The 57,671-nt window shown below is 61.1% G+C and carries 44 protein-coding genes, 2 tRNA genes and 1 pseudogene (1 of these 47 running past the window's edge); 9 read left to right on the top strand and 38 right to left on the bottom strand.

The window, feature by feature from the left end; genetic code table 11:
- The 10 genes from DWV43_RS05080 to DWV43_RS05035 all read right to left on the bottom strand — a co-directional run.
- A protein-coding gene (locus DWV43_RS05080; protein WP_117817226.1) for an ATP-binding cassette domain-containing protein crosses the window boundary here: on the bottom strand, nucleotides 1–83 show its start. Its footprint begins 1,294 nt before the window's first position; only the first 83 of its 1,377 coding nucleotides appear in the window; its start codon is at nucleotides 81–83; the stop codon falls past the left edge of the window.
- Between the two features lie 3 nt (nucleotides 84–86).
- Nucleotides 87–1,142 carry an ABC transporter substrate-binding protein gene (locus DWV43_RS05075; protein ID WP_117817225.1) on the bottom strand — a complete coding sequence of 352 codons (1,056 nt, stop codon included), beginning with the start codon at nucleotides 1,140–1,142 and terminating at the stop codon, nucleotides 87–89.
- A gap of 2 nt (nucleotides 1,143–1,144) precedes the next feature.
- The gene (locus tag DWV43_RS05070) at nucleotides 1,145–2,899 is read right to left on the bottom strand and encodes a [FeFe] hydrogenase, group A (protein WP_117817229.1); all 1,755 of its coding nucleotides are present in this window, start codon (nucleotides 2,897–2,899) and stop codon (nucleotides 1,145–1,147) included.
- A 50-nt stretch (nucleotides 2,900–2,949) separates the two neighbouring features.
- Nucleotides 2,950–4,782: an NAD(P)-binding protein gene (locus DWV43_RS05065; RefSeq protein WP_117817224.1), complete on the bottom strand. Its 1,833-nt coding sequence runs from the start codon at nucleotides 4,780–4,782 to the stop codon at nucleotides 2,950–2,952.
- A 256-nt stretch (nucleotides 4,783–5,038) separates the two neighbouring features.
- Nucleotides 5,039–6,421, bottom strand: a complete 1,383-nt coding sequence (locus DWV43_RS05060) for a 6-phospho-alpha-glucosidase (RefSeq protein ID WP_117634836.1) — start codon at nucleotides 6,419–6,421, stop codon at nucleotides 5,039–5,041.
- Between the two features lie 3 nt (nucleotides 6,422–6,424).
- A complete protein-coding gene (locus DWV43_RS05055; protein ID WP_117817223.1) occupies nucleotides 6,425–8,041 on the bottom strand; it encodes a PTS transporter subunit EIIC in 1,617 nt (538 codons plus the stop codon).
- 99 nt (nucleotides 8,042–8,140) lie between these two features.
- Nucleotides 8,141–8,995, bottom strand: a complete 855-nt coding sequence (locus DWV43_RS05050) for a PRD domain-containing protein (RefSeq protein WP_233539202.1) — start codon at nucleotides 8,993–8,995, stop codon at nucleotides 8,141–8,143.
- Between the two features lie 18 nt (nucleotides 8,996–9,013).
- Nucleotides 9,014–9,526: a PTS glucose transporter subunit IIA gene (locus tag DWV43_RS05045; protein ID WP_158549283.1), complete on the bottom strand. Its 513-nt coding sequence runs from the start codon at nucleotides 9,524–9,526 to the stop codon at nucleotides 9,014–9,016.
- A 343-nt stretch (nucleotides 9,527–9,869) separates the two neighbouring features.
- Nucleotides 9,870–10,631, bottom strand: coding sequence for a 4Fe-4S dicluster domain-containing protein (locus DWV43_RS05040; protein WP_117817222.1), 762 nt, complete (start codon nucleotides 10,629–10,631; stop codon nucleotides 9,870–9,872).
- Nucleotides 10,632–11,250: 619 nt separating this feature from the next.
- The gene (locus DWV43_RS05035) at nucleotides 11,251–13,500 is read right to left on the bottom strand and encodes a DEAD/DEAH box helicase (protein WP_199569361.1); all 2,250 of its coding nucleotides are present in this window, start codon (nucleotides 13,498–13,500) and stop codon (nucleotides 11,251–11,253) included.
- A 507-nt stretch (nucleotides 13,501–14,007) separates the two neighbouring features.
- Here DWV43_RS05035 and DWV43_RS05030 point away from each other — a divergent pair.
- The 6 genes from DWV43_RS05030 (at nucleotide 14,008) to DWV43_RS05005 (ending at nucleotide 21,400) form a co-directional block, all read left to right on the top strand.
- Entirely contained in the window at nucleotides 14,008–14,970 is a 963-nt protein-coding gene (locus DWV43_RS05030; RefSeq protein WP_117817221.1) for an FHA domain-containing protein, read from the top strand.
- Nucleotides 14,971–15,141: 171 nt separating this feature from the next.
- Nucleotides 15,142–17,226: a DUF6273 domain-containing protein gene (locus DWV43_RS05025; protein WP_117817220.1), complete on the top strand. Its 2,085-nt coding sequence runs from the start codon at nucleotides 15,142–15,144 to the stop codon at nucleotides 17,224–17,226.
- A 491-nt stretch (nucleotides 17,227–17,717) separates the two neighbouring features.
- Nucleotides 17,718–20,057 (top strand): cation-translocating P-type ATPase, encoded by a 2,340-nt coding sequence (locus DWV43_RS05020; protein WP_117817219.1) that lies wholly within the window; start codon nucleotides 17,718–17,720, stop codon nucleotides 20,055–20,057.
- Nucleotides 20,058–20,204: 147 nt separating this feature from the next.
- The gene (locus DWV43_RS05015; RefSeq protein ID WP_055310331.1) at nucleotides 20,205–20,426 is read left to right on the top strand and encodes a heavy-metal-associated domain-containing protein; all 222 of its coding nucleotides are present in this window, start codon (nucleotides 20,205–20,207) and stop codon (nucleotides 20,424–20,426) included.
- 47 nt (nucleotides 20,427–20,473) lie between these two features.
- Nucleotides 20,474–20,746 carry a metal-sensing transcriptional repressor gene (locus DWV43_RS05010; protein ID WP_006235337.1) on the top strand — a complete coding sequence of 91 codons (273 nt, stop codon included), beginning with the start codon at nucleotides 20,474–20,476 and terminating at the stop codon, nucleotides 20,744–20,746.
- Between the two features lie 180 nt (nucleotides 20,747–20,926).
- The gene (locus DWV43_RS05005) at nucleotides 20,927–21,400 is read left to right on the top strand and encodes a hypothetical protein (RefSeq protein WP_117817218.1); all 474 of its coding nucleotides are present in this window, start codon (nucleotides 20,927–20,929) and stop codon (nucleotides 21,398–21,400) included.
- 133 nt (nucleotides 21,401–21,533) lie between these two features.
- Here the strand turns inward: DWV43_RS05005 and DWV43_RS05000 are convergent, their stop codons facing one another.
- The 5 genes from DWV43_RS05000 to gltB form a co-directional block, all read right to left on the bottom strand.
- Nucleotides 21,534–22,904 (bottom strand): amidohydrolase family protein, encoded by a 1,371-nt coding sequence (locus DWV43_RS05000; RefSeq protein ID WP_233539201.1) that lies wholly within the window; start codon nucleotides 22,902–22,904, stop codon nucleotides 21,534–21,536.
- 295 nt (nucleotides 22,905–23,199) lie between these two features.
- A complete protein-coding gene (locus tag DWV43_RS04995) occupies nucleotides 23,200–24,288 on the bottom strand; it encodes a hypothetical protein (protein ID WP_147346265.1) in 1,089 nt (362 codons plus the stop codon).
- A 265-nt stretch (nucleotides 24,289–24,553) separates the two neighbouring features.
- Complete coding sequence (locus tag DWV43_RS04990; RefSeq protein ID WP_117817215.1) at nucleotides 24,554–25,261, bottom strand: hypothetical protein; 708 nt, start codon at nucleotides 25,259–25,261, stop codon at nucleotides 24,554–24,556.
- A gap of 424 nt (nucleotides 25,262–25,685) precedes the next feature.
- Nucleotides 25,686–27,167, bottom strand: coding sequence for a glutamate synthase subunit beta (locus tag DWV43_RS04985; protein WP_117817214.1), 1,482 nt, complete (start codon nucleotides 27,165–27,167; stop codon nucleotides 25,686–25,688).
- 5 nt (nucleotides 27,168–27,172) lie between these two features.
- Nucleotides 27,173–31,870 carry a glutamate synthase large subunit gene (gene gltB, locus DWV43_RS04980; RefSeq protein ID WP_117817213.1) on the bottom strand — a complete coding sequence of 1,566 codons (4,698 nt, stop codon included), beginning with the start codon at nucleotides 31,868–31,870 and terminating at the stop codon, nucleotides 27,173–27,175.
- 485 nt (nucleotides 31,871–32,355) lie between these two features.
- Between gltB and gpmA the strand changes: the two genes are divergently transcribed.
- Both gpmA and DWV43_RS04970 read left to right on the top strand, forming a co-directional pair.
- The gene (gpmA, locus tag DWV43_RS04975) at nucleotides 32,356–33,102 is read left to right on the top strand and encodes a 2,3-diphosphoglycerate-dependent phosphoglycerate mutase (protein WP_199569362.1); all 747 of its coding nucleotides are present in this window, start codon (nucleotides 32,356–32,358) and stop codon (nucleotides 33,100–33,102) included.
- Nucleotides 33,103–33,177: 75 nt separating this feature from the next.
- Nucleotides 33,178–34,434: an Nramp family divalent metal transporter gene (locus DWV43_RS04970; protein ID WP_117817211.1), complete on the top strand. Its 1,257-nt coding sequence runs from the start codon at nucleotides 33,178–33,180 to the stop codon at nucleotides 34,432–34,434.
- 306 nt (nucleotides 34,435–34,740) lie between these two features.
- Here DWV43_RS04970 and DWV43_RS04965 read toward each other — a convergent pair whose 3' ends face one another.
- From DWV43_RS04965 to DWV43_RS04940, 6 genes are all read right to left on the bottom strand, one after another.
- Complete coding sequence (locus tag DWV43_RS04965) at nucleotides 34,741–34,884, bottom strand: rubredoxin-like domain-containing protein (RefSeq protein ID WP_055251878.1); 144 nt, start codon at nucleotides 34,882–34,884, stop codon at nucleotides 34,741–34,743.
- 89 nt (nucleotides 34,885–34,973) lie between these two features.
- A complete protein-coding gene (locus tag DWV43_RS04960; protein ID WP_055251877.1) occupies nucleotides 34,974–35,477 on the bottom strand; it encodes a flavin reductase family protein in 504 nt (167 codons plus the stop codon).
- A 209-nt stretch (nucleotides 35,478–35,686) separates the two neighbouring features.
- Nucleotides 35,687–36,157 carry an SsrA-binding protein SmpB gene (gene smpB / locus DWV43_RS04955; RefSeq protein ID WP_117817210.1) on the bottom strand — a complete coding sequence of 157 codons (471 nt, stop codon included), beginning with the start codon at nucleotides 36,155–36,157 and terminating at the stop codon, nucleotides 35,687–35,689.
- Nucleotides 36,147–37,064, bottom strand: coding sequence for a hypothetical protein (locus DWV43_RS04950; protein ID WP_117564212.1), 918 nt, complete (start codon nucleotides 37,062–37,064; stop codon nucleotides 36,147–36,149). Before DWV43_RS04950 ends, smpB begins: the two co-directional genes overlap by 11 nt.
- 97 nt (nucleotides 37,065–37,161) lie before the next feature.
- Nucleotides 37,162–37,238, bottom strand: a tRNA-Glu gene (locus DWV43_RS04945).
- Nucleotides 37,239–37,255: 17 nt separating this feature from the next.
- Nucleotides 37,256–37,329 (bottom strand) — tRNA-Gln (locus DWV43_RS04940).
- A gap of 276 nt (nucleotides 37,330–37,605) precedes the next feature.
- On the opposite strand from DWV43_RS04940, the gene DWV43_RS04935 reads away from it, so the two are divergent.
- A complete protein-coding gene (locus DWV43_RS04935) occupies nucleotides 37,606–38,016 on the top strand; it encodes a hypothetical protein (RefSeq protein WP_117817209.1) in 411 nt (136 codons plus the stop codon).
- A 72-nt stretch (nucleotides 38,017–38,088) separates the two neighbouring features.
- Here DWV43_RS04935 and DWV43_RS04930 read toward each other — a convergent pair whose 3' ends face one another.
- The 17 genes and pseudogenes from DWV43_RS04930 to DWV43_RS10340 all read right to left on the bottom strand — a co-directional run.
- Entirely contained in the window at nucleotides 38,089–38,448 is a 360-nt protein-coding gene (locus tag DWV43_RS04930; RefSeq protein WP_117773333.1) for an arsenate reductase family protein, read from the bottom strand.
- 92 nt (nucleotides 38,449–38,540) lie between these two features.
- Nucleotides 38,541–39,593, bottom strand: coding sequence for a MupG family TIM beta-alpha barrel fold protein (locus DWV43_RS04925; protein WP_117817208.1), 1,053 nt, complete (start codon nucleotides 39,591–39,593; stop codon nucleotides 38,541–38,543).
- A 117-nt stretch (nucleotides 39,594–39,710) separates the two neighbouring features.
- Nucleotides 39,711–41,141 (bottom strand): PTS transporter subunit EIIC, encoded by a 1,431-nt coding sequence (locus tag DWV43_RS04920; RefSeq protein WP_117817207.1) that lies wholly within the window; start codon nucleotides 41,139–41,141, stop codon nucleotides 39,711–39,713.
- Nucleotides 41,142–41,198: 57 nt separating this feature from the next.
- Nucleotides 41,199–42,122, bottom strand: a complete 924-nt coding sequence (murQ, locus tag DWV43_RS04915) for an N-acetylmuramic acid 6-phosphate etherase (RefSeq protein WP_117817206.1) — start codon at nucleotides 42,120–42,122, stop codon at nucleotides 41,199–41,201.
- Nucleotides 42,123–42,132: 10 nt separating this feature from the next.
- Complete coding sequence (locus tag DWV43_RS04910) at nucleotides 42,133–42,984, bottom strand: MurR/RpiR family transcriptional regulator (RefSeq protein ID WP_117817205.1); 852 nt, start codon at nucleotides 42,982–42,984, stop codon at nucleotides 42,133–42,135.
- A 204-nt stretch (nucleotides 42,985–43,188) separates the two neighbouring features.
- On the bottom strand, nucleotides 43,189–43,770 hold the full coding sequence (locus tag DWV43_RS04905) for a VanZ family protein (protein ID WP_117817204.1): 582 nt from the start codon (nucleotides 43,768–43,770) through the stop codon (nucleotides 43,189–43,191).
- 104 nt (nucleotides 43,771–43,874) lie between these two features.
- Nucleotides 43,875–44,480 (bottom strand): recombinase family protein, encoded by a 606-nt coding sequence (locus tag DWV43_RS04900; RefSeq protein ID WP_117817203.1) that lies wholly within the window; start codon nucleotides 44,478–44,480, stop codon nucleotides 43,875–43,877.
- Between the two features lie 177 nt (nucleotides 44,481–44,657).
- Nucleotides 44,658–46,793 carry a ribonuclease R family protein gene (locus tag DWV43_RS04895; protein WP_117817202.1) on the bottom strand — a complete coding sequence of 712 codons (2,136 nt, stop codon included), beginning with the start codon at nucleotides 46,791–46,793 and terminating at the stop codon, nucleotides 44,658–44,660.
- Nucleotides 46,794–46,928: 135 nt separating this feature from the next.
- Nucleotides 46,929–47,849 (bottom strand): permease-like cell division protein FtsX, encoded by a 921-nt coding sequence (ftsX, locus tag DWV43_RS04890; protein ID WP_089572231.1) that lies wholly within the window; start codon nucleotides 47,847–47,849, stop codon nucleotides 46,929–46,931.
- Entirely contained in the window at nucleotides 47,836–49,056 is a 1,221-nt protein-coding gene (ftsE, locus tag DWV43_RS04885) for a cell division ATP-binding protein FtsE (RefSeq protein ID WP_117817201.1), read from the bottom strand. Before ftsE ends, ftsX begins: the two co-directional genes overlap by 14 nt.
- A gap of 451 nt (nucleotides 49,057–49,507) precedes the next feature.
- The gene (locus DWV43_RS04880) at nucleotides 49,508–50,449 is read right to left on the bottom strand and encodes a transketolase family protein (protein ID WP_089572234.1); all 942 of its coding nucleotides are present in this window, start codon (nucleotides 50,447–50,449) and stop codon (nucleotides 49,508–49,510) included.
- Nucleotide 50,450: 1 nt separating this feature from the next.
- Nucleotides 50,451–51,281 carry a transketolase gene (locus DWV43_RS04875; protein WP_099432020.1) on the bottom strand — a complete coding sequence of 277 codons (831 nt, stop codon included), beginning with the start codon at nucleotides 51,279–51,281 and terminating at the stop codon, nucleotides 50,451–50,453.
- Nucleotides 51,282–51,489: 208 nt separating this feature from the next.
- Nucleotides 51,490–52,380, bottom strand: coding sequence for a YitT family protein (locus DWV43_RS04870; protein ID WP_117817200.1), 891 nt, complete (start codon nucleotides 52,378–52,380; stop codon nucleotides 51,490–51,492).
- 167 nt (nucleotides 52,381–52,547) lie between these two features.
- Nucleotides 52,548–53,696: a peptide chain release factor 2 gene (prfB, locus tag DWV43_RS04865; protein WP_117817199.1), complete on the bottom strand. Its 1,149-nt coding sequence runs from the start codon at nucleotides 53,694–53,696 to the stop codon at nucleotides 52,548–52,550.
- Nucleotides 53,696–56,503, bottom strand: coding sequence for a preprotein translocase subunit SecA (secA, locus tag DWV43_RS04860; RefSeq protein WP_117817198.1), 2,808 nt, complete (start codon nucleotides 56,501–56,503; stop codon nucleotides 53,696–53,698). The genes prfB and secA overlap by 1 nt, the downstream gene beginning before the upstream one ends.
- 307 nt (nucleotides 56,504–56,810) lie before the next feature.
- On the bottom strand, nucleotides 56,811–57,236 hold the full coding sequence (gene rpmE, locus DWV43_RS04855) for a 50S ribosomal protein L31 (RefSeq protein WP_006235303.1): 426 nt from the start codon (nucleotides 57,234–57,236) through the stop codon (nucleotides 56,811–56,813).
- A gap of 186 nt (nucleotides 57,237–57,422) precedes the next feature.
- Nucleotides 57,423–57,671 (bottom strand): annotated as a pseudogene (locus DWV43_RS10340) (hypothetical protein); the annotation flags it as partial.

Below are 57,671 nucleotides of genomic sequence, written 5' to 3'. Positions count from 1 at the left end.
ACGGCAAGCCAAAAGGCGGCGACGGCACCCACTGCCGCCACCGCCTTCGCACGCTCAGTCATGTGTCGAGCAAACGCACGCACGGGCTACTCCATGTAGTAGAAATCGTCAGCCGGAAGTTTACCACCCACGGCACTCGCGTCCGCGTCGGACAGCACCTGAAGATACCCGCTAAGTGCCGCCTTCATATCCTTGCCCGTCTGGCAGACAAGCATGCACCCGGGAATCGCCTTCTCGGCGATCTTGGCGTTGTCCACGATGCCGGCATCGACCACGGCCTGTGCCCAGTCTGCCGGCGCCGCATTGACAGCCTTAACGCTCGCCGCATGGCAGCTCAAGAACTCCGCAACGGCCTCGGGATGCTCCTCGGCAAAGGCACGGCGCACCACGGTCACGCCCGTCAGCAAACGGGAGCCCGTGTCACCCGCGAGCTCGTCCCACACATCGGTCAGGCTCACCGGTGCCGACAGCTTGCCCTCGCTCTTGGCGATGGCAGCGGTCTTGAATGGCTCCGGCAGCACGCCCACGGCGGACGGGTCGGCAAGCAGGGCCGACAGCACCTCGGTGGGTTCGCTCTTAAACTCAAGCGCCACCTGGCCGGTCAGGCCCGCGCGCTCCAGCAGGTAGTTCATGACGTACTCCGGCGTGGTGCCCTTGCCCGTCATGTAGACGGTATGGCCCGCCAGATCGCCAAACGAGGCCACACTCGCGTCGCCCGTCACAACGTTCAGCACGCCCAGCGTGTTGATGTCGATGACCTGCACCGCGCCCTCGGTCTTGTTGTAGAGCACGCTCGCCACGTTGGCCGGCACCAGGGCAATGTCGACATCACCCTGAATGACCTTGGGCACAATCTCGTCGGCGGCAGTGTTGATCGCAAAGTCGAACTCGTTGTCCGTCTCGCCGTTTGCGGCCTGGTCCATAAACTGCACCAGGCCAATCGAGGTCGGTCCCTTGAGCGAGGCGACGTGCACCTCGACCGACTCTGCAGCAGCACCGGCGCCGTCCGCGGCAGCCGAGCCCGCGGCGGACCCGGCACCGGCAGCCCCGCCGCCACAGCCCGCGAGCACAAGCGACAGGGCGCCCACGGCGAGCGCCGAGGCAAACCCCCGGCGCGACATCTCAAAATCAAACGCGCGCATCGTTAGCACATCCCTTCGTTAGGCATCGTCCAGGCGTGGTGGTCAGTGTGCAGCAACTCCTCGGCCAGCGGCGAGAGCGGCGCGCCCAAGAACTCGCGATAGCATGCCTGAACATCGGGATTCTCGTGCGAGAAGCGAATGTCCGCTGCCGCATCGAGGCCCCAAAGAACCTGACCACGCTCTGCCGCCAGCTCGCAGCCGTCATGGATGGGCTGGCCACCGCCACCGACGCAGCCGCCCGGACACGCCATGACCTCGACGAAGTCATAGCTCGCACGGCCGTCGCGAATCGCATCGAGCAGGCGGGCGGCGTTGCCCAGCCCGTGCGCCACGGCGACGCGCACCTTGGTGCCATCGATATCGGCCATGGCTTCCTTCCAACCGTCGAGCCCACGCATCTCGGTAAAGAAGTCGGCATCGGGATTCTTGCCCGTCACCAGGTAATATGCCGAGCGCACGGCGGCCTCCATCACGCCGCCCGTGGCGCCAAAGATCACACCCGCGCCCGTGCCAAAGCCCAGCGGCGTATCGAGCGGCTCCTCAACCAGCGTATCCACGCTCACGTGGTTCGCGCGGATCATGCGCACCATCTCGCGCACCGTCAGCGCAACGTCAACGTCGGGCGTGCCGTCCTCGCCCACCATGCTCGGCAGCGCGCACTCGGCCTTCTTGGCCGTGCACGGCATCACGGACACCACAAACAGGCGCTCGGGCTCCACGCCCAGCACCTTGGCGTAGTAGGTCTTGGCGATGGCGCCGAACATCTGCTGCGGCGACTTGGACGTGGACAGGCTATCGACAAACTCCGGATAGCGTGCCTTTACAAAGCGTACCCAGCCCGGGCAGCAGCTCGTGAACATGGGCCAGCCGCGGCTGTCGCCCTCGCCCTTGGCGGCCTTACCCAGGCGCTCGAGCAGCTCGGAGCCCTCCTCCATAATGGTGAGATCAGCCGAGAAGTCGGTGTCGAACACGTACTCAAAGCCCACGCGGCGCAGCGCGCAGGCCAGACGCTCGACGGTAGCCTCCTCGCGTGAAATGCCGAGCTCCTCGCCCCAAGCGCTACGCACGGCTGGCGCGATCTGCACCAGCACGATCTTGTCGGGATCAGCGAGAGCGTCGAACACGGCCTCGGTGTCATCGCGCTCGCGCAGCGCGCCCGTGGGGCAATGCGTGATGCACTGGCCGCATGCGACGCAGTCGGTCTTGCCGATCGGCGCGCGCCCGCGGGTGCCCACGGCGGTGTGCGTGGCGCGGTTGGTCAGGTCCCAAATCCCCAAGCCCTGGACGCTCTCGCACACCTTGATGCAGCGCATGCATTTAATGCACTTGTCGTTGTCGCGGATGATGGGAAAGTCGAAGTCCCAGCCCTCACCCGCCAGATGCTTCTGGTAGGGCAGATAGAAAATGCCCAGGTCGTTGGCGATGGCCTGCAGGTTGCAGTTACCGCTGCGCACGCAGCTCGCGCACTGCGCATCGTGCTGCGACAGCAGCAGCTGCACGTTGGTGCGACGGGCCTCGCGCGCCTTGGGGCTGTTGGTGTGGACCACCATGCCGTCGAGCACGTAGTTGTTGCAGGCGGCAACCAGCTGGTCGCAGCCCTCAACCTCGACCACGCACACGCGGCAGCCGCCGATCTCGTTTAGATCGCGCAGATAGCACAGGGTGGGAATCTGGATGCCGACGGACTTGGCTGCGTCCAGGATCGTGGTGTGCTCGGGCACCACGACCTCGCAGTTATCGATAGTGAGCTTGACCATGTTGTGCGCTCCGTTTTCGGTGTTGTCGCTGACAGTGGTTTTGTTGGGCTCTACCATTCCAAGTTCCTCCCTCCGCGGAACGCACCAAAGCCAAAGTGGTCGCAGCGCAGGCAGCGGCTCGCCTCCTGGCATGCCTCCTGTTCGGTAAGACCCTGCTCGACCAGATTCCAATCGTGAATACGCTCGCCCGCCTCGCGCTCGCCCAGCTCGCAGCGGCCGCACTCGTGCTTACCCTTAAACTGGACGGTCGGCAGTTCGACCTCGAGTTTGATCTTGTGATCAAAGCCCAGGTAGCGGTCGATGTTTGCCGAGGCCACGCGGCCGGCGTTGATAGCGCGGATAACGGTGGCGGGGCCGGTCTGGCAGTCGCCGCCGCTAAAGAGACCATCGAAGTTGGGCACGGCGCCGTCCGAATCGGTGACGACGCAGCCCCACTTGCAGGCAATGCCCATCTCCTCAAACGGCTTGGAATCGATGTCCTGGCCAATGGCCACAAACACGCGCTCGCAGGGGATGATGCGTTCGGGCGTGGCGGCGGCACGCGGGGCCGGGCGACCGCGGCGGGGCTCGCCGATAATCTGTGGCTGCACGCGCAGGCCGCACACGCGACCGTCCTCGCCGGTCTCGATGGCGAGCGGGGCCGTCAGCTCCAGCACCTCGCAGCCCTCGGCCTGGGCGCCGGCGATCTCGGCGTCCTGGGCCGTCATGTCGCAGATGCGACGGCGGTAGACGATGCTCACCTTTTCGGCACCGCAGCGCACGGCAGAGCGGGCAACGTCCATGGCGACGTTGCCGCCACCGATGACGCATACGCGCTGGCCACTCAGATCGGGCAGCTCATCATCGCCAATGGCGCGCAGCATCTTGACGGCCGACTCCACGCCGAGCGCCTCTTCGCCCGGAAGGCCGAGCTTCTTATCGCTGTGGGCGCCAATGGCCAGGTAGACGGCATCGAACTCGTCGCGCAGGCGGGCAAGCTCCTCGCCGTTGACGGAGTGGTCGAGTTCCACGTTGATGCCGGCGCTCAAGATCCAGTCGATCTCGGCCTGCAGGCGCTCGCGCGGCAGACGGTAGCTGGGAATGCCGTAGCGCAGCATGCCGCCCAGGTGGTGGCGCTGCTCAAAGATGGTCACCTTATGGCCCATCACGGCCAGGTAGTAGGCACAGGAAAGGCCGGCCGGGCCGCCGCCGATCACGGCGACGCGCTTGCCGGTGTTGTCCACTACATGGGGCTTGTGGTCGTTGAGGTCGCTGTGCTCAACGGCAAAACGCTTGAGAGCGAGGATGTTCATGGGGTCGTCGACCATGCCGCGACGGCAGTGCATCTCACAGGGGTGCTCGCATACCAGGCCGCAGACGAGCGGCAGCGGGTTGTTTTTGCGGATGACTTTGACGGCGTCGGCATAACGGCCGGCCTCGACCAGCGAGATGTACCCGGGAATGTCGACGTGCGCCGGGCAGCCCGATACGCACGGAACGCGTGCCTCGCGGTCAAAGCCGCAGGAGTGCTCGCGAATGTGGTGCTCAAAGTCGTCGCGAAAGCCGCGAATGGCGGTAAGCGCCATGGCGCCGGCCTCGTAGCCGATGGCGCAGTCGCTCGAAAGGTAGATGGTGCGGGCGGTGCGCTCAATCAAGTTGAGCGTGGACTCGTCGGCGCGGCCCTCGAGCACATCGGCGAGCAGATCGCTCAGCGCGCTCAGGCCCACGCGGCAGGGTGTGCACTTGCCGCAGCTCTGAGTGGAACACAGGTTGACGAGCGCTGCCGTAAACTCAACGGGACACGGGGCGAGCGAGCTCACCGCCAAGCGGCGTCCGAGTGCATCGTGCAGGTCGTCCATGACGGCCTGGGCGTGGCTGCGTTCCATTACATGCAGTCGAGCCATAAGATCCCCTCTCACATGGCAGCCCGGAGGCGAGGCCGGGCGAAGTTGCTACATGCAACACACTGACCTAAAAAGTTGTTAGGTCTCCACGCGGTTCGGCAGGCGGTATAAAACGCGGCCCTCAGCGGTGCTAAACACCTTTACCGCAGATAAATGCCATATTTGATAAAACGCGTTACCAAATGACAATGCCCCGCCCACGCAATCACGTGGACGGGGCATTGCTCCAGGTATGCGGTCAGCGACCCTGTTGCTTTTACTTAAGCTCGGGCCAGAAGTCCTTGTTGGCCTCGATCATGTCGTCGAGAACTTCCTTGGCGACCTTCATCGACGGCACGGTCTTGTTCAGCGTAAAGGCCTTGAGTGCCTTCTCGTACGAACCCTCGATCGTAGCCTCGACCACGAGCTTCTCGGAGTTCAGCTGCTGCATCATGAGACCCTGCTGGAACAGCGGGATGTTGTCGCGGCTGATGACCTCGGGGCCATTCTTGCCAATGTAGGCAGGCAGCTCGACCATAGCGTCGTAGGGCATGTTGGGGATAGCGCCCTTGTTCTCGCAAATGACCAGGAAGCGCTGCTTGGTGTCGTTCTTCAGAGCGATAGCCAGATCGGCAATCCAGTCGCCGTGGCTGCCCGCGTAGAACGTGCTCTCGTCGATCTCGCCCGTCTTCTCGTAGTGGTCGATGCCGTCGAAGAGGTTCTTCTCGCGCGTCTCCTCAACCTCGTTAGCTCGGGTGCGCTCGGGGTTGGAATGCTCGACGAACTCCTTCTGCTGCAGGTAGTAGTTCAGATACGTGTTAGGCAGGTACTCCGGGAAGCACTCCATGATCTCGTACTCGCCCTTCCAGACGTAGTACCAGCTGCCCTTGGTGTGGCGGTTCTGCTCGGGGTGCTCGTCAGTGGCCTCCTCGGGCTTCTTGGACATCAGCGAGCCCATGCCCTTGAGGTACGAATCGGGCAGCAGAATCTCGTGCTCCTTGATGTACTCGCGCAGCTGCGGGAGCACCTCCTCGCCCTTGTGGCGAATCGAGGTGAACCAGCCAAAGTGGTTGAGGCCAAAGTAATCGTACTCGACATCCTTCTTGTCGATATCGAGTGCGGCGCAAACCACGTCGATGATCGCGATCGGCATGTCGCAGATGTTGATGATGCGAGCGTTGGGACGCAGCACACGGCAGCCCTCGGAGACGATGGCAGCAGGGTTGGAGTAGTTGAGAATCCAGTAGTCCTTCTTGGCGTACTTCTCGACGTCATCGATCAGCTCGACCATGGGGAAGATGGTGCGCATGCCGTAGGCAAGGCCGCCGCAACCGCAGGTCTCCTGGCCCACGCAGCCATGGCGCAGCGGAATCTTCTCGTCCTGCTCGCGCATGGCGTAGCCGCCCACGCGCATCTGGGCAAACACGAAGCTCGCGTCGGTAAAAGCCGTCTCCTTGTCGGTGGTCACCGTGAGCTTGATGTCCAGGCCGAGGTCCTCGTGCAGAATCCAGTCCACGAGCACGCCGATCTTGCGCTGGCGCTCCTCGTTGATGTCGTACAGACGAATCTCGTCAACGTCGAGTTCGTCCTTGCGCAGAGCGATGGACTTGACGATGCCAGGGGTAAAGGTGGATCCGCCACCACACAGAGTAATGATCATTGTTTACTGCTCCTTCTCAATTGCGTTTTCGACCTTGTCGCGCATCTCGGCGACCTTCATGCCAAAGATGATCTGGATATTGTTGCCGTTGCGGTTGATGCCGCTGTTGGGCACGTGGTTGATGAGGTTCTCATCGATGAGGTCCGGGTTCTTAACGTTCACGCGAAGACGCGTAAAGCAGTTCTCGAGCTCCTCGATGTTGTCCTTGCCGCCAAGACCTGCGACCAGGTCGGCAATACCTGCATCGACGCCCTCTGCGGGAGCTGCGGCAACAGCGCCCTGCTTCACCGCGACAGACGCGGCGGCCTCGCCCTCGGCAACGGACTCGGCGAGCTCGGACTCCTCCTCGCGACCAGGCGTGTGGAGGTTGAGCTTCTTAATAAGGAAGGTGAAGAGGAAGAAGTACAGAGCGGCGTTGACGACTCCAAGCACCAGCATAACCGGCCAGTTGGTCTTGTCGACACCGAGGACCAGGTTGGAAACCACGATGTTGATGATGCCGCCTGCAGTCGAAGCGGGCACGGAGAGGACCTTGAGCAGGACCAGGAAGATACCGGAAAGAACCGAGTGAACGACAAAGAGCACGGGAGCGGCGAAGACAAAGAGGAAGTCCATGGGCTCGGTGACGCAGGAGAGCACGGCGGTGATGATCAGCGGGATGATAACGGCCTTGGTCTTATCCTTGTTCCCCTTGTAAGCGGTGAAGATAAAGGCGAGACCGATACCGATGTAGGGCCACAGGTTGTTGAAGGTGTAGCTGTTGAAATACGTGCTATCGGAGAAGGGCTGGCCCGTCATTGCCATCTCGGCGACACGGATGGGATAGGCGCCGGCGATAACCTGATCGCCCAGCGTCAGGGTGCCGCCCACATCGGAGAACTGGAACGGGGTGTAGATGAGGTGGTGCAGACCGGTGGGAACGAGCAGCTTGTTGAGCATGCCGTAGATGAACAGACCGATGTTGCCCGACTCCTTAATGATGCCGGCAACGGAGGAGATGGCACCCTGAACCGGAGGCCAAACGATGCAGAAGCCAGCGCCCATGATCCAGGAGATGATGATCATGATCAGGAACGGGAAGCGAACGCCCGAGAACATCGAAAGGGCAATGGGGAACTGCTTGTTCGAGTACTTGTTGAACACGGCACCGGTGATGCAACCAAGAATGATGCCGCCAAACACGCCGGTATCGAGCACCTGAATGCCCATAACGGTGCTCTGGCCGGTTCCGGTAAGACCGAGCATGCCGCTCGCTTCGGCAAGAGAGCCGGTGGCGTTGAGCACGATGTTGTTAGCCTGCAGGAACAGGAAGAACGACATCAAGGCAATCAGCGAAGCATGGCCCTTGTTCTTCTTTGCCATGGCGCCGGCGATGCCCACGCAGAACAGAATCGAGAGGTTGTTGATGATAAACATCAGCGACTGATAGACAACGGCGCCCACAAGCTGGAACGGACCGGAGCCCAGCACAGGGATCACGGCGCAGATGGTCTTGTTGGTCAGAATAATGCCCACGATGAGCAGAATGCCGGCAACCGAGAGATACATCATCGGCTGAACGATTGACTTCGCGAACACCTCCAACGGCGCTTTGAAATTGAACTTCTTTTTTGCGGTCATAGCGGTACTCCCCTTCCTTTTCCGCAAATTAAGACAGATGTGCCCTGGACAAGACCGTGAGCCTTGCCTTATATCAATCGATGTGTGGGCACGTTATGCCTAGAGACCAGGTTCTCCAAGCAGGTTAACAATGTGGTACGCGAGATAACTCTTCTCGGCATCGGTAACGACAACGTTATAGGTAGACGACAAGTGGGCGGCTATGGCGTCCGCGCACGAGAATGCGCACGGATACTTAGTTTCATCGATTCGGAACAGCGCGTCGCCATTGATTTGCCCGGCCGCGGGGTCAAGCGCCCGCTGTGCGAAAAACTGCAGGTGGCGGACGAAACGCTCATAGGGCAGCGAGGTGTCATCGAGGGTCGTAGCATAGCGCTCGGAAACAATCGTGAGCACGTCGCGAACAAGCTGGACCGAGATGATGAGACGGTCGGAGCGTTGCGGCATGGTGGCGTTGACGATATGCAGCGTAATAAAACCCTGCTCTTCTTCGCTCATCTGGATGCCCATATACTCCTTGACAATCTGCAGCGCACGGCCCGCAAGCGCATACTCCTTGCGATAGAACTGCTGGATCTCGAGCAGCAACGGATTCTCGCAGGGGACGCCCTTGCGCTCGCGCTCCAAAGCAAGGCTGATATGGTCTGCGAGAGCAATGAGAATCTTGTCGTTGATATCAACATTGAGCTCTCGACGAAGCATCTGAACGATGTCCTCGGCAATCACGAGGTTGACGGTGGGAATGGACTCCAAAAGATGTGCCAAGCGGTCGATCGTACGCGAATCCTGAGAAGTGCCCTCCTGCAGTGCATAGGTCTTTTCGACCGATGCTTCATCGACAGCGTCGCCGGCATGACGGCCAAAGCAGAGGCCTCGACCGATGACAATGAGCTCGGAGCCATCGTCCGAAGTGACCATTGCGACGTTATTGTTGAAAACTCGCTTGATAACCACGGTACCCACCACAAGAATTTACTCGGAAAGCCAGACGACAGGCTCTTTAACAGCAACAGGGCCGGAAGCGTGCTCACGAAGAGTCGAGTTCTCCGAACGCTCGCACACGATAACGAAGACCGTGGGATCGAAGCCGGCGGCGCGGACCGCGTCGAAATCGACCTCAACGAGGGGCTGGCCCGCGTCGACATGGTCACCCTGGGCAACAAGCGCATGGAAGCCCTTGCCCTCAAGTTTAACAGTGTCGATTCCGATATGCAGCATCACCTGAGCAGAGCTGTCGTCGGACATGATGCCCAGTGCATGCTCGGTCGGGAACAGCGCCGCGACGGTACCGGAAACAGGAGCGCACACCGTTCCCTCTTGGGGAACCACGGCAACGCCATCGCCCACGGCACGGCTGCTAAAAGCGGGGTCATTGGTATTTTCTAGATGAACAAGCTCGCCGGAAACAGGAGCGAGGATTTCGAACTCGGAAGTTGCAGTCTTCTGCTCATCCGAACCGCCCATCAGGCGAGAAAAGAAACCCATGGTGGCATGTCCCTTCATAAATATAGCCCAACCAAAATCAAGCGAATGCGTCCATAGAGACACATCCGTTCAAAGACTTTGGTTAGGCCCACGTCCGAGGGACTCGGTAACCTTCCGCATTTCTTTTTACGGGAGCTATTGTAGACAAGCCCAAAGCCAGAATAGTCATTATGACCGGTGAGCGGTATTTTTTCTTCGATAAACGGTATTTAGGCAGCACTTGGGGACGTTCCTTTTCTGCCGGCACTCGGGGACACTCCTCACTCTGGTGCATTGGGGACAGGTTTGTTTGCACCAGGTTGGTGCAGATTAACCTGGCCCCATTGCACCAATTTCGTATGCGCTAGACAAAGAGCTCGCATTCCTTCCGCACGACGCAAACCTTGCTCAGCATCTGGGAAACAGCGGATAGCTTGTTGGGATCAAGCTTACGAGCGCCTCGCGGGCATACGGCAATGCAGCGCATGCAGGAGATGCACGCCTCGCCAGCTGCTCGTTTGGGGTCACCCTTGTCGATAGCACAAACGGGGCACGCCGCGGCGCATGCACCGCAGGAGACGCAATCCTCTGTTGCCTCGGGTGCCATGCGGTGACCTCTGGCTTGTTTATAAGGACGATTGCCGGGAATAGAGGGCTCGGATGCATCCTCAGCCAACAGCTTTTGCTGAATTTGCTGCGCAAACTCTGCGAGCTGCGCCGCATCCTGCGCATCCGGACGACCGGCAGCAAACTGTCGCGCAATGGAATGTTCTGCAATGGCTGCAACTGCCGCGATTACCTGGAATCCCGCATGCTTCGCAACGTCCTCCAGCTCTACGAGCGTGTCCTCAAACGCGCGGTTTCCGTAGACGCACACCAGAACGGCCCGCGCTCCGTTGCCGTGAACCATGTTCAGTCGGTCGACCGCCACGGCAGGGACTCTGCCGGCATACGCTGGCACGGAGATAACAGCCACGTCGTCCTCAGTCATCGAGACAGCGCTGAAATCTAGCCCGCTATCGGTCAGATCGACGGTAACGGTCTTTTTGTCCAGCGCCCCGGCCACAAGGCCAGACACCTTCCGCGTTCCGCCCGTCGGACTAAACACAATTTCGAATACGCTCATCGAGGCACCCTCCCCCCTACGCCTGGCAACGCGTCAAGCCGTTTTCACATTCAGACAGAGTATACGGCGCGTGGGATCCCCGTTTTGGTGCACCAAACACCCCAATGCGCCCACCCTGCGCTGTCTGCCTCTTCGTTTTGTATAAATTACGGTACAGATTGTATATATTTACGGGATATCGCCGCGTTCTCCTGAGGTACCCCATCCTGGCCCGTGCAAAAAACGGAGTATTCTGCAACGTGACCGCGCCAGCACCGCCGCGGGTGGGCAAAACTGTAGGGCGCCGTATCGTTCTAAGTCCCGACATGGCGAGAATGACGCGCCCCTGCTCCGGAAAACGGCGAAATCTGACTCGGAACGCTCGCTAGGGATATCCGAAGGCCACCGTTGGCGACGTCGAATCATATGCAGACAACTCGAACTGCAGAATACTCCAAAAAATGCACGGCGCACCCCATAGGACCCATTGCTGCATGGCGGAAAATAGGTCCTCAGCATCCCCCAGATGCATTCCCGAGAAAATCACGTTTGAATTAGCGATGGACACGGCAAACAAAAGGGCCCGAGCGTTGTTTGCTCGGGCCCTTAGCTTGTCTCACGCTAGCGCGCGATGCGCATCTTACTTGCGCTTGCCGCCGCCGTCACCGGGGCGACGGGAGCTGCCGCCGCGCTTGCCACCACGGCTGTTGCCATAGCTGCCACGGTTATCGCGACCGCCGGCACGGCCGCCACGGGAGCCGGTCTGGTTGCCGCCACGCCCGCCACGATAGCCGCCACGACGCTCCTCGCGGGTATCGTCGTAGTTGCGCCAGTCATCGCGACGATCGCGGCTGGCACGCGGGTCACGACGATCGCGCGACTCGTTAGAACGACCAGCGCCGCCGCGGCCGCCATTGCCGCGAGCACCCTCGCGACGCTCGCCGCCGCGGCTACCGCGCTCTTCAAAGCGCTTGCCGCCACGGGACTCGCCGCCGCGGGTGCTACGCTCACCACGGCCCTCGCCGCCGCGGCGCTCGTCACGGCCACCGCGCTCGTCATCACGACCGGAACGACGGTGGTCGCCCGCACCGCGCTTGCCACCGCGCGAACCGCGGTCCTCGTCCTCGCGCTCGACACGACGACGGCCACCGCGATCCCCATCCTCGCGACGGCGGCGATGCGCCTCGCCCTGGAACTGCTTGGCACGACGCTCGGCACGGTTACCGCGCGGGGCCTGCTCGACGGCAGCGGCACCGCCGCGCTCCTCGGCAGCTACCTCGCGGGCCACGCTCTCAACAGCCTCGTCTACGCGAGCCTGAACGCCCTCGCGCACGCGGGTCTTGCCGCCGCGCTTGGGACGGCTCGGACGCTCGCCGTCGCCGCGGCGCTCGTCGCGACCGCGGTTGGAACGACCGGCAACATCGCCGTAATCGTCGCCGTTGCGCTTGCCGTCGCGACGCGCCTGCTCAAGCTTCTTCTTGCTCTTGGACTTGCCGCGCTTGGTCTTCTTCTTCGCCTTAAAGGCCGCAGGGTCGCGCTCGGGATCAACCGCGGGCGGGTTGGGACCCACGTGCAGGTCGCCGGCCTCGTAGATGTCGGCGGTCTTGTCCATGAGCTTCTCGATCTCGTAGAACTCGTCCACGTCCTGCTCGGTCACAAACGTGATGGCCCAGCCCAGCTCGCCGGCGCGGCCCGTACGGCCAATGCGGTGGATATAGTCAGTCGGCTCGGCCGGCACGTCAAAATTCACAACGTAGCGCACGTCGCTAATGTCGATGCCGCGGGCGAGCACGTCGGTTGCCACCAGCACGTCGACGGTGCCGTCGCGGAAGGCCGAAAGGGCACGCTCGCGCTGGGCCTGGCTGCGGTTGCCGTGAATCGCGGCGGCCTTGATGCCCTTACGCTCCAGACGACGGCAGCAGCTGTCGGCGCGGTGCTTGGTGCGCATAAAGACGATAGTGCGCTCCGGACCCTCCTTCTTGAGGAACTCGGGCAGCAGGTTGTTCTTGGCCTCTATGGACACCGGGAACACAAACTGGTCGACGGTGTCGGCGGTCGACGTGGCGGGCGCGATCTCCACGCGAGCCGGGTCGCTCACCAGGTCGGTGATCTCGCCCACGGCCTCCTCGTCGAGCGTCGCCGAGAACAGCAGCGTCTGGCGCTCGGCCGGCGTCTCGCGCACAATGCGGCGGACGGCGGGCAAAAAGCCCATGTCGAGCATGCGGTCGGCCTCGTCGAGTACCAGCACTTTGACCTCGCCCAGGTGGCAGGCACCCTGCTCGATCAGATCGACCAGACGGCCCGGCGTTGCGACCAGGATGTCGCAACCGTACTTGAGGGCAGCGGTCTGGGGCTTGTAGCTCACGCCGCCCACGACGGTCACGGCAACATGGCCGGTGACGTCGGCGATTTTGCTCGCGACCTCGTCGATCTGCTGGGCAAGCTCGCGCGTAGGGGTGATGACGAGCATCACGGGGCCGCGGCCGTTGCCCTCGGGCTTTTTAGCACCGCGACGACGGTTGCGGCCGCTGCGCTCGCGCACAGGCTTGGGCGGAGCGATGTGCTCCAGGTTGTTCATGGTCGGCAGCAAAAAGGCGGCCGTCTTGCCGGTGCCGGTCTGAGCGGCGGCAAGCAGGTCGCGGCCTTCGAGCACCACAGGAATCGAACCGGCCTGCACGGGCGTCGGCGCCGTGTAGCCCAGGTTCTCGATAGCACGAAGCATCTCGTCGGAAAGGCCCAGCTCGTCAAAGGCGGGCAGGCTCTCGGTAGCGGACTCGACGGCCTGGGCAGCATTGGCCTCATCGGCAGCATCGAAGGCAGCCTGGGTCATGGCCTCGCGGGTCTCGTCCAGAATCTCGGCGTCGGTGACGTCGGATACAGAATTACGCATATGTTGTTGTTCCTTATCTGCACGCGCAATGGGCACGGCATGCGGCTGCGCGGGCGTGCTTGGTAGTGCGCTAATACATACAAAAACGGGTGCGCACAGAGAGGACGTTGCTCAGCACGCTGGCGATCGCTTTGGCAGCCCTATCACGCGCCGTCCAGACGCAGCAGCACTAAGCGATGGAGCAGATTCGCCGCGGGTTAGTATACCCGTGCTTCGCATGCCCCCACGTAAACCACAGATGACGAGGCGGACGCGGCGGGCCCGGCTGATTGTCTCAATCTGTAACGGCTGCGAAGCAAAACCGGCCCTAAATGTTACAGAACAAGACAGAGGGGGATTTCCGTCCAGTCCAAACCAAATCTCTCAGTCTTCCTGCAATTTCGAACATGTGGCCTATAATGTTGCTTTGGTTACGCTATATATTGCGCAGCCATTTAATACGTCGCCCACCGGGGGCCATTAATTCCTATCGCCATATTGGCTAGGAAGCAATCAAAGGAGGTATCCGTGGCAGCAGAGACGCCTTGCTCGGTCCTCTATAACGATATTCGCTCGTTCGGCGGTCTTAAACATCTCGAGATCGCCCGAATGCTCATCAATGGAAACTCTTATCTCGGCAGTACCCTGCTCGAGAAATGCTCTTCCAACCGCTCGTATCTCACCCGTTACATCGTCCATCGCGAGCCTGACCAGTGCGCGCCCGCCATCTACAGCGACTTTGCCATCACCACGCTCAATCTTTCCGCGGCAATCTGCAGCAAGCTCGGCAGCGGCGAGTCCGCCTATCAGGCAATCGCCGAGCACTATCGCGGCCCGGCCGCCAACGAAATGATGTCGGCTCTCGCCAGCTACAAGTTGGACAGCCGCCTATATGCAAATGCCCTCAATCGCATCGACAACTTTGACGGCAATGCCGTGCGCGAGAAGAGTACGCTTTACCTTATGCTCTTTGTGGCAACGGGGGCGCTCGCTGACCCCATCCAAGGCGTGGCCACCGTCGAGCGCTTTTGCGACAGCAAGACAGGCGGGCACTTTGGCACCACCGAAACTACCGTCGGACGTGGCTTTATGAGCAGCCTGGAGCAGCCGCGCACTGTCGCCCCCAACCTCGGTCTGCTCAGAACCCATGCCGACAACTGCGCCGACATGCAAATCCATCCCCTCACACGCGATCCGCGCGGCACGGTAATTGGGTCCTTGCCCAAAACCTCGCCCAGCATCACCGATGTAGGCACCGATGCATCGCGCGAGCATCTCCGCATTTGGCTCGAAGGTGGACGCTGGTACGCCCAGGGCCTTGGATCGACCAACGGCACAGTGCTCGAATCGGGCGCGGGCGACGGCGATATTGTGATTGAGCCGCCGCGCGACCAACGCGAACCCGGCAAGATCTATCCCCCGGTGGAAATCGAAAACAGCGACAGGCTTCACTTGGGTCTCCATACAACGTTTCTCGTTATTGTGGACTAGCGCGGGCGGTGATCGAAAGACGGTCACCGCCCGTCTTTCGTCTACTGCCTTCTACGTCGTAAACGACAATACCCAGCGGTATACGTGGGCAGTGCGGCTATCATAGTACTTTACCGATATCCGCACTGCCCACGTATACGCGCGGCAACCCATGCCAGACAAAGGAACGCCATGGATACTACCGATAGCGCCTATGGCGACAAACTCATCCGTCTCGATACGTTCGATACCGCCGTGGCAGTCGACCCCAGTGCCGAGGACGACGCCAAACGCCGGTTTATGACGCTTATTCTTCAGACGGCATACCGCGACAGCGGCAATATCGGACATGTGCTTCGCGCGACCAACACAAGCGGCGAGGTTTTTGCCGTCAAGCTACTCAAGGACAACGCCATCCTTTCCGGCCAAGCCCCCGACCGCTCCGCCGAGCAATCGGCCGCGCACCTGGCCAACACCGCCGCACTGTTCGAGGAGTACCGTCATCTGTGTACCGTCTCGCACCTGCGCGGATTTCCGCGCGTCTATGGCTACGGATCGTGCGAGGACGACCCGCTTATCCTCATGGAGTGGGTCGAGGGCACCTCGCTCAAACAGGCGCTGCCCTTGCTTCCGCACGACGCCTCGGGCGGGCTGACCACCCAGATGGTCGCCGCCGTCGGAAACGCCGTGCTTCGCGCGCTCTTGATGACCCAAGGCCTTGTGAATCCGGTCGTCCATCGCGACCTGTCGCCTGCCAATATCATGTTCCGCACCACCAGCCGAACGCTCGAGCAGCAGATTGCCGATTGCTCCTTTGACCCCTGCCTCATCGACATGGGCTCCGCGACCATGGCCCTCGGCGACGACACGATCACCCGGCGCGCCGACATCTGGCGCTTTGCCACGCCCGCATACGCCGCGCCCGAAATGCTCACGCAGGATATCGAAGGCATCGCGGCCCTTCGCCGCTCGCCCGCGATCGACGTCTATGCGCTTTCGAGCATTCTGTACCAGCTCTACAGCGGTCGCAAACCGTTCGATGTCGAGTCGACGGGTGCCGCGGCGACCGGCTCGTTCTACCTCATAAAGACCAAGACCAAGCCGGTACCGCTCGAGCCGCGATGCAATGACGACGAAGCGCTCGTCCAGATCATCATGAAAGGCATCTCAGTCGAGCAGTGCGATCGTCCCACCGAGCAGCAGATGCTCGAGGTGCTCTCGGCATACCTCACCGCTGCAGAATCTGAGGACCGCGAGGGCGCAGGAGACGAGGCCGCAATTGATATCGATTCTGGCACGCACCTTAAGGTCGACGTCGCCGGCGAGCGCGCACGAGAGATCCTGGAGCAGGCCCGTCACGATGCCATGACCCGCCGCCGCTTTGTCATCGGCGGCGTCGTTGCAGCCGTTGCGGGGCTCGGCGTTATCGGGGCGGCAACCCATGGCTTTGGCATCCCCGACTACCTGGACGGCATCCGCGGTTCGCTTGACGACTACACCTGGGATCAGCTGCAGGAGATTTCGCTCAAGATTAAGGCGGCGAAGAGCAACGTCGAAGCTCGCAAGATCGCCAAGCGTTATCATCTGCTCGACGACGACGGCCGTATTCCCTACCCGAGCACCAAGCGCGTTACGCTCACCAACGGGCTGGAGGTCGGGGCGCAACTCGTGGGCATTCTTCACGACGACCTGGCGGATACCAACGGCAAGGCCGGTCTGTCATTTATCTTTGACGCAGGTATTGCCGAGCGCGATGCCTCAGAGCACCCGCTCAACGGTGGCTGGGAAGACTGCGAGCTGCGCACATGGCTCGATGAGGACGGCATTAAGCTGCTTCCCAAGGAACTGCAATCGGTTATCAGTCCGGTCAAGAAGATCTCGAACAACGTCGGCGCCACCAAAAGCACTTCGTGCCTGAGCGAGCTGCCCGCGACCCTTTGGCTGCCCGCCATGGTCGAGCTCTGCGGCGGACAGGCGCCCAAGGACTTTAGCGAGGACTGCCATTACCTATCCGGCATCTACAACGGCGAGGGCAAGGAATACCAGCTGTTCCGCGAGCTTAAGGTGAGCCCCTTTACCACGAACAGCATGATGATTCGCCAGTGGAAGGGCAAGGATGTCTGTTGGTGGGAGCGTACGGCGAGCCCCGACACGTCGGAGAACGAGGGCACGCTCTATATGAACCGCGTGGGCGACGACGGCGATGTCTTTAATTACGCCACGTCTGCAAGCAAGCCCGATAAACGGACCTGCGTGATTCCCGGATTCTGCATCTAGGCGGCGGGCGTCTTGCCGTGACGGGACCCCTCCCCGGCAATTGTCTCGATCTGTAACATTAGCTCGGCAGATACAGGTCTAGATGTTACAGAACGAGACAAACCCCAGCCCCGCGAGACAACATCTCAATCTGTAACAGTAAGGGGTCAAAAACCTCTCTTGATGTTACAGATCAAGACATTTGAGTTGGCCGCGGGCGGTCTGTCTCGATCTGTAACAGTTAGAGGTCATATTTGCTGCTAGATGTTACAGATTGAGACATTGAGTTTTCTGCCAACTGTTTGTCTTGATCTGTAACAAATACTCGGTAAAACGGGGTCTAGTTGTTACAGATCGAGACGTTTGGCAGAGACGGCCACCGATTGAGCAGCCACCCTCATCTGTAATGAAAAATCATACATTCCAACTACTACTAGACACCCCCAGGGGGTATGGGTGTATAGTATCGACAGGTTAACAATTCCAATACCGAACCACAGAAAGGAGAAGCCATGGCTCAAGATAAATTCGATGTGGGCGGCATGACGTGCGCCGCCTGCCAGGCGCACGTGGACCGTGCCGTGAGCAAGCTCGACGGCGTCCAAAGCGTCGCGGTCAATCTGCTCGCCGGCTCTATGCTGGTGGACTACGACCCTGCGCAGGTCTCCCCCGACGACATCTGCACCGCTGTCGACCGCGCGGGCTACTCGGCCTCGCCCATCAGCACGGGCACCGACGCTGTCCAAAGCGGAAGTGCGCAAGCCAGGTCCGGCGCCGCCCATATGGAGTCGCCGACCAAAAAGTTGGAGGCCGCCGCCTCCGCCATGCGCACCCGCCTCATCATCTCGATCATCTTCCTCATCCCGCTGTTTTACATAGGCATGGGACACATGCTCGGTTGGCCACTGCCCGGCGTCTTCACCGATCACACCCACAGCATGACGCTCGCGCTCACCGAGCTCGTCCTGCTCATCCCCATCGTCTACGTCAACGACGCGTACTTTATCAACGGGTGTAAATCACTCGCGCACGGCGCGCCCACCATGGACGCCCTCATCGCCGTCGGCGCCACCGCGTCCATTGCCTGGTCGCTCTACGCCATGTTCATCATGGCCGACCAGCTAGCCGCGGGTCAGGTCCACGAGGCCATGATGACGGGCATGGACAACCTGTATTTTGAGAGTGCGGGCACGATCCTGTCGCTCGTCACCGTGGGCAAATACCTCGAGACGCGCAGCAAGTCCAAGACCGGCGGCGCTATCGAGGCGCTCATTGACCTGGCACCCAAGACCGCGACCGTCGTTGCCGAGGACGGTACCGAGGCCACCGTCGACGTCGATGCCATTCTGCCCGGCCAGGTGCTGCGTGTGCGCCCCGGCGAGTCCATCCCCGTCGACGGCGTGGTGCTCGAGGGCAGCTCGGCCGTGGACGAGAGTGCACTGACCGGCGAGTCCATCCCCGTGGAGAAGACCGCCGGTGACACTGTCAACGCGGCCACGGTCAACCGCACGGGCTCGTTTACCTTCCGCGCCACGCGTGTGGGCGCCGATACGTCGCTCGCCAAGATTATCCAGCTCGTCGAGGACGCCAACGCCACCAAGGCGCCCATCGCCCGCATGGCCGACAAGGTCGCCGGCGTGTTCGTGCCCGTGGTGTTTGTAATCTCTGCCGTAACTTTTGTGGCGTGGATGGTGCTGACCAGAAGCATCAACGAAGCGCTTACCTCCGCCGTCGCTGTGCTGGTGATCAGCTGCCCGTGCGCACTGGGTCTGGCCACGCCCGTCGCCATTATGGTGGGTACCGGCAAGGGCGCCGAGATGGGCATTCTGTTCAAGAGTGCCGAGGCGCTGGAGAATCTGCGCAGTGTGGGCACCGTAGTGCTCGACAAGACGGGCACGGTCACCCGCGGCAAGCCTGCCGTGACCGATATCGTAGTAGCCACGCGCGCTGACGGATCGCCCGCCATGAGCGAAAAGTCGCTGCTCAAGCTGGCCGCCGCGTTGGAGCGCTCGAGCGAGCACCCGCTGGCCGAGGCGATTATGGCCGAGTGCGAGGCGCGCGGAATCGTGGCGCGCACGGTCGAGGACTTTGCCGCCGTGCCTGGACGAGGCGTTACGGCGCGCGAGGGGCAAAACGCCATTGCCGCCGGCAACGTACGCCTGATGAACGAGCTGGGCGTTACCGTGCCCGCGGGTCTTGTCGAGCAATTTGCCGCCGAAGGCAAGACGCCGCTGTTCTTTGCCAAGAACAGCGAGCTTGTCGGTACCATCGCCGTGGCTGACGAGGTCAAAGAGACGAGCGCCGAGGCCATCGCCGCACTGCGCTCGCTTGGCGTCGGCGTGCGCATGCTCACCGGCGACAACCGCGTGACAGCCGAAGCAATCGCCCGCCGCGTGGGGCTGAGCAGCGAACAGGTCATCGCCAACGTCCTCCCCGCCGACAAGGAGCGCCATGTGCGCGAGCTGCAGGACGCGGGCGGCAAGGTCGCCATGGTGGGCGACGGCATCAACGACTCCCCCGCCTTGGCGCGCGCCGACGTGGGCCTTGCGATTGGCACCGGCGCCGACATCGCCAAAGAAGGGGCAGATGTGGTGCTCATGCGCAGCGACCTCATGGATGTTGCGCGGGCCATCGAGCTTTCGCGCGCCACGATTCGCAACATCAAGCAGGACCTGTTCTGGGCGCTGTTCTACAACGGCATCGGCATTCCGCTGGCGGCGGGCGTGTTCTTCCCGCTCACCGGGTGGCAGCTCTCGCCGATGTTTGGCGCCGCGGCCATGAGCCTGTCGAGCGTGTGCGTCGTAAGCAATGCGCTGCGCCTACGAACCTTTAAGCCTAAAGTGGCAAAATAGGCTCACCATTAAGTCCATTTAGAACGGGTTTTCCAGGTGCCCGAGATTGACCTGAAAGAGGAGCGACGCGTACTTTGGTACGCGAGCGACGGCTTGAAGGTCAAGGTCGGGTGCCCGGGAAAGCCGACACAACAGAGAGGAATACCAATGCGTTACACGATTAAGACTTCGGGCCTTATGTGCGGCCACTGCGACGCCACCGTCGAGACCGCGCTGCTCAACGTGGCCGGCGTGACCGATGCCGACGCCGATCACGAGACCCAGACCGTCCAGGTGGAGTGCGCCGACACCGTGACCGCCGAGCAGCTCGCTGCCGCCGTCGAGGCCGCGGGCGAGAAGTTCCATGCCCTTTCGGTGACCGCAGCCTAGCGCCGTCGGTAGCATCCGCCCCTATCGATCAGAAACGAGGACCCGCCATGATGGCAGACCATAAATCGGTGACCCGCATGCTCAAGACGGCACGCGGTCAGATCGACGGCATCTTGCGGATGGTCGAGGAGGACCGTTATTGCGTCGACATCTCCACGCAGCTCATGGCCACGCAGGCACTCATCGCGCGCATCAACGCCGATGTGCTCAAGGCGCATATCGAGGGCTGCGTGACTTCGGCAATCGAATCGGGCGACGAAGACCTCAAAGCCGCCAAACTCGCCGAGATCGAACGCGTCGTCGACAAGCTCTCCAAGTAATTGGGGCATTGGGGACAGACTTCTTTGCACCATCTTGGTGTATCGGGGATAGGTACGTTTGCACCATCTTGGTGTATCGGGGATAGGTACGTTTGCACCACCTTGGTGCAGATTAACCTGTCCCCCTTGCTCTAAATCGGGTATAAAGGCGTGCAGCATATCGAACGAAAGGCAATTTGCATGAATGACTTTATGAAGGGCCGCAATGGTGCCGATGAACTCACCATCGTGATGGGTTTTGCCGGCATTGTCATCGCGATGATCGGATCGATAGCCCGAATCCAGTGGCTCAGCTGGATCGCTATCGCCGTCATCGTGATTGGCGTGCTGCGCGGCCTGTCCAAAAACATCGACGCACGTCGCAAGGAGAACGAGGCCTTTGTCGCCGCGACCGCGAACGTCCCCGGCTTGGGCAAGTTCGTCGCCAGCTTGGGCGGTGGAACTGCAGCGGCCAGCACCTCGCGCGCGGCTGGAACGAGCAAGGAAGACTTTGAGCGTGCCAAGCGCACGGCCAAGAAGATGTGGAAGGGTCGCAAGACCACGGCATACCTCAAGTGCCCCAACTGCGGCCAGATGCTCTCCGTCCCCAAGGGCAAGGGCAAGATCCGCGTCACCTGCCCCAAGTGCCACGCCAAGATGGAAACCCGCTCCTAGCGCCCGCACGCGGGACAAATTAATCAGGTTTGTTTGTCCCAAATCTTAAGTATTTGTTCGATAAAAAAGCCGAGGCCTCGTGTTGAGACCTCGGCTTTTTGCATGCGGCAACGGAGCTACACCTTTGTCACACCTATGCCACACCGTCGCGGGCGAGCTCCTCGGCCAGCGCCTCGGCCGGCATGGCCATAATCGTGTCGAGCTCGGCGTCCACCTCGGGAATGCGCTTCACCTTGAGCTTGCGCACCAGATCACCGCGACACATCACATGTATCGGCTCACGCAGGGCGCACAGGTCATCGAGCGGATTCTTGCGCGTCACCAAGATATCGGCGGCCTTGCCGCACTCGATTGTGCCGGTCTCGCCGCCCAGCCCCAGCAGCTCGGCATTGACTTGCGTAGCCGTATGCAGCGCGAAGGCGTTGCTCACGCCCACGTACTTGGCAAAATAGGCCACCTCACGCCACATGTCGTACTGCGTCACGAACGGGCAGCTCGAATCTGTGCCAAGGCCCACCTTAACGCCAGCTTCCAGTGCGGCACGGGCGCTCTCGATGATACCCGAGCACACGATGTCGCCGTTCTTCTTTTGCGTGTCAGTCGAATGGGTCTTCTCCGGATCGAGCAATACAAACGGCAGCGCCGGGCTGATCGTGCAGGTAACGCTGGGCGCACGATCCTCAAGCTGCGTGCCCGCGGCGCCGCTGTACAGCCCCAGGATCTCGGGCGTCATCGGGGCACCGTGCTCGATCGTGTCGACCCCGGCCTCAAGCGCGGCCTTCACGCCCTCGGTGCTCTCGACATGAGCCATAACCGGCAGGCCCACCTCGTGCGCCGCCTTGCACGCCGCCGCGGCAACATCGATCGGCATGCGCAGCACGCCCGGCTCGCCAACTTCGGTCGCGTCGAACACGCCACCCGTCACGAACAACTTGATGACGTCGGCACCACGCGCGTACAAGTCGCGCACCTGTTCGGCTGCCTCGACGGGGCTGTTGGCCACCTGGGCGAACAAGCCCGCGCCGTGGCCACCCGGCACCGTGACGCCCGTTCCCGGCGCTACCAGACGCGGACCCTGATACTTGCCGGCATCGATAGCATCTCGCACGGCGATGTCGGCAAACAGCGGGTCGCCCGCACCGCGCACCGTAGTCACGCCGCTTGCCAGCTGCTGCTGGGCGCTGCCTTTGAGGATGTGGCGAACGATGGCGCGGTCCACGGGATTGTCGAGCTTCTTCATCAGCGCGCCCGCATCACCCGCCGAGACCGGCTTGCCCGAACCGCACAGATGCACGTGCATATTGATGAGACCGGGCATGAGATACGCACCACCCAGGTCGATAACCTCGGCACCTGCAGGCGCCTGCGCCACAGCACTCGGCCCCATCCAGGTGATGACGCCGCGCTCAACAGTCACGGCCATATCGGGTTGCGGCTCCATATGCTCCGAACCATCCAGAATAGTCGCATTGATAAACAACGTGGAACGATCGGCAGATGCCATATCGAGCTCCTCCCTCACGATTAACTTGAACATTTGTTCATTATCACCTAGTCCCGCTGGATTGCTGCAGACGCATCGGTTAACGGAAGGAAGAGAGGATGTGGGGGACGGAATACGTTGCAGTCCCATCCCAGCGGCACTAGGGAAATCTCTCGATCTATAACAGGTACAGGGTTATTGGGCCCCCTGATGTTACAAATCGAGACATTCGGTCGACGTTTCACCGGCTTGTCTCGATCTGTAACAATTACGAGCTCAAACAACCTCTAAACGTTACAGATCGAGACAAAACCTCTCAGCGCCCATACCACTGGCATCTCCACTCCTCAGCCAATTCAACCTGCCGAGGAATACCCGCCAGCCTCATTTTCTCGACTAGCTTCCCCGGGCCTTTGAGTTCGTTAAACGTAAACCGAAGCACCTTATGCCCGAGCATTGTCAGATGAGATTCCCGCTGACGCTCTGCCACGAATGGGTCAACCGACTCCCGACCCTCGCCGCTCTGCAAGGTGTACTTCCCCTTTCCGTCGAGCTCGCCGATGACACACGTCCCGTCCTCGAGCCGCCAAAAATAGTCGACGCGAAACACCTGGCTCGGATCGAGCGGGTCGCGAAACTCCACCTGCAGCTCCGGAACCGGAAAGCCGTACGCAATAAAGAATGCTCGGAACCGAGACTCGCCGCCGTTTTCAGACAGCCCGTCCGCATACGACGCAATCACCTGTGCCCTGCGATACCCTCGCCTGCCCTCGCAATCGGCGCGGAGGCGCTCGCACAAATCCCCACGTGATACGCCTTTCGCCCGCAGTGCAGAATCGGCAATCGCCAACCCGTAGGAGAACGGTGCACGCAGTAGGCAATCCTCCACCGTGCGCCAAAACGACGTCACCTGCACGCCGTCGACTTGTTCAAGTGCGCCCGCCGCCTGCGGACGCAACAGCCGACATCCTGCACTCAGCGGCACCGAGCAACCTGTCTTAACAAGATATCGTGGCCCAAGCAGATCATTCGGCACCTCCAGACCCCACAAAAGTGCCGCGTCATAGCCCCAAAACGCCCAATCGGGATGAAACTCCGCAAGCCCTTTGATGGCCCGCAGCGCTCGCTCCGTCGGCGTCAGCGCATCCCAATCATGTTGAAAGCAGAACAAATACGGCTCGGGTTCCGCGATATCGTCGGTTCCAACATGACGCCGCAGCCACATGAGCTCGGCATTGTCATGCGTTGCGAGCAGCGCACCTTGCTCGGTCGCCTCCGTGAGTCGCGCGAGCATCCTATTCCGCGCCAACGTGTTGCGAGTCGTATGCTTGTGCTTGAAAACGGTATTAGACACTTCCATCACCACCACATCGGACAAATGGACCATCGTCACCGTTGCCTCCACCGACAAACGTCTTGATCTGTAACAAGAAGACCGATTTTTGTACTGTAGATGTTACAGATTGAGACATTCCCCCCAGCCAGGTGCCAAACGTCTCGATCTGTACCAGTAAGACGTTCTCCAGGCCCCTAAACGTTACAGATTTAGACAAACCAGCGGCGCCCAAGCATTCGTCTCGATCTGTAACAGATAGACTGGTTTTTGTCCCCAAACGTTACAGATCGAGACAAAAGGGCAGAAGGCAAGGCAGGCGACAACCGCCCATCCTCTACCCCCATTCCTGTTCGTAGATGTTGAGGGACTTTACGTACCGCCCCTGGGCGCCCATGATGTCGCGGACCAGACGCAAGAAGAAGCTGATGCACGAGGTGTCAAAGCCGTCCTGCAGATCCTCGGGATGCACCGCACCCGGTCCGTCGACCGCCGTGTCGTTCAGGCGCGCGATGTCATACAGGTAGAGCTGTCCCGCCGTAAGCCAGACATCGTCGACGCAGGCGAGGCGCACCGCAATCGCGCCGTCGTTCCAATGCTCCTTCTGCACGATATGCGGGTCGTAGACATCAAAGCGATGATCGGTGCGCGTGTCCTTCAGCACGACCATGCCGGACGCAGGATTCTTGTCCAAAATGCCAAAGCGCGAGAAATACTGCGTGTCGCGTACCCGCTCGAGCCGCTTGAGCGAGGCAGGCGAAAGCGATGCCGGCGGCTCGTCAACATATAGCTCGAGCAGCGTTTTGCCATGGCGATAGGGGCGCTCGAAGAGCAGCCAATCGGTAAACGCCATGTTGTAGGCCATGATTTCGTTTTGAGAAGGTTCCTCGCAATAGCTGAGCCACGGGTCGACGATAATCTCGAACTGTTCGCGTGCCGGCTCCAGGAATTGAAACTTCCGCAGCATCCAAAAGTGAGCCATGTCGGCAATATCGTTGCCGACGGCTTCAGCCAGCTCTGCTCGGTCAAAAGCGTGGTCAGTCATGGCATCCTCCTCAAACTGATGGACCTCAATTTGAGCTTACGAGGAGGGTGGGCAGCCACGACCAGCGCGGGCAAAATAGGCCTCCGACTGCAAACCAGATGCTGACCAAACACTTGACGAAAAGCTTGACCGAAAATGTGCACCGCAACAAAACCGCAGGCAAACATAGACGGCCAACCCGCCCTTTTGAGCCAGATGCCTGCAGCCACCACAGAAACAACAGGTGACCACAGCCCAAGAAGTCGACAAATGAACACCCGCACGTCGACAAACGCGCAAACTGCTCGCAAATCCGCAAGGAGTGTCCCCGAATGCCGGCACAAAAGGAACGTCCCTAACTGTCGGCACTTAGGGACGTTCCTTTTGTGCCGGCAGTTAGGGACAGCCCTTGCCGATTCGATTGTTGAATATCTCCGTGACTACTTTACAGTTCCAGTGCCTCGGCGACTTCGGCTGCGCAGGCCAGGGCATCGGCCATGGCACTCACCACGAGCGAGCTGCCGTTGCGGGCATCACCCGCCACATACACCGGCGCGGCATCCGCGGCGACGCCCTCCGTGCGAGCCGCGAGATGCGAGCCCTCGGCAGCCATCACCGGCAGCGGACGACCAGCGGTGGCAACAGGCACGCTCACCGCATCGAACACACCGTGTTCCGGACCCGTAAAGCCGCAGGCGATGAGCACCAGCTGCGCCGGCACCTCGTGCTCGGAGCCCGCGATGCGCTCGGACTTTCCCGCCGACCAGTCCAGATCGACCACGCGCAGGCCCGCGGCCGCGCCCTTCTTGTCCAGCAGCACCTCGAGCGTATCCACGCCCCAGGCACGCATCTCACCACCCATCGCAGCGATAGCCTCCTGCTGGCCGTAATCGGTCTTCTTAACGTTGGGCCACTGCGGCCAGGGGTTGCTCGCCGCGCGCTTATCGGGCGCAGCTGGCAAGAACTCAAACTGGCGCACGCTGCGCGCGCCTTGGCGCACGGCGGTACCCACACAGTCGTTACCGGTATCGCCGCCGCCAATGACCACAACGTCCAGGCCACGCGCATCGACCGCGGGCTCGCCGCCGTCGAGAACCGACACGGTCGAAGCCGTCAGATAGTCCACGGCGTACACCACGCCCGGGGCGTCCACGTTCGTAGCCGAAAGACCGCGCGGGGCACGGGCGCCAGCAGCCACCACGGCGGCGTCAAAGTCGTCGAGCCTGGCGGTAACCTTGGGATCGCTCACGTCGGCGCCCAGCTCGAACACAATACCCAGCTCGCGCATGAGCGCCACACGACGCTCGACCACAGACTTCTCGAGCTTCATGTTGGGAATGCCGTACATGAGTAGGCCGCCGGGGCGGTCGTCGCGCTCAAACACCGTCACGCGGGCACCGCGACGTGCAAGCTCCCATGCTGCCACCAGGCCAGCCGGGCCGGAACCAACCACGGCGACCGAGGGCGCGTCCTCCCCTGCCGGCTCAAAGCGACGTGGGCCGCCGTTGGCCCACTCATGGTCGCTGATCGCACGCTCGTTATCGTGAATCGTCGTGGGTTGGCCGTCGACCGAGCCCAGGTTGCACGCGGCCTCGCACAGTGCCGGGCACACGCGGCTCGTGAACTCAGGCATGGGCGAGGTGAGCGACAGGCGCTCAGCAGCCTCATCCCAGCGGCCGCGGTACACCAGCTCGTTCCACTCGGGAATCAAGTTGTGCAGCGGGCAGCCGCTCGGACGTGCCTTGCCAAAGCTCGCGCCCATCTGGCAAAACGCCACGCCGCACATCATGCAGCGGCTCGCCTGGGCGCGACGTGCGTCGTCGTCGAGCTCCACGTACAGCGGATCGAAATCACGGCTGCGCTCCTCCACGGGGCGAAGCTCGTGGGTCACGCGATCGATATCAAGAAAAGCACCGGGCTTACCCATGGCACTTACGCCTCCTTCTTGGTCGAAGCAACAGAGCTGGCGGCCGCGGACGCAGCACCCGCAGCACCGCCCGCAATATCGAAGCGAGCGACATCCGCGGCGCTCGCGCGACCGGTCACAATGTCAAACGCCAGTTCCTCTGCCTGCGCATGTGTCTTGCCGGCAGCCTCGCTCGCAGCGACAATCGCCAGCACACGCTCGTACTCGGTCGGAATGACCTTCACAAAGTGCTTGCTCATCGTCTCAAAGCTGTAGAGCAGCTTGATGCCGCGCGGGCTCTGCGTCGCGTCCACGTGCTCCTGGATGAGCTCGCGAATCTGCGCCAGCTCGCCGGCAGTCGGGGCCTTGAGCTCAACGCTCTCGTGGTTCACGCGGGCATCAAGCGTGCCGTACTGGTCAAAGACATAAGCCACGCCACCCGTCATGCCGGCAGCGAAGTTCTGCCCGACCTCGCCCAGGATGAGCGCCAGGCCACCCGTCATGTACTCGCAACCGTGGTTGCCGCAACCCTCGACCACCACGGTGGCACCGGAGTTGCGTACGCCAAAGCGCTGGCCGGCCAGGCCGTTGATGAAGCCACGGCCGCTCGTGGCGCCAAAGAACGCAACGTTGCCCACGATGATGTTTTCGTCGAACTTATAGGTCGCATGCGGGTTGGGGCGCACCGACACCTCGCCGCCCGAAAGGCCCTTGCCAAAGTAGTCGTTGGCGTCGCCGCACACGTTGAGCGTAATGCCGCGCGGCAGGAAGGCGCCAAAGCTCTGACCGGCCGATCCATCGCAATCGATGGTGATGGAGCCGGCGGGCAGGCCCTCGGGATGTGCCTTGGTCACCGCGTTACCCAGGATGGTGCCCACGCAACGGTTGACGTTGGCGATATCAGCGCGGAAGCGAATCGGACGCAAGTGGGCACGGGCATCGGCCGTATAGGGCACGAACAGCGTGGAGTCGAGCGTCTTGTCGAGCTCGCTGTCCGCGGCCATCTGCGGCAGGAAGTGACGACCGTCGGCACCCGGGATATGGGCACCGAACTCGCAGGTCGCGCTCGCCAGCACGGGCGACAGATCGAGCAGGTTGGCCTTACGGTTGCCCGGGACCTCAATCTGGCGCAAGCACTCGGGATGGCCGACCATCTCGTCGACGGTGCGGAAGCCCAGGCTCGCCATGACCTCGCGCAGTTGCTCGGCAACAAAGAGCATAAAGTGCTCGACGTGCTCGGGCTTGCCGCGGAAGCCGCGACGCAGGCGGCAGTTTTGCGTGGCGATGCCGGCGGGGCAGGTATCCTGCTGGCAGTCGCGCTGCATGAGGCAGCCCATCGAGATGAGCGGCATGGTCGCAAAGCCAAACTCCTCGGCGCCCAGCAGGCAGGCGACGGCAACATCGGTGCCGTCCATGAGCTTGCCGTCGGCCTCGAGCACCACGCGCGAGCGCAGGCCGTTTTGCAGCAGCGTCTGCTGGGCCTCGGCAAGGCCAAGCTCCAGCGGCAGACCGGCGTGCCAGATCGAATCGCGAGCAGCGGCACCCGAGCCGCCATTGTGGCCGCTGATCAAGATCTTGTCGGCAGCGCCCTTGGCCACACCGGTGGCGATGGTGCCGACGCCGGCCTCGCTGACCAGCTTGACCGACACGCGTGCGCCAGGGTTGGCGTTCTTAAGGTCAAAGATGAGCTCGGCCAGGTCTTCGATGGAGTAGATGTCGTGATGCGGCGGAGGCGAGATCAGGCCGATGCCGGGCGTGGACTGACGGACCTCGGCAATCCAGGGGTAGACCTTCTTGCCGGGCAGGTGGCCACCCTCGCCGGGCTTGGCGCCCTGGGCCATCTTGATCTGAATCTCGAAGGCGCTGCACAGGTAGCGGCTCGTCACGCCAAAGCGCGCACTTGCCACCTGCTTGATCGCGGAGTTCTTGGAATCACCGTTAGCCAGCGGGGTCTCGCGACGCGGATCCTCACCGCCCTCGCCGGAGTTGGAACGGCCGTGCAGGCGGTTCATGGCGATGGCCATGCACTCGTGCGCCTCTTTGCTGATGGAGCCATACGACATGGCGCCGGTGTTAAAGCGGCGGACGATGTTGAGTGCGGGCTCGACCTCGTCGAGTGCCACCGGCGTGCGGCCGCTGGCATTAAAGTCGAGCAAGTCGCGCAGACGCACGGCACGACCGGTGCGGTGCAGACGGGCGCTGTACTCCTTAAAGGTGTCGTAGCTGTCCTCACAGCAGGCGGTCTGCAGCAAGTAGACAGTCTGCGGATCGATCAGGTGATCCTCGCCGCCGAACGGGCGCCACTTGGTCAAACCCAGCGTGGGCAGCTGATCGGGTGCCGGGCTCTTAAGGATAGCGAGCGCGGCGTCGTAGCGCTCGTTTTGCTCGCGCTCAACGTCCTCGACACCCATACCGCCCACACGGCTCACCGTGCCGGCGAAGTACGCGTTGACGAACTCCGGCGTAAAGCCCACGGCCTCGAAGATCTGCGCCGAATGGTAGCTCTGCACCGTAGAGATGCCCATCTTGGACATGATGGAAACGATGCCGGCGGTTGCAGCCTTGTTGTAGTTGGCGATGCCCTGCTCGACCGTCACGTCCAGATCGCCGCGTGCCGCCAGATCGCGGATGCACGCATGTGCGTTGTACGGATAGATGCCGCTCGCGGAGTAGCCCACCAGCGCGGCAAAGTCGTGCGGAGACACAGCGTCGCCGCACTCCACCACGATGTCGGCAAAGGTACGCACGCCGGCGCGGATCAGGTGATTGTGCACGCAGCCCACGGCGAGCAGCGACGGCACGGGCACCTCGCCCGCAGCGGCGCGATCGCTCAACACCACGATGTTCACGCCGTCGCGGACCGCAGCCTCAACGTCCTCTGCAAGCTGCTTGAGCGCAGCCTGCAGCGCGTCCTCGCCGGCATCACGGCGGTACACGGCACGGAAACGGCGGGTCTTAAAGCCCACGCGGTCGATGGCACAGATGCGCTCGAACTCCTCCTCGTTGAGCAACGGGCGCTCCAAGCGAACCAGCTGGCAGGCCGTACGGGAGTCCTCGAGCAGGTTGCCGTGGTTGCCCAGGTAGAGCGTGGTCGAAGTCACCATGTGCTCGCGCAGGGCATCGATCGGAGGATTCGTGACCTGGGCGAACAGCTGATAGAAGTAGTCAAAGAACGAACGCGTCTTCTTAGACAGGCAGGCCAGCGGTGCGTCGATGCCCATCGAGGCGAGCGGGGCCTTGCCCTGCTGGGCCATGGGACGCACGACCTCGTCGACGTCATCCCAGTGGTAGCCGAGCTTGGCCATACGCACGGCGGCGGGCACCTCGGCGTCCTCGGCGGGCGTTGCCGCAACGGGCTCATCGAGCGCGTCGACGGTCAGCGTCTCCTCGGCAATCCAATCACGGTAGGGCTTTTCCTTGGCGTAACGGGCGCGCAGCTCGTCGTTGTAGATGACGCGCCCGCGGGCAAAGTCGACCTCGAGCATCTGGCCCGGCCCCAGACAGCCGCTCGTCAGGATGTTCTCGGGGCTCACCTCGATGGTGCCCACCTCGCTTGCCAGCATAAAGCGACCGTCGCGCGTCACATAGTAGCGGGCGGGGCGCAGGCCGTTACGGTCGAGGGCGGCACCCAGCGTGCGACCGTCGGTAAAGGCGATGGCCGCCGGGCCATCCCACGGCTCCATGAGCATGGACTGGTAAGCATCGTAGGCGCGGCGCTCCTCACTCAGGCTGTCGTTGTGGTCCCACGGCTCGGGCAGCAACATGGACGCGGCACGCGTAAGCGGACGACCGTTCATGACCAAGAACTCGAGCACGTTGTCCAGAATCGCTGAATCGGAGCCCTCGCGGTTGATGATGGGCATCACGCGCTCAAGATCGTGCTGCAGCACGGGGCTGTACAGGTTGGGTTCGCGGGCGCGAATCCAGTTGACGTTGCCCTTGAGGGTGTTGATCTCGCCGTTATGGATGATAAAACGGTTGGGGTGCGCGCGCTCCCAGCTGGGCGTGGTGTTGGTGGAGTAGCGCGAGTGGACGAGCGCCACGGCCGTTTTGACGGCGGCGTCGTTGAGATCGATGAAGAAGCGGCGCATCTGCGTGGCGACCAGCATGCCCTTGTACACGATAGTGCGCGAGCTCATGGAGCACACGTAGAAGATCTTGTCGCGCAGGGCGAACTCGGCGTCGGCCTTTTTCTCGATGGTGCGGCGGCACACGTACAGGCGACGCTCAAAGGCGTCACCGGCGGGCGTGTCGTCCGGACGGCCCAGGAAGGCCTGCAGGATAGTAGGTATACAGGCGCGGGCCGTCTCGCCCAAGTCGTGCGGGTCGACCGGCACCTCGCGCCAAAAGAGCAGCGGCACGCCGGCCTCGGCGCAGCCCTCCTCAAACACGCGACGGGCGTCCTCTACGCCCTTGTCGTCCTGCGGGAAGAACAGCATGGCCACGCCATAGTCGCCCTCTGCCGGCAGAATCTGGCCGCACTTTTGAGCCTCTTTACGGAAAAAGTGATGCGGAACCTGGAACAGGATGCCGGCGCCGTCGCCGGTGTTCTTCTCGAGTCCCGTGCCGCCGCGGTGCTCCAAGTTGACCAGAATGGACAGTGCATCGTCCAGAATCTGGTGATGGCGCTCACCGTTGATATCGGCAAGCGCGCCGATGCCACATGCATCGTGGTCGAATTCGGGGCGATAAAGGCCCTGCTGCTGAGCGGAATCTGCCTGCATCGCGATCCTCCCCTAGATATTAGACAGTCAATTGAATAGGCATACTAGGAGCATCGCCGGCCCGTTGTGTTTCCCACCCGTTTCGAAACAATCGCGTAACGCGCACCCTACGAGTGGACACCGCCGACCTCAAGGGCGACAACAAGGGCCCCAGGTTCGGCCCGTAAGCTCACCGCTTCAAACATCTCAATCTGTAACAGGAAGACCCAATTTTGGCGCCTAGATGTTACAGATTGAGATGTTTTTGAGAGACGGTTCCGAATGTCTCGATCTGTAACACCTAGGCCCAATTTCCATCCCTACTTGTTACAGATCAAGACATTTCGGCAATCCCCTTTCACCATCCTATTCAAATACAACAATTTTGTTAGTCGTGGTTAACTTTTTAGCCTAAAACGGGTATCCTTTGCGGCGTCAAACAAACGGCACGCGTCCCGTGCCACATTAAGGAGGCCCCTATGGCAAACCAGGCAGACCGGCAGACGATGCAACTCGTCCTTATCCGTCACGGAGAATCCGAGTGGAACAAGCTCAACCTGTTCACCGGCTGGACCGATGTCGAGCTCACCGACACGGGCCGCGAAGAGGCGGCGGCAGGCGGCCGCGCCCTCAAGGAAGCGGGCTTCGACTTTGACATCTGCTACACCTCGCGCCTCAAGCGCGCGATCCACACCCTCAACATCGTGCTCGGCCAGATGGACCGCGAATGGCTGCCCGTCATCAAATCCTGGAAGCTCAACGAGCGCCACTACGGCGCGCTGCAGGGTCTCAACAAGGCCGATGCCGCGGCGGAGCACGGCGACGAGCAGGTGCTCATCTGGCGCCGTTCCTTCGATGTCTGCCCGCCGGCGCTCGAGCCGGGCGACGGTCGCGACCCTCACACACAGGAGCAATACCGTGATGTCGCACCCGACCAGCTGCCCTATACCGAATGCCTCAAGGACACGATAGCCCGCGCCTGGCCTTATTTCGAAGACGAGATTCGCCCCCAGATGCTCGCCGGCAAGCGCGTACTCATCGCCGCACACGGCAACTCCCTGCGCTCACTCGTCATGAAGTTCGAGCACCTCACGCCCGAGGAGATCCTCAAGGTCAACATCCCCACCGGCGTGCCGCTCGTCTACACCTTCGACACCGATTTCAACGTCCTCGACAAGCGCTACATCGGCGACCCGGCGACCATCGCCGCCAAGATTGACGCCGTGGCCAATCAGGGCAAAGCACACAAGTAGCCCCAACCCAAAACCGACGCGTGGCGCCGCACGGCCCAGATGCGACGTCACGCCGCCCATACACAGGAGCGCACCATGCTCAACCATCTCAAACAACACTTTGGCTCCCGACGCACCGGTGGTCACGGAGGCCTAGATATTGCGCGGCATATCGGCCCCGGGCTGCTTGTGACCGTCGGCTTTATCGACCCGGGCAACTGGGCCTCCAATATGGCCGCGGGCTCGCAGTTTGGCTACGCGCTGCTGTGGATCGTCACGCTGTCCACGATTATGCTCATTGTGCTGCAGCACAACGCGGCACACTTGGGTATCGCCACGGGCGCCTGTCTTGCCGAGGCCACGACCCGCTTTCTCCCCCGCATCGTGGGACGCGCGGTGCTCGGCAGCGCCTATCTCGCGACCATCGCCACCGCCATGGCCGAAGTCCTGGGCGGCGCGATCGCCCTTCAAATGCTCTTTGGGCTGCCCGTGCGCGCGGGCTGCGTCATCGTAGCGGCAGTATCGATGGCGATGCTCATGACGAGCTCCTACAAGCGCGCCGAGCGATGGATCATCGCCTTCGTAGGCGTGGTAGGACTCTCGTTTTTGGCCGAGCTTGCGCTGGTCAAGGTCGACTGGTCACAGGCCGCCGCAAGCTGGATTACACCCAGTATGCCCACCGGCTCGGCCGCAATTATCGTCAGTGTCCTAGGCGCGGTCGTTATGCCCCACAACCTCTTCCTGCACTCCGAGGTCATCCAATCCATGCACTTCGAAGGCCAAGGCGAGCAAGTTATCGAAGAACGTCTGCGCTACGAGCTCTTCGACACGCTCTTTTCGATGGGCGTGGGCTGGGCAATCAACTCGGCCATGGTCATCCTGGCCGCAACGACCTTCTTTGCGCACGGCATTGTCGTAGACGACCTCGCCGTCGCAGCGGCCACGCTCTCCCCCATCTTGGGCCCGGCGAGCTCGACCATCTTTGCGGCAGCGCTGCTGTTCGCGGGACTATCGAGCAGCGTGACAGCGGGCATGGCGGCGGGAACCATCACTGCGGGCATGTTCGACGAGGAATACGACATCCACGACCGACATTCCTCGGTCGGGGTGGCGGCCTGTTTCGTCGGCGCAGTGACGGCGTGCCTAGTCGTCCCAAATCCTTTTGAAGGTCTCATCTGGAGCCAAGCACTGCTGTCGCTTCAGCTGCCGATTACGGTCTTTGTGCTCATACGACTCACCAGTTCACGCCGCGTCATGGGCAAATACGCCACCTCGCGCCCGCTCAACGCGCTGCTCGTAGGGATCGGTGCCATCGTGACGATTCTCGATGTCGTGTTGTTGACAGGGATGTAATGGGGCGGGGCACCTACCCAGGCAAACGTCTCGATCTGTAACAGGAAGACCCGCTTTTGATGTCCAGATGTTACAGATCGAGACATTTCTTCAGCTCCAACCTTTTGTCTCAATCTGTAACAGATAGGCCCGTTTTGAGCCGCCACATGTTACAGATTGAGACAAAAGGTCGGCCGGACTCACAACAGACAGGATCGGCCAACAGCAACCGTGATCCCTTGGGGGCGGAGGAAAAGGGCCCCGGCCGAGAATTCGACCGAGGCCCTTGGACAGAGCTATGTTCGGCTTTCGCCGTGTGTCTGCGAGCTACTCCTCGACGAGCTCAAACTGATCGGGACCGACGCCGCACACCGGGCACACATAATCCTCGGGCAGCTCGGGCGTATCGACCTCAACCTCGTAACCGCAAACGACGCACACGAACTTATACGTCTTCTTCTCCTCAGCCATGATGTTCTCCTCTCAAACGCGACTGGTGATGTACTTCATTTATCAGTATAGATTCTCAATAATATAATGCAAGTATTTTTAAAACATTTCTAGCCTTGATACGAGGACGCCTTCGGAGGCGTCTTGCCCTTCAGGACCTTATGGTAGTAATCGTAGGTGAGCGGCGTCTCGTCACTCAAGCGCTCGGCATCCTCGACCTCGCCGATAAACAGTAGATGCGTGCCAACATCCACAGTGTCGATCAAATGGCAGCTAAACAGGGCCGCCGCGTGCTCGGGCACATAGGGCATGCCCAGAGCCGTCTCGCGGGTCTCGTATTTGGCAAACTTGTCATAATCGCTGCTGGTGCGGAACCCAAAGTTACCGATGTAGAGCATATCGGCGGTCTGATCGATCACGGTCAGCGCGAACGCTTTGGCCGAAGCGATGACGCCCGAGGTGACGTTGTCCTTGTTCACGGCAACCGAAATGCGCGGCGGCATGGACGTCACCTGCACCGCAGTGTTGATGACGCAGCCGGCGCGCAGCCCGTCTGCCGCGGCGCTCACCACGTACAGACCGCTCGGCATGGTAAAGAACGCAGTTTTGTCCATAACAATCACTCCCCTAACCCGGGTTGGAACCTCATGGATGTATGTACCCACAAAAAAGGCAGCGCCCATAACAGACGCTGCCTTTGAAACATATGTGTCAGAACAGTATAAGCAAGATGAGACGCCCGCAGTTGCGGTGAAATAGGGACTGAATAGCCCCCTCAAACAGGCAAACCAGTCCGTATTCCACCGCAACTTATGAAGGACGGTCAGCGGTTGCGTTCCTTGAGGGCGCGGTCGATCTCGCGTTGGACATCACGCTTGGCCATGTCCTCGCGCTTGTCGTAGAGCTTCTTGCCGCGACCCAGGCCCAGCAGCAGTTTTGCGCGACCGTCGGTATTAAAGTAGAGCTCCAACGGAACCAGCGCATAACCACGGTTGCGAAGTTTGCCGTCAAGAAAGTCGATCTCCTTGCGGTGCAGCAGCAGACGGCGCCGACGGTCGGGATCGCGATTCCACACGCCACCATGGCTATAAGGGTGGATATGCAGGCCGACGAGCCAGCACTCCCCACCACGAATCAGTGCGAAGGTATCGGTAATCTGGCACGCGCGCTCGCGAATCGACTTGACCTCGGTACCGCTCAGCTCAATACCGCACTCAAACGTCTCATCGATAAAGTACTCGTGATGTGCCGAGCGATTCTTGGAAATGAGCTTGCGCTCGCGCTTACTGGGCATCGCCGGCCTCCTTGGCGCCATCGGCGTTTGAACCCGCAGCCTCGCGCTTTGCCCTGCGCTCGGCATTAAGCTCGGCATCGCTCTCGCGCACCAGCTTGATAATCGCCGCGCATGCCTCCTCGCCCACCAGGTCGCGGGCACGGACCGTCAGACGCGTAGCCTCCTGCTTGTCGCCGTCGCTTGCAGCATCGGTCGCGCACATGATCAGGCAGATGGCGATCTCGGCCGAAGGCGAGGTCGGCACGCCCTGCAGGGCGAGCTCACCCATCACATGGTCGTCACTCTCGTCCGCGGCATCCGGATAGGTGGTATGGATCTTGTTGAGCAGGCGCGTCGTATGCGCATCATTGGGCGCCAGGCGCAGCGCCAGACGCGCGCAGCCCACGGCTGCCGAAATGTTCTCGGTCTCGGGCTCCAAGAAGTACTGACCCAAGTTGGTGTAGGCACGTGCGGCGCACTTACCGTCGCTCGCGCGCTCCAGCACCGAGAACGAGAGCGATGCCCACTCCTGCTTGTCCTCGAGCGCGCGGAACAACTCGGCCAGGTCCAAGCGATAGTTGCAGTTCATGGGATCCCAACGCACGGCCTGCATCAGGGCATTCCGAGCACTCACATAATCCTGCTGGCGAATGTAGGCAAACGCCATGTCGGAGTACAGGCGGTCAAAGGGAACCTCGACCTGCACCAGCTCGCGCGGATCCTTCTCCACGCGGCGATAGGCCAGGCGCTCAAACTTGCTGTCGAAGCTAAAGTACTGGCGCTTCTCCTCCGTCTTGCACTCAGCGTCGATATACTCCTCGGCGAGCTCCACCAGACGCTCAAGCAGCGGCGTCGCCGTAGCCAGGTCGCCCTGCGCCAGATAGTTCTCGGCATACGTGATGTCTTCCAAGCTGATAGGCAGGTCCATGACAACTCCTCGGTCCGGGCGGCAGACTCAACGCGCGCCTTAAATATCAGTCAATACACAAAACCCGGGTCTCTTACGAGGCCCGGGCGCTCAATTTTGGTAGCCCGTACCAGATTCGAACTGGTGATCTCCGCCTTGAGAGGGCGGCGTCCTAAACCGCTAGACGAACGGGCCATATGTAGCAAATGCAATGGCTGGGATGGAGGGAGTCGAACCCCCATTGACGGAACCAGAATCCGCTGTCCTGCCATTAGACGACATCCCAATGACTGCATCGCTGCGCTCGGCTGTGCCTTTGCGCAAGAAAGAAATATACGGGAAGTCTCGCCGTGACGCAAGCCCCAATTTTGACTTTTTTGAAATTCAGTCAAATTGGCCTTATTTAGTCCAACCCGTGAAGGACCTGTGAAGCCAACCGCTGTACACGAAGGGCAAAACGCCGCGAGCGGTAGCCGTCAACCGTTGGCAGATTCTACCGTGAAAACGATAGCACCAGGCAACACAATCGAAGTATCAATGATCACGTAGATATCGAGGCGCCATGGACGAAGAGCTTGATTACCTATGGGAGACCCTGGGCCTCGAGATCACTGCTGACCTTTGGCCCGAACGGGACAAAATCCATCCCACTCTGCGCCCCGCCATCACGGTGATGCAGGCAAACTACCGCCGCGCCTCATTTTTGATCATGCGGATGTCATGGCACGCGGGACTCCCCGACCTTAAGCGAATCCAGGCAAGCCTCGTCGAGCTGTCCGGTATGCCGACTGTCATATCCGAGGCGCACCTGGAGCAGCGACAGCGCGAGCGACTGCAACAGCAGCGGATTCCCTTTATCTGCCCCGGCGTTCAGGCATATCTGCCCTTTATGGACGAGGAGTACTGGAGCGGCAAGCCCAACAAGCACGTAAAGGTCTACGATCCGCACGAATGGGCACAGCTCAAGGATTGAGCCGAGCGAGCCCGCCGATGGAAAACACGTCCCGCCCCGAGCGCTCAAAACGGGTCGCACTTTCCGCAGCCGCTACAGCAACGCCTCGGCCCAAGCCGCTTCCCTAAAGCCGGGAATCGCAAAGTCGTCGCCCACCAGCAGCGGACGCTTGACCAGCATTCCGTCGGTCGCCAGCAGCTCGTAGCACTCCTGATCCGTCATGCCCGCATCCAGACGCGCCTTCAGACCCAGCTCTCGATATTTCATGCCCGACGAATTAAAGAAGCGCCGCACCGGCAGCCCCGAACGAGCAATCCAGGTCGCAAGCTCATCAGCCGTGGGATTGTCCAAAACGATATCGCGGTCGATATACTCTACCCCATGTTCGTCCAGCCATGCCTTGGCCTTCTTACAGGTCGAGCACTTGGGATATTCAACAAACAGTACGGTCATGGGAATCCTCCGAATATAGATCGGCCAACGCAGGCACACGCCACACGAGGCGCCTTCGTATGATGGGCCAATTGTAGCCCACGGGTCACACGCTAAACGAACCGTACCCCGAATCCGCGTTTGATGAACGGCAGCAGCTCCATTGCCTCGGGCGTGATATGGCCCGCAACGTTCATGCGCTCGTCACCGGGAAGATCGACCCGCGCAATCTCAAGCTCGCCTTCGTAGCGCCCATATCCGCTATTGCTCACAGCGATCGACCCCGCCTTTCGCGGCAGGCCGGCTCCGGCATCCGTCGGCACGGAATCCGGCTTATGCGTCGTACGTGACTCCTGAGACCTAAAGATGAGGACGCTCGAGTCGGGCCGGTCGTGATGAATCTGCCCGCGCACATAGGCATAACCGGGCTCAAGCTCGCATTGCAGGTCCACGTATCCGGCGGAAACTTGAGCAAACTGCACCCAGCCCGCATCGGAAAGATCGGGGTCGCCGACCAACACAATGTCGCAATCGGCGCCATGTGCAAGCTCAAGCATATTGAGGGCAACCTTTGACGCGCGACCGCGCTGCGTCTCGACCGTCGGCAGTCCCTCGAATACCGGCCCGCGAACGTTGGCATCGCCCGGCACAAAAGCCATGATTTCGAATCCAAGCGCCGCAAGACGAAGATTCACCCGAGCAATGTCCTCCAGAGCTAAACCGGTATAAGGCTTGGGGTAAAAATTGTGGCAGGCGGCAAAACGAGTCACATCGGCACCGGCCTCACGCCACGATGCGATTTCATCAGAACTCACCGTCGATGCATTGACCACAATGCGAAATACACCGGACAGCTCCGCGACCCGCTGGGCGCTAAAGCCATAGTCCAAACGAAGGTATTCCAACCCCAGATCGCGCAGGTCCTCGATGCGCTCAAGCCCGAGCAAATCGCACGTGCGAGGCCCCACATCGGCAATGAGCGCAATGCCGCGGGCGGAAAGCAGCGACAGCACATGACGGACCTTATCGGCATACGCCGCTCCCCCATCCTCGGGAATATGCAGCGAGGTGAACGCATAGCGCGCACCCGCCGCGGCACCACGCTCAATTGTCCGCTCAATATCCTGCAGAGGGCTGGAAAGATAAATCGAAATACCCGTTTTCACGCTTCAACGCTCCTTTAAAAAAGGCCGGCGGAGCAGTTAGCCCCGCCGGCACAACCATAGCATCAAGAAATCTGCCGCGCGCCGCGAGCCCTGAGCAACACGGCTCGCGATATCAAACTATTCGCCAAAGAACTCGTTGATCTTCTGCTCGTCGACGCCAAAGAACCACGTCAGGACAAAGCCGGCGGCATAGGCAAGCAGCATAGCGGCAACGTAGCCGAGCTGTTGGCCAGGAACGACGATCAGCAGGCCAAACAGACCGGAAACGCCCTGAGAAACCGTGCCGATGTGAAGCAGCGCCGCGAGCGCGCCGCCAAATCCGGCACCCAGGCAGGCCGTCACAAACGGACGAACGAGCGGCAGCGTAACAGCATACATCAGAGGCTCGCCCACACCCAGGATTCCAACGGGAATAGACTCTGCGACGTACTTCTTGAGCTTGGCGTTCTTGGTCTTAAAGTACAGCGCCAGACCGGCACCGACCTGACCGCCGCCAGCCATCATAAGGATGGGAAGCAGGTAATTGATGCCCTTGGTAGCGCCGTCGGGATCGTTGAGCATAGCGTGGATCGGCGTGAGCGCCTGATGCAGGCCGACGGAAACCAGCGGCAAGAAGCCTGCCGACAGGATATAGCCACCCAGGACGCCCAGCTTCTCGAAGATAAAGGTCAAAACGCTAAAGATGGCAGTCGTCAGCCATGCGCCAACCGGCTGGATGACGAGCATCAGAGCAAAGGCGCCGATGATGAGCACCAGCAGCGGGGACAAGAACGTGTCGAGTGCGTTGGGCATAACCTTGCGAATCTGACGCTCCATCCAGGCAAAAAATGCGCCGGCGATAAGAGCCGCGATCATGCCGCCCGCTGCGGGGTTGTACTGCGCATTGGTGAGCGGCAGCAGAATGGCAGTGGCAGGATCAGCCGCGCCAGGCGCAAGCAGGGGCATGGCACTGTTGGCGATACACATCATGCCGGCGATGCCGCCCAGCGCAGCGGATCCACCAAACTCACGTGCCGCGTTATAGCCCACCAAGATGGGCAGATAGGCAAACAGGGCCCAGCCCATGGAACGAATGCCCTGGTACCACCACTCGCCCGCAAGCGCGCCTGCCGTCGAGACGTTAATGACGTTGCAGATACCGTTGATGAGGCCAGCCGCAATGATGCCGGGAAGCAGGGCGACGAAGACATTGGAAATCTTCTTGAGGAAGGCCTGAACCGGCTTGGACTCGTACTTTGCCTTCTGCGCGGCCTTGTTTGTGGCCGCAGCGTCAACCACGCTCTCGTCAGCAACGCCTTTCGCAAGGCCGGTGAGCTTGGAGAACTCCTCGAGCACCTTATTCACCTTGCCCGGACCCAGCACGATCTGCATCGTGTCGTCCTCGACCAGGCCTATCACGCCGTCGAGTGCCTTAATGCCCTCCGTGTCGACGTTGCCCGCGTCTTTGACGGTCACGCGCAGGCGCGTCATACACGCCGCGTTTGCGAGCACGTTGTCTTTACCGCCCAAAAGGTCCAGCAGCTTTTGAGCCAGCTCTTTGTTCGTCATAACTCCTCCTTGTATTGGGTATCTCGTCTGGATGTCATATCAGCTCACGCCGCACACCTATTGGGCATCGGCATTGCTCTTCTCATGGCCACTTACCGCAGCACGGACATGGCCTCGCGCTCGCTCAAGAGCTACCGCAGCCTGCTCGACATCGCAGTCCAGCAGTACCGAGACAATAGCGGTTTTTACGTGGCCGCCGGCATCTGCAAGCGCCTGAATAGCGCGCTCGCGCGTGCAGCCGGTCGCCTCCATCACGATGTTCTGGCCGCGCACCACCAACTTCTCGTTCGTCTGCTGCACATCGACCATCAGGTTTTGGTATACCTTGCCGATCTTGACCATGGCACCGGTCGAAATCATGTTGAGAATGAGCTTTTGAACCGTTCCCGCCTTGAGCCTCGTTGAGCCGGTCAGCACCTCGGGACCGGGCACGGGTTCAATGGCAAGATCTGCGCTCTCCCCGATCTTCGACCCTTGGTTGCAGGCAATTGCAATGGTCTTGCACCCAGTTGCCTTGGCGTACACAAGGCCGCCCACCACATAGGGAGTACGGCCGCTTGCCGCCAGGCCAACGACAAGATCCCTGTCCGAGAGTCCACGCTCCCGCAGGTCGCTCGCACCAAGTTCCTCGCTGTCTTCGGCACCTTCGACAGCCTTGATAAACGCCGTCTCGCCTCCGGCAATGAGCCCGACAATCAGGTCGGGTGACACACCAAACGTGGGCGGACACTCCGAAGCGTCGAGTACGCCCAGACGACCGCTGGTGCCTGCGCCCATGTAAAAGACGCGCCCGCCGCGCTCGAGTGCCTCAGCAGCCCAGTCGATTGCTGTGGCAACCTGGGGCAGCACTTTTGTGACCGACTGGACGGCACGAAGATCCTCATCGTTCATCGTCGTGACGATTTGCAGCGATGTCATCGTATCGAGGTCCATTGACCTTTGATTACGCTGTTCGGTCGTGAATTTTGTTAAATCGAGCATTTCTTTCACCTCATCTTTCCTGTTTCTCGATGTAGTTTTGCTTAATGACATGCGTCGCCCGTTCGTAGTCGCTGGCAACGTAAGCAGCGTACAGGGCATCGACAACCATAAGCTGGGCCATACGCGAAGCCATGGCACCGCTGCGGACCAAGGGTTCACTCGCAGCGACGCCGAGCACGGCATCGGCCATGGTGGAAAGCTTGGATGATCCATCTACTTTGGTCACGGCCACAACGGGACAGTTGTGACGTTGGGCCTCGGCGGCGCAGTCCAGCACCTCTTGCGTCAAGCCCGAGTAGCTAAAGGCGATTGCCATATCGCCCTCATGCATGTTCTTGGCACACAAGAGCTGATCATGCCAGTCGTCGTACAGATGGCACTCTTTGTCGACACGCATGAGCTTTTGCGCCAGATCGTGCGCGACCAAACGAGAGGCACCGATACCGAACAGATTGACCGCACGTGCCCGCTTAAGATAGGCCGCACATCGCTCCAAGACGGTGTAATCGAGCGTTCGCGCCGTCGCTTCGATCGTGCGCACGTTGCTTTTCATCACCTTCCCCACGATACGTTCGACGCTGTCATCCATGGAGATGTCCTCGAGGGCAACGTCTTTCTTGTCACCCAAGAGCGCCAGCTCGGCAATCAGTTCGCGCTGGAACTCCTTGTAGCCCGCAAAACCCAAGCGCTTGCAAAAGCGCAAAATGCTCGAGGGCGAGGAGAACGTGACATCGGCAAGACCGCGGACGGACAGCCCGACTACCTCGTGCGGATGAGCGCTTACATATGCGATGACATTGCGTTCCGCCGGGCTCGCACTGAGCTCACGCTCGCGAAGCCGCAAAAGCAATCCGTTTGCCATCTCAAACACCTCCGTTGAGAAGAATTAAAGACCAACGAACGATTCGTACCGGATACAAACAGCTTTTACGGTACATTGTGCCGCATCGTGGCGCACAAAGGACGAGCGTTCTACCGCTCGCCCCTCAAATCCGACCGCTCGGAAATACGCGCGACACAAAATAATTCAACAAGGTCGCATGATCAGAAACGGGTTTGTTACCGGCTAGCGCCTCGCATGGGCGCCGATGGGGCGCGTCTCGTGGTGCACCCATGCGGAGACCAGCAATACCAACAGCATGGCGGTGACATAGCCCGCAGCATCGAATCCTAAATCGATAACGTCGAAATGCCTGCCGGGAACAAAGATCTTATGTACCTGATCGCCAACGGAGCAGACGGCGCAAAAGAGCAACACGGGCACGCAACGGGAGCATACGCTCCACGGACGCCCGGAAAAGCAAACCACGACCACCGAGGCGAACAATCCGACGAAGAAAAACTCTACGGTATGGGCAACGCGACGGACGTTCGTGCCCACCCACATGCGAATGGAAGCAAGTCGGCCAGACCGGACATTCGAAGCAGCCGAATCGGTGCCCCCGGTCATCCCGTTCTCGGTCTGAGCTTCACCCGCGACATCGGCAGCCTGTACGCCCGTAGCTTGACCCTCCACCACACGCGCGGTGGACTCGCTCAGCAACGACGTCTCCACCGCATTTTGCTCCGTCAGCACCCAGATGCCCGCCAGCGTTGCAGTAAACAGAACGATTGCGGTCCATCCGATTATTTGTTTTACGCGTGCCAAGGGCCAACCTCCTTTTTTGAATATCAGCGAGTGTAGCCCCAAATGGCATCGTCACCGTATCAAAATTTGAATCGCAACAGGAAGCGACAAAGCGACGCAAACCCCTACCCCGCCTCGCGCATCCAGCGATCGAACGTCCCCACGCACACGCCCAGGCACTTTGCCGCCTGGCTGCGGGTAATATCGCCCGCCTCATAGCTATCGCGCACCAGCTCAAACTGAGGAGGGCACGGCTTGCGAGGTCGACCGAAACGGACCCCTCGCGCCCGCGCCGCTGCAATTCCCTCCGCCTGGCGCCGATGGATATTCTCGCGCTCCACCTGCGCCACGTAGCTCAGCAGTTGCAGCACAATATCGGCAATCAGGGTGTTGGTCACATCCGGCGCGCCGCTGGCCCTGACGCGCGTGTCAAGCAATGGCATGTCCAACACCACAATGGCAACCCCGAGCTCCTTGGTAATGCGTCGCCATTCCTCAAGAATCTCGGAGTAATTACGGCCAAGTCGGTCGATAGAAAGCACCACCAGCACGTCCCCGTCTCCCAGGATGTGCAGCAGCTCGCGATACCGCGGGCGATCGAAGTCCTTGCCGCTCGCATGGTCAGCATAAATATTCGCCGAGCCCACGCCATAGGCGCCCAGCGCATCCAGCTGCCGATTTAGATTCTGATCGCGCGAACTCACCCGCGCATAACCATACACCGTCGCCATCTCATCCCCGCTTTCTTGTAAACCTGCCAAAAAGGGACAGGTTTATTTTGGTAGGTTTTACCTCTCGAATAGCAGGTAAGCGGGCGGCCGAGCAGACGGCAAGGTAGCCATGATCCAAATGCGGAGGGCGGCCCCGAAAGACCGCCCTCCGCTCTCCCGCCATGAGTCGAGATTTGGCTAATGGATAAGCTTAAAGTCCAAGTGCCCACGCGTGGTATTGACGCGCGAGACCTCGATAATCACGCGCTGGCCCAGTTCATAGCGAGTCCCCGTGTCGGCGCCCGTCAGCGTAAGCGCATCCTCGTCGAACTCGAACCACTCGTTGCCCAGACTCTTGATCGAAACCAAGCCTTCGACCTGCGTCAGGTCCAAGCGCACAAAGAGGCCCATGCTGCTGACCCATGAGACCGTTCCGGCATAGCGCTCGCCCAGGCGATCCTCATAGTACTGGGCAATCTTGATCTTTTGCGTCGCATGGCTGGCGGCATCGGCCGCACGCTCCGCATCGCTGCACGCACGGCAAATCTGCGGCAGAATGCGCGGCAGCGACTCGCGCCCCTTGCCGATCAGCCGCGGCGTACGGACCAAGGCGTCCTTGCCGCCGAGCTGCTCATAGGCCAACTGCAGTTTGAGCACGCGGTGCACCACCAGATCGGGGTAGCGACGGATGGGACTCGTAAAGTGGCAGTAGCACGGCGCGGCGAGCGCAAAGTGGCCCTCGTTGCGCGGCTTGTACAGCGCGCGCTGCATGCTGCGCAGAAGCAGCGTGTTGACGAGCGGTGCGTTGGCCGTACCGGCGGCTGCATCAACTGCAGCCTGCAGCTCATCGGGACTCCCCAGGGCAATACCGGCAGCACGGCGATCGTCGATGATGCCCAGCTGCGCCAGCGCAACGGCGGCACCGTGCAGGCTATCGGGGCTCGGATCCTCATGCACGCGATAGCAGGCCTCGATATCACGGTCTGCCAGCCACTCTGCAACGCACTCGTTGGCGAGCAGCATGGCCTCCTCGATAAGCGACGTGGCACACGAACGCTCGCGCGCCACAATCTGCACGGGTACTCCGTCCTCATCCAATAGAGCGCGAATCTCGGCCGTGTCAAAATCGACTGAGCCGCGGACGCGACGAATACGACGGCGAAGTTCGGCGAGTTCGTTGGCGGCGACAAGGAAATTGCCGAGGTCGACGTTATAGCCGCGGGCGGCCTTCTCGCACGCAAGACCGCGCTCAAGCGCCTCCTCGCGCGAGGCCTCAGCAGCCGCAACATCCTCGGCCGCACCCTCCAGCACCCCATACTCCACCGCGCCGGCACGCACCAGCAGCGCCTCGGCGCCGTCATAGTCCATACGCACACGCGAGCGAATCACGCTGGGGTACGGATCGTAATGCCGCACGCGACCCTGCGCATCGAGTTCAATGTCAACGGTAAACGCAAGACGGTCCTCGTCAGGGCGAAGCGAACACAGGTCACAGGACAGGCGTTCGGGCAGCATGGGAAGCACGCGATCGGCCAGATACACCGATGTCGTACGATGGCGAGCCTCAAGATCGATATGCCCGTCCCAAGCCACATAGTGAGAAACGTCAGCGATATGCACACCCAGCTTGTAGCCACCCTCGGGCGTGCGCTCAAGCGAAATGGCATCGTCAAAGTCGCGCGCGTCAACCGGGTCGATCGTGATGACAAAGCGGTCGCGCAGATCGCGGCGGAGCGGGTCCTTAAGCGCCGCGGACACATCGAGCGAAAGCCCCTCGGCCTCGTCCAGCGCGGCCTCGGGATAGCTATCGGTATAGCCGTAACGCGCCATCACGTATTGAACGCCCAAATCGGGCGCGTCATCTCCGCCAATGCGGCGTTCGATCGTCACGGTGCCCGATTCCAGGCGCGTCGGGTAGGTCAAAATGCGCGCGACAACGGCATCACCCGGGTGGACGCCCAGACGATCCGCCGAGGTATCCTCGGGCAGAATGAAGAAGTCGGCCTTCAGGCGCGAATCGAGCGGCTCGATCACACCGAGCGGACCAGCGGTCTGGTACGTACCCACCACGCTTATGGCTGCGCGCTCAACCACGCCTTCGATCACGGCGCGCCGCTCACCGTGCGGGCTGTTCTTAATGCTCACGGCAACGGTATCGCCATCCATGATCTCGCGCTTACCGCGGCCCATAACCTTGTAGTCGCCGCTCTCGGTTATGACATAGGCGCCATGCTCATGGAGCTGCACGCGCCCGGTCAGGCTCGGACGGCGTTCGCTGCGCACCGGCCCACGCTTATTGCGGGCACCGCGCTTATGCTTGTTATTGCGCCCCATGGCGCCTCCTTGCTATCGATGACGAACTCCAAAGAGTCTACCCAAATGATTCGCTTTCCTGCCGTCCCCTAGAGATCAAAAAACGGGCCGCCCCATAAGAGACGACCCGTTGGAAGGGATGAATTCCAGACATGCCTACACGCGCAGGTAGCGGCGCATGGCTATGGCAGAACCAAAGAGACCGATAATCACACCGACCAGAATCAGCGCAGCATAGGTCACCAGGTAGTACTGCATCGGCAGGGCAAACGACATCCAGCCGATGCTCTCCTGCAAACGCGGAATCATCAGATTGCGCAGCAGCTCCAGAACGCCGATGGAAAGCAGCGAGCCCAAAATGGCCTGCAGTACGCCCTCGGTGATAAACGGGCCGCGAATGAAGCCGTTGCTGGCGCCGACCAGACGCATAATCGCAATCTCACGACGACGCGCCGTGATGGACAGGCGAATCGTGTTGTTGATGAAGATGAATGCGATAAAGGTCAGAAGGCCAACGAGCACCACGGCGGCGATGCGGATGTAGTTGGTCACCTGGAACAGGCGGCTCACTTCCTCCTGGCCGTACAGCACGCTCGCGTTGACGTCGCCGTCATCCGCGATCTTCTGGAAGTCGGCGTTCTTCTTGAGCTTCTGGGCCGTGCTTTCGACCTTGGACGGATCGTCCATCTCAATTGCAAACGAAGCCGGCAGCGGGTTCTGGCCATCGAGCGCGCTCATGGTGGCGTCGGCGTTGCCCGACATCTTGCTCGTATACTCGGCCAGCGCGTCGTCCTTGTCCTTATAGGTCACGGACTTGACGTTATTCCACGTCTTAAGCTCGGCCTCAAAAGCCTGAACATCGGCCTGATCGGCGTCATCGCTAATGAACGCGTTGATGACAACCTGATCCTCGACGGTGCCGATCACGGAGTTCAGCATCGCGGAGCCCATGATGAACAGGCCGATGATAAACAGCGAAAGGAAGATCGTGATGACGGCGCCGAGCGAGGTAGTCCAGTTACGGAAGAAGTGGCTGATTGCCTCTTTGAAGGAGTAGCCCACGTTAGTTGGTGCCATAGTTGCCGTAACCTCCCCTCTCCTGGTCGCGGATAACGTGGCCGCCCTCGAGGGCGATCACGCGACGGTGCATGCTATCGACCATCTCGCGGTCGTGCGTGGCGACGATCACGGTGGTGCCGGTGCGGTTAATGCGCTCGAGCAGCTTCATGATGCCCAGCGAGATCGCCGGGTCGAGGTTGCCCGTGGGCTCGTCGCAGATCAGCAGCGGCGGACGGTTGACCATAGCGCGGGCGACGGCAACGCGCTGCTGCTCGCCACCGGAAAGCTGGTCGGGCAGCGAGTCCATCTGATCGGCCAGACCGACCAGACGCAGCACCTCGGGCACCTGGCTGCGAATGACGCCTTTGGGCTTGCCGATGCACTGCAGGGCAAACGCCACGTTTTCGTAGGCGGTCTTTTGCGGCAGAAGCTTAAAGTCCTGGAACACGGCGCCAATCTGGCGGCGCAGGAACGGAACCTTGCGGTTCTTGATCTTCATGAGGTCCTGACCGGCAACCAAGATGCGGCCGCTCGTCGGCTTGACGTCGCGGTTGAGCGTCGACAGCAGCGTGGTCTTACCCGAGCCGGAATGACCGACCAGGAAGACGAACTCGCCCGGATAGATCTCGATGTTGATGTCGTCGAGTGCAGGCTTGTTGGGCTGTGCCGGATAGATCTTGGTGACATGCTCCATAAGGATGACGGGCTCGACACCGGCCTGCTTGGCCATCTTCTTGCGGCTGGCCTGCGGATCGATGGGCGCAAACACCGACGTAAAATCGGGGTTGTTGAGCGCGTTATCGAGGCTTGCGACCTCGGCTGCCTGATCGCTCTCGACCACCGGGGCAGCAGGCTGCGTGGGATCGGGAATAGCGGCAAAGAGACCGGACTGCGCAGGCTGAGGAACCGGCGTCGCAGGGGCCATGGGGTCGGGAATGCCGGCCATGGTAGGCTGCGGCGTGGCGGCGCCAGCCTGAGGCTGCTCCACGCGAGCGGTCACGGCCTGAACGGGCTCAAAACCCGCCGTGCCGGAAAGCGCGACATCGCTGGTGGGATTGTAGGCAAAGGGATCGGATGCCAGCTGTGCCTGATCTGCCGGCTGAGTGGGGGCCTGAGCAACAGGCTGGCCCTCTGAATCCGGAGTGGCGAAACGACTGCCCTGGACGCCTGTCTGCGTCTTGGGGGCATCATCGCCCGCACCGGAGGTACGGAAGTGGTTACCCACTGGTGCTCCTTATCGTCGTGCGTTTAAACTACATGAGCGCTTAGTATTTTAGCAGCATTAGCTTTGCTGCACATAAGAAGCATGGCGGGCTTTGGGATCCCACCGGCCGGGCGCAGGGTTACCTCCCAAATCGTCCTCGCGCATGGCCGGCATTTGTCCTGCTCCTGCGGAGCTGCGGACAAACGCCGGCCTGCGCTGCGGAAAGATTTGGGAGGTAACCCTGCGCCCGGTCTGCGGCTACTATGGGGCCGACGCACCAACTTGAGATGCTGCGCATACAAAGTTGGAAGGGTCTGAATTGCACTTTGTTGGGATGGGCCCGTTTCCCCATGGGAACTTTGCTTGGCAGGACTCTAATTTAAATTCAACAAAAACAGGGGCGCCCTCTTTGGGGATGCCCCTGTTCTGGCTTGGATGTGGTTGTTGAGACGATACTTTGCCTCGTCTTGCCTTATGCCAAGAACTCCTTGGTGGTCGCCACGATGTTGGCGGCGTCCAGGCCGTACTTGTGCAGGAGCTCGGCACCCGGGCCGGACTCGCCGAAGGTGTCGTTGACGCCAATCTTCTTGAGCGGCGTCGGGCACTGCTCACACAGGACGTCGGCAACGGCGCTGCCCAGGCCACCGATCACAGAGTGCTCCTCGACGGTCACGACGTGGCCGGTCTTGGTGGCGCTCTTGACGATCAGGTCGGCATCGATGGGCTTGATGGTGTGCATGTTGATGACCTCGGCATCGATGCCCTCGGCAGCGAGCTGCTCGGCGGCCTCGAGGGCCTCGCCGACCATTAGGCCGCAGGCGATGATGGTGACGTCGGTGCCCTCGCGCATGACGATGCCCTTGCCTACCTCGAACTTGTAGGTCTCGGGGTCGTTGATGACCGGCGAGGCCAGACGGGCAAAGCGCATGTACACGGGGCCGTCGCACTCGTAGGCGGCGCGCGTCACGGCGCGGGCCTCCACGTCGTCGGCGGGAACGATAACGGTCATGCCGGGGATGACGCGCATGAGGGCGATATCCTCGCAGCACTGGTGCGTGGCGCCGTCCTCGCCCACCGAGATACCGGCGTGCGTGGCACCTATCTTAACGTTAAGGTGCGGATAGCCGATGGAGTTGCGGACCTGCTCAAAGGCGCGGCCAGCGGCAAACATGGCAAAGGTGCTCGCGAAGGCGACGCGGCCGGTGGTCGCGATACCGGCGGCAACACCCATCAGGTTGCTCTCGGCAATGCCCACATCGAAGAAGCGGTCGGGGCAGGCTGCCTTAAACTTGCCGGTCTGCGTGGCGGCGGCCAGATCGGCGTCGAGGACCACAAAGTCGTCGTGCTCGTTGGCGAGCTCGACGAGGGCCTCGCCGTAGCTTACGCGCGTGGCGATTTTCTTGACGTCTGCCATCCTAGAGCTCCTCTCCGGCGGCCGTGAGCTCTGCCATGGCCTGCTCAAACTGTTCATCGTTGGGGGCCTTGCCGTGCCAACCCACCTGGTTCTCCATAAAGGAAACGCCCTTGCCCTTGGTGGTCTCGGCGATGATGGCGGTCGGCTGACCCTTGGTGGCGCGGGCCTCGGCAAAGGCGGCGCGGATCTGATCGAAATCGTTGCCGTCGGCGAGCTCCACCACGTGGAACTTGAAGGCGCGGAACTTGTCGGCGAGCGGCATGGGGTCGTTGACCTCCTCGACGGGGCCGTCGATCTGCAGGCCATTGTGGTCGACGATCACGCAGAGGTTGTCAAGCTGCTGGTTGCCGGCAAACATGGCAGCCTCCCAAACCTGGCCCTCCTCGCTCTCGCCGTCGCCCAGCAGGGCGTAGGTGCGATAGTCGTCGCCCCAGTGCTTGGCGGCAACGGCCATGCCCACGGCGGCGGAGATGCCCTGGCCGAGCGAACCGGTGGACATGTCAACGCCCGGAGTGTCGTTCATGTTGGGATGACCCTGCAGGTGGCTGCCGATGTGGCGCAGCGTCTCAAGATCCTCCTTGGGGAAGAACCCGCGCTCGGCGAGCACAGCGTACAGACCAGGTGCACAGTGGCCCTTGGAAAGCACAAAGCGATCGCGGTCGGCCTTGCGGGGATCGGCCGGGTCGACGTTCATTTCCTCAAAGTACAGATAGGTCATGATGTCGGCAGCGCCGAGCGAACCGCCCGGATGGCCGGACTTGGCAGCGTGCACGCCGGTGACGATGCCCTTCCTTACCTCGTTGGCAACCTTTTTGAGCTCTTCGTCGCTCATTGTGCCTTCCTTTCATCCTCATTAGACAAAATGCGCACGGCACGGAAAGGTAATCCCAACACAGCCGCAATGCACGTACGTCATTCATTATGCTGGAAACTGATGGCTTTACCAGAGTTTTTATCATTATTTGAACAATTTAGCAGGCAGAACCGCTGATGAAACGGTTTATCAATGTGAACGTCTTTTGGATAGAACGCGGTCGCCCCTACGCGCTAATGTCCTTGAATCCCTCGCCGAAGGCTTCCGTAACATCAGCGACCGTCACAATGGCGTGAGGATCGCGCTCGCGCACGATCGTCTTAAGGGTATTGAGCTCTCGACGGCTCACGATGACCATAATCACCGGCTTCTCGGCACCCGAATACATGCCAGTCGCCTTAAACTTGGTACAACCACGACCCAGGCCATACATGATATCGGCAGCGATATCAGGGAACTTGTCCGAGATGATGAGTACCATACGGCGCTTGTTGCCGCCATCGACCACGGCATCGATCACATAGCCGCTGATCACCATCGATAGTCCTGCATACAGAGCATTTTCGAGCGAGAAGACCGGCGCCGATGCCGCACACACGGCAACATCGATCGCCATGACGGTCGAGCCCACCGGCAGCGAGGTGTTACGCGAGATGATTTGGCCAATCGTGTCCGAGCCGCCGGTGTTGGCGCCGGCGCGCAACACCATGCCGTAACCGATGCCCGTGATAATGCCGCCCCACATAGCGGGAAGCATCAGGTCTGCATGTGCCAGAGGCGCTACAAACGGGGCGAACAGATCGGTAAAGAAGCCCAGCAGCACAAAGCCCGTCGCGGTCTGCACCACGTAGAACATGCCGCCCTCGCGCATAACGACCAGCAGCAGCAAGGCATTCATCACGATGGTCTGGATACCGACGGGAAGCGACACGCCTCGCGCCGCGCCGACTGCCTGGATAATAGTCGCAAGGCCCGTAACGCCACCGGCGGCAAGACCATTGGGAATCAAAAACAGGTCGGTCGCGATGGCGGCCAAGGCACACCCCAACATGATCTGGGGCAGATCGTGAAAGAAGTTCATCGAAAGAATGCGCTTGATGTCCAGACGATATGCCATGCTGCCTCCCTCAAAAAAGCGCACCCCATCGGATGCGCTTTGAACTTCTTCTTGTATTCGATTCTACCGATTCGCCGGACAAAAACCACCCCTGCGCAGGGTTTGCTCTGGATACAAAACCACCCTGCTGGGAGGGTTTTAATCCATTTCCACATAAACCGGGCGGTTTATGCAGATGGGGTCTCCGCGTCAGCGTTACCGGTGGCCCAGCGATGGTAGCCAATAACAAACGGGTCCAGGTCGCCATCGTCAAGAACGGCCTCGACATTGCTGGTCTCCACGCCCGTGCGTAGGTCCTTGACCATCTGGTACGGGTAGAGCACGTAGCTGCGAATCTGGTTGCCAAAACCAATCGTGGTCTTGGGTCCGCGGATCTCATCGAGCGCCTCGGCACGCTTCTCAAGCTCAATCTCGTACAGGCGAGCCTTGAGGATCTGCATGCACGCGGCCTTGTTCTGGATCTGGCTGCGCTCGTTTTGGCAGGTGACCACAATGCCGCTGGGGAAATGCGTCACGCGCACGGCGGAGTCGGTGGTGTTAACGCCCTGGCCGCCCGGGCCGCTCGCGTGGTACACGTCCACGCGGATGTCATCGGGACTGATCTCGATGTCGATATCATCGGGTAGCACGGGGATGACCTCGACGCCGGCAAACGTGGTCTGGCGGCGCTTCTTGTCGTCGGTGGGGCTAATGCGAACCAAGCGGTGGACGCCGGCCTCGGCGCGCAGCATGCCAAATGCGTCCTTGCCCTCGACAGTAAAGGTCGCGCGGTCGATGCCGATGACCTCGGCTGCGGGACAGTCGTTGATGGTGACCTTCCAGCCGCGACGCTGGCAGTACTTCATGTACATCTTAAAGAGCATGAAGGTCCAGTCCTGGGCCTCCAGACCACCCTGTCCGGGCTTGATGGTCACAATGGCATCGCCGTGATCGAACTCACCGGTAAACCAGCTCGAAAGCTCAAGCTCATCGATGGCACGGGCCAGGCGCTCAGCCGTGGCTGTAGCCTCCTCGCGAAGGGCGACGGCGTCGGGGTCATCCCCCATCTCCTCGGCAAGCTCCAGCGCGGCGCGGGCATCGGAAAGCTCGCCGCGCGCGGTGTCCACGGCAGCGATATCTTCCTTGGTACGCGCGATCTCCTCCATGGTGGCACGGGCGGCGTCGGCGTCATCCCAAAAGCCAGGGGCAACACTTTTGGCCTCGAGCTCGGTCACGCGTGTGCGCTTTTCGTCCAAATGGAGATACGACTCGACCTCGCCGAGCCGGTCCGCGAACGCGTCCAGCTCGGCGGGCGTTACCTCTAAAGCCTCAGCCATTAACGATTCCTGCCGTGGCAGTACTTAAACTTCTTGCCGCTACCGCAGGGGCACGGGTCGTTGCGGCCCACGTTGACGTACGGATCGTCGCTCTCGGACTTGCGATAGGTGGTCACCTTGCCACCGTTGTTGACGGCAGCCGGTCCGCCCTGGACAGCCGTGCGGGCCTGCACCTGCGCCTGCTTGCGCAGCACCGAGTCGCCGTTATCACCATCGACCTCGGCAGGACCGGAGAAGCGCGCGCCCTCGAGCGCGGGCTCTTCCTTGTGCTCCACGGCACGCGGGGCAGCCTTGATCTCGATGCGCAGAACCGTGCGCAGGTAATCCTCATACATGGTATCGACGAGTATCTGGAACGCGCCGTAGGCCTCGGTCTTGTACTCAACCAGCGGGTCGCGCTGGCCAAAGCCGCGCAGCCCGATGCCGGTCTTAAGGTAGTCCATCTCCTGCAGGTAGTTCATCCAGCGGGTATCGATGACGCGCAGCATGACCTGGGTGTTGAGCTCGCGCATCAGGTCCTCGCCCAAGCGCTCGGCCTTCATGTTGTAGCACTTCTCTACGTAAGCCAGGACATCGGCAGCCAGGGCCTCATAATCCTCGTCGGGGAACTTCGGCGTATCGATGTGGCCGGTGAGCTCCACAACCCACTTGCGCAGGCCCTCCAGGTCGCGCTCGCCATCGTGACTGTCCTTGGTGCAGAACTCCTGCACGCAGCGGTACACGGTGTCGTGCATGACCTCGGTGATGTGGTCGGTCAGGTCCTTGCCGTCCAGAATCTTATTGCGCTCGGCGTAGATGACCTGGCGCTGCTTGTTCATGACGTCGTCGTACTCAAGGACGCTCTTACGCATGGAGAAGTTGATGCTCTCGACCTTGTGCTGGGCGCTCTCGACGGCCTTGGAGATGATCTTGTGCTGGATGGGCATGTCGTCGCCCATGTCGGCCGTGACCATCATCTTGGAGACGCGGTCCATCTTGTCGCCGCCGAACAGGCGCATGAGGTCGTCCTCGAGCGACAGGTAGAACTGGGTCTCGCCCGGATCGCCCTGACGGCCGGAGCGGCCGCGCAGCTGGTTGTCGATACGACGGGACTCGTGGCGCTCGGTGCCGATAACGGTCAGGCCACCGGCGGCAAGCACGCGCTCGCGCTCGGCCTTGCAGGTCTCCTTGGCCTCGGCGTTAAACTGCTCGAGCTGCTCGGGCGTCACGTCCTCCATGGTCAGGCCCTCGTACTCAAGGCGCTCGCGCACCAGCTCGTCGGGGTTGCCGCCCAGCAGGATGTCGGTACCACGACCGGCCATGTTGGTGGCGATGGTCACGGCGCCGTAGCGTCCGGCCTGGGCAACGATGTGGGCCTCGCGTTCATGGTGCTTGGCGTTGAGGACCTCGTGTGCGATGCCGCGCTTGGTAAGGGCGGCGGACAGCTTCTCGGAGCTCTCGATGGAGACGGTGCCCACCAGGACCGGCTGGCCCTTGGCGTGACGCTGCTCGACATCGTCGGCGACGGCGTTGTACTTGGCCTGAATGGTGCGGTACACCAGGTCCTCGTGGTCCACGCGCTGCACGGGCTTGTTGGAGGGGATGACCTCGACGGGCAGCTTGTAGATCTCGCGGAACTCGGCATCCTCGGTAAGTGCCGTGCCGGTCATGCCGGAGAGCTTGTCATACAGACGGAAGTAGTTCTGCAGGGTGATGGTGGCCAGGGTCTGGTTCTCCTCGCGTACGAGCACGCCCTCTTTGGCCTCGATGGCCTGGTGCAGGCCCTCGGAGTAACGGCGACCTTCCATAATGCGGCCGGTGAACTCGTCGACGATCTTAACCTCGCCGTTGGTGACCACGTACTGCTTGTCGCGGTGGAACATGTACTGGGCCTTCAGCGCCTGTTGCAGGTGGTTGACCAGCTGACCCGAAAGGTCGGCGTAGATGTCATCGATACCCAGGCGGCGCTCGATTTTCTTAAGGCCGCGCTCGGTGGCGGCGATGGTGTGCTTGGCCTCGTCCATGACGTAGTCGCCCGTGGGTTCAACGTCCTCGGTGGCGGTAAGCATGTCGTGCGACACGTCCTCGCCGCGCTCAAGGCCACGCACGGCACGCGCGAAGTCCTTGTAGGTACTGGCGGACTTGGTGCCAGCGCCCGAGATGATCAGCGGGGTGCGAGCCTCATCGATCAGGATGGAGTCGACCTCGTCGACGATGGCGTAGTTGTGACCGCGCTGCACGCGCTGCTCGGGACGGGTGACCATGTTGTCGCGCAGGTAATCAAAGCCGAACTCGGAGTTGGTGCCGTAGGTGACGTCGGCCTGGTAGGCCGGGCGCTTGAGCTCGAGCGGCATGTTGTTCTGGAGCAGACCGACGGTCATGCCCAGGTACTTATAGATGCGGCCCATCCACTCGGAGTCGCGCTTGGCAAGGTAATCATTGACAGTAACGACGTGCACGCCCTTGCCGGCAATAGCGTTGAGATAGCCAGCCAACGTGGAGACGAGGGTCTTACCTTCGCCGGTCTTCATCTCGGCGATGTGGCCCTCGTGCAGTGCCATGGCGCCAATGAGCTGCACGTCAAAGTGGCGCATACCCATGGTGCGCTTGGAAGCCTCACGCACGGTGGCAAAGGCCTCGGGGAGCATGTCGTCAAGCGACTCGCCGCTGGCGTAACGCTCGCGGAACTTATCGGTCTGGCCGCGAAGTTCCTCCTCGGTCATCTTCTCAAACTGGGGCTCAAGACCGTTGATCTGGTCGACGATCTTGTAGTAGCGCTTAAGGTCCTTATCGGATCCAAAGGACAGCAGCTTTGACATGAATCCCATGTGGTTTTCCTTTTTGGCCATCGCCCACGCCGTGCAGCTGCGGGCGAGTTAAACACAGATGATTGTACTTTAGCCAAACAAGGCGCGGCCTATACGGTCGACCTCGACCGCCACGTAATAACTATGACCAACCTGCCACAATGGGACAGGTTTATTTTGGCAAGTTTTATCTGAGCAAACGCCGTCTCTCTGCCATTTGGTGCCACGGGGACAGGTTAGCTTGCACCAATAAAATGAAAAGGGCCGCGCACCCAAATGGGTGCGCGGCCCTCATGCCATGAATGCGAGTGTTTCCGCGGCGAGCTATTTACTCAGCAGCCTCGGTGGTCTCGGCCTCGGCAGCGGCCTCCTCGACGGGAGCCTCTGCGGGAGCCTCGGCGGCCTGCTTGGCAGCCTCCTCGGCAAACTTAGCAGCACGCTTGGCCTTCTCGGCAGCCTTAGCCTCAGCGGCGGCCTTGCGAGCGGCCTCGGCCTCAGCAGCCTTGGCAGCCTTGGCAGCCTTGGCCTCCTCGGCCTTCTTGAGCTGGGCGGCAGCGGCGCCACCGAACTTGTCGGCGAAGCGCTGGACGCGTCCACCGGTGTCGACGAACTTCTGCTGGCCGGTGTAGAACGGGTGGCACTCGTTGCAAAGCTCGACCTTCATCTCGGACACGGTAGCGTGCGTCTTGAAGGTGTTGCCGCAGGAGCACGTCACCGTGCACTCGACATACTGGGGATGGATACCCTGCTTCATGGTAGGACTCCTTATTAGTCAGGCGCTGGTTACCGATCAGCGCATAAGGCGTCTTGGTTTCCGACCAAGACAACAAACTCGGCTATGGTACCACGGCGCCGCGTGTCCCACAAAAGGTTCACGGTCTTTTCGGCACAACACGAGCTGGACCTTAAATATCAACTTCATCCGAACACTCCCCCACATTCATCTCTCGTATGTATCGAGGTATTCCTGCTTGAGCGTCTGCGAGGACGACTTGATCTTTTCCACGAGCGTGCCGGCCTCGATGAAGTAGAACGAGTTGGTGAGGTCTGCCAGGTCGTCGAGCAGATGGCTTGAAATGAGCACGCTTCGTCCCCGCGCCACCTCGCTGCGCATCGCGTCGCAGGAGGTTTTCCGTTTTCCCGGATCGAGGCCGTTCAGCGGTTCATCGAGGATGAGGTACGGGCAATC

It is taken from the genome of Collinsella sp. AF05-9 (genome assembly GCF_003465595.1).
Classification (GTDB): Bacteria; Actinomycetota; Coriobacteriia; order Coriobacteriales; family Coriobacteriaceae; genus Collinsella.
Note: the sequence above shows the minus strand (reverse complement) of the source record. Positions and strands in the feature narration are given on the sequence as shown.

Bases quoted from the DNA above. Each gene is read 5' to 3' on its own strand.
- DWV43_RS05075 (WP_117817225.1), bottom strand. From the start codon at position 1,142: ATGCGCGCGTTTGATTTTGAGATGTCGCGCCGGGGGTTTGCCTCGGCG.
- DWV43_RS05070 (WP_117817229.1), bottom strand. From the start codon at position 2,899: ATGGTCAAGCTCACTATCGATAACTGCGAGGTCGTGGTGCCCGAGCAC.
- DWV43_RS05065 (WP_117817224.1), bottom strand. From the start codon at position 4,782: ATGGCTCGACTGCATGTAATGGAACGCAGCCACGCCCAGGCCGTCATG.
- DWV43_RS05060 (WP_117634836.1), bottom strand. From the start codon at position 6,421: ATGATCATTACTCTGTGTGGTGGCGGATCCACCTTTACCCCTGGCATC.
- DWV43_RS05055 (WP_117817223.1), bottom strand. From the start codon at position 8,041: ATGACCGCAAAAAAGAAGTTCAATTTCAAAGCGCCGTTGGAGGTGTTC.
- DWV43_RS05045 (WP_158549283.1), bottom strand. From the start codon at position 9,526: ATGGGTTTCTTTTCTCGCCTGATGGGCGGTTCGGATGAGCAGAAGACT.
- DWV43_RS05040 (WP_117817222.1), bottom strand. From the start codon at position 10,631: ATGAGCGTATTCGAAATTGTGTTTAGTCCGACGGGCGGAACGCGGAAG.
- DWV43_RS05035 (WP_199569361.1), bottom strand. From the start codon at position 13,500: ATGCGTAATTCTGTATCCGACGTCACCGACGCCGAGATTCTGGACGAG.
- DWV43_RS05025 (WP_117817220.1), top strand. From the start codon at position 15,142: ATGGATACTACCGATAGCGCCTATGGCGACAAACTCATCCGTCTCGAT.
- DWV43_RS05020 (WP_117817219.1), top strand. From the start codon at position 17,718: ATGGCTCAAGATAAATTCGATGTGGGCGGCATGACGTGCGCCGCCTGC.
- DWV43_RS05015 (WP_055310331.1), top strand. From the start codon at position 20,205: ATGCGTTACACGATTAAGACTTCGGGCCTTATGTGCGGCCACTGCGAC.
- DWV43_RS05010 (WP_006235337.1), top strand. From the start codon at position 20,474: ATGATGGCAGACCATAAATCGGTGACCCGCATGCTCAAGACGGCACGC.
- DWV43_RS05005 (WP_117817218.1), top strand. From the start codon at position 20,927: ATGAATGACTTTATGAAGGGCCGCAATGGTGCCGATGAACTCACCATC.
- DWV43_RS05000 (WP_233539201.1), bottom strand. From the start codon at position 22,904: ATGGCATCTGCCGATCGTTCCACGTTGTTTATCAATGCGACTATTCTG.
- DWV43_RS04990 (WP_117817215.1), bottom strand. From the start codon at position 25,261: ATGACTGACCACGCTTTTGACCGAGCAGAGCTGGCTGAAGCCGTCGGC.
- DWV43_RS04985 (WP_117817214.1), bottom strand. From the start codon at position 27,167: ATGGGTAAGCCCGGTGCTTTTCTTGATATCGATCGCGTGACCCACGAG.
- gltB (WP_117817213.1), bottom strand. From the start codon at position 31,870: ATGCAGGCAGATTCCGCTCAGCAGCAGGGCCTTTATCGCCCCGAATTC.
- gpmA (WP_199569362.1), top strand. From the start codon at position 32,356: ATGCAACTCGTCCTTATCCGTCACGGAGAATCCGAGTGGAACAAGCTC.
- DWV43_RS04970 (WP_117817211.1), top strand. From the start codon at position 33,178: ATGCTCAACCATCTCAAACAACACTTTGGCTCCCGACGCACCGGTGGT.
- DWV43_RS04965 (WP_055251878.1), bottom strand. From the start codon at position 34,884: ATGGCTGAGGAGAAGAAGACGTATAAGTTCGTGTGCGTCGTTTGCGGT.
- DWV43_RS04960 (WP_055251877.1), bottom strand. From the start codon at position 35,477: ATGGACAAAACTGCGTTCTTTACCATGCCGAGCGGTCTGTACGTGGTG.
- smpB (WP_117817210.1), bottom strand. From the start codon at position 36,157: ATGCCCAGTAAGCGCGAGCGCAAGCTCATTTCCAAGAATCGCTCGGCA.
- DWV43_RS04950 (WP_117564212.1), bottom strand. From the start codon at position 37,064: ATGGACCTGCCTATCAGCTTGGAAGACATCACGTATGCCGAGAACTAT.
- DWV43_RS04935 (WP_117817209.1), top strand. From the start codon at position 37,606: ATGGACGAAGAGCTTGATTACCTATGGGAGACCCTGGGCCTCGAGATC.
- DWV43_RS04930 (WP_117773333.1), bottom strand. From the start codon at position 38,448: ATGACCGTACTGTTTGTTGAATATCCCAAGTGCTCGACCTGTAAGAAG.
- DWV43_RS04920 (WP_117817207.1), bottom strand. From the start codon at position 41,141: ATGACGAACAAAGAGCTGGCTCAAAAGCTGCTGGACCTTTTGGGCGGT.
- murQ (WP_117817206.1), bottom strand. From the start codon at position 42,122: ATGCTCGATTTAACAAAATTCACGACCGAACAGCGTAATCAAAGGTCA.
- DWV43_RS04910 (WP_117817205.1), bottom strand. From the start codon at position 42,984: ATGGCAAACGGATTGCTTTTGCGGCTTCGCGAGCGTGAGCTCAGTGCG.
- DWV43_RS04900 (WP_117817203.1), bottom strand. From the start codon at position 44,480: ATGGCGACGGTGTATGGTTATGCGCGGGTGAGTTCGCGCGATCAGAAT.
- DWV43_RS04895 (WP_117817202.1), bottom strand. From the start codon at position 46,793: ATGGGGCGCAATAACAAGCATAAGCGCGGTGCCCGCAATAAGCGTGGG.
- ftsX (WP_089572231.1), bottom strand. From the start codon at position 47,849: ATGGCACCAACTAACGTGGGCTACTCCTTCAAAGAGGCAATCAGCCAC.
- DWV43_RS04880 (WP_089572234.1), bottom strand. From the start codon at position 50,449: ATGGCAGACGTCAAGAAAATCGCCACGCGCGTAAGCTACGGCGAGGCC.
- DWV43_RS04875 (WP_099432020.1), bottom strand. From the start codon at position 51,281: ATGAGCGACGAAGAGCTCAAAAAGGTTGCCAACGAGGTAAGGAAGGGC.
- DWV43_RS04870 (WP_117817200.1), bottom strand. From the start codon at position 52,380: ATGGCATATCGTCTGGACATCAAGCGCATTCTTTCGATGAACTTCTTT.
- prfB (WP_117817199.1), bottom strand. From the start codon at position 53,696: ATGGCTGAGGCTTTAGAGGTAACGCCCGCCGAGCTGGACGCGTTCGCG.
- secA (WP_117817198.1), bottom strand. From the start codon at position 56,503: ATGGGATTCATGTCAAAGCTGCTGTCCTTTGGATCCGATAAGGACCTT.
- rpmE (WP_006235303.1), bottom strand. From the start codon at position 57,236: ATGAAGCAGGGTATCCATCCCCAGTATGTCGAGTGCACGGTGACGTGC.